The following is a 49,467-nucleotide window of genomic DNA, read 5'->3' on the forward strand; positions in this document are numbered from 1 at the left end:
ACGTCGGTCCCCGGCGCGGCGGACCCGCCCGCCGCCGCCCGCGGGAACACCGAGCCGTCGCCCCGAGGAAAGCGGTCCGCGTCAGCCGGCGGGTGAAGGCGGTTCCTCCGGAGCCGTCGGCAGGGTGAGGTGGGCGAGGTCGCCGGGCGGTGGGGTCGTCATCGACCACAGCGGGGCGGCGGTGCCGTCGGCGACGGCGGCCGGGGCGTCGGTGAGGTTCATCCGCTCGCGCAGCCGGCGGTAGAAGTCCATCGGTCCCAGCCGGACCGCCCGCAGCCGGCGCCGCGCCGCGTAGACGCCGATCCAGTCGCCCGGGTCGAGGACGCCGCGCAACTGGCCGTCGATGCTGACGGCGGCCCGGCCCGACCGTTCGAGGACGCGCAGACCGACGGGCTCGTCCGGGGCCGTCACCACCGACCGGTCGAACATCATGTGCGGGGCGACCGGGGTGAAGACCAGGGCCTCGGCGCGCGGCGAGACGACGGGGCCGCCGGCGGCGAAGCTGTAGGCGGTCGAGCCGGTCGGGGTCGCCACCAGCAGGGCGTCGGCGGAGTAGGAGGCCAGGAGCCGTCCGGCGACGTAGACGCCGACGGACACCTGGCGGTCCCTCGACAGCTTCTCCAGCACGATGTCGTTCAGCGCGAACACGCGCAGCGGGATGCCCCATTCGTCGTCGGTCTCGCAGTCCTCGCGCACCCGCGGCGGCGGCAGGAGCGGCCCGCGCCCGTACTTCAGCAGCGCCTCCATCTCCTCGGGCACCTCCAGCCGGCGCGAGGCGCGCAGGGTCAGCAGCAGCCGGCTCTCCACGGTGAGCCGGTCCTCCCGTACGGCGTCCAGGGCGGTGCGCACCGCGGCGGCGGGCACCTCGGTGAGGAAGCCGACGCGGCCCAGGTCGACGCCGAGGACCAGGGCGTCGTTCTCGGCGGCGAGCCGGGCGCCGCGCAGGAACGTGCCGTCGCCGCCGAGGGTGACGACGAGGTCGGGGTTCCCTGCGGCCTCGACCTCCTCCCCCGCGCTGTGCCGCCCGCCGTCCCGCCACACGTCGATGTCCGCGCACGTCACGCCGTGCTCCGCGCACCATGCGCGCACGACGCGGGCGGCCTCTGCGGCCTCCGGGCGCCCTCCGTGCACGACGAGCCCGAGCCGACCCACCGTCATGCCAGCCTCCACATCACCTCGCCGGACCGCCAGCAAAACACCGCCGGAGCCGCACCGCCACGCAGGCACGCAGGCACGCAGGCACGCAGGCACGCAGGCACGCAGGCAGGCCGGGCCTCCCATGCCGCCCGCAGGCCACAGCCCACAGGCCACAGCCCGCCGCCCACAGCCCGCCGCCCGCCGTGCCGCGTCGTGGCCGCGTCCGGGAGTCAGCGTCCGCGGGCCGCGCCGACGGCGCTCAGGGTGCGCAGTGCCGCCCGTTTCAGGACGGGGTGGTCGCGCACCAGGCGGTGTGCGGCGCGTACGGGTTCGCGGCGGAGCCAGTGCAGGGCGGCTCCCGGGCCGGTCGTGCGCAGTGCCCCTTCGTGCACCAGGAGGTCGCCCGTCTTGAAGGAGTTCTTGTACGCCGCCTCGCCCCGGCCGAAGTCGAAGAGGTGGATGCCGGAGGAGGCGGCGGCCTCGATCATGCGGAGGTAGAGGACGCGGCCGGGCGAGTAGGTGGCGAGGGTGCGGTCGTAGGAGGGGAACCAGCAGGAGAAGACGGTGCGCGAGCGCAGGCCGAAATGGGCGGCGACGGGCCGGTCGGCGGCGTAGAGCACCGAGAGGATGCCGGAGCAGTGCGGTGAGGCGGTGCCGGCGAGGAGGCCGACGAGCCGGGTGATCCACGGCTGGGCGAACGGGTCGCGGCGGCCGGTGCGCCGGTAGTGGGCGGACTTCCAGGCGATGAGGGCGCGCAGGGCCGCGGGGTCGCGTTCGTCGTGGACGAAGCGCAGCGGGCCCAGGTTGCGGACCATGCGGCGCTCCTGCGCTCTGGCAGCCTTGAGGAATCCGCGCGCGTGCTCGCGCAGTTGCCGCTCGTAGTGCTCGAAACCGGGGGCGAGGTCGACGACGGGCGAGGCGAACTGCCCGGTGGCGTAGGGCAGGAACAGGTCCTGGCCGCTTTCGAGGTGGTTGAACTCCCAGGCGTTGAGCGAGCAGGCGCGCATCAGGTGCTGCGCCTCCAGCTGGACGTCCGGCTCGAGTACGGCGCCCTGGCAGTCGGAGACGCCCAGCCCGACCGCGCGGCCGTAGCCCCAGGGGCCGCGCTGGTGGGGGAAGTAGCCGACGGGCCGTCCTCTGCGGCGCAGGACGGCCACCCGGGTGTCGGGCCGGACCCGGCCGACGGCCTGGGTGAACTCGGCGCTCATGAAGGGGTTCGCGACGGTGGCGGTCGTGACGCGCAGGTCGTTCCACGACGCGAGGTCCGCGGGAGCCAGGTCCCCGGGGTGGACGAGGTCGATGCGCGGTGTGGTCATGCGGACTCCTGGTGTCGCGGGGAGCGGGCGGCACGGCCGACGAAAACCCTTGCCGGCCCGTTCCTTTCGGCCCGTCCATGATCCGCGAGAAGTGTGACCGCCGTTTCCCGAACGAGAGGATTGCCCGATGTGAACGTTCAGCCGAAGACTCGCGGATACGGGTGAACCGCCTCGGGGCGGCGCACGAAGGCGGCCGCCCGCCGCGCCCGCCTGGGGGCGGGAACGCGGTGGACGGCCGCCCGGTGAGGTCTCACCCGGACCGGCGCCGGGGAGCCGCGGCGCCGGGGAGCCGCCGGCTCAGAAGGCGCCCATGCGGACGAGCCATGCGTCGTCGTTGTAGTCGTTCCTCGCCGGGTCGACGACGCTCGCCGGCTTCTCCTCGACCATCTCGGCCGGGGTGATGCGCTGCGGCAGCGCGCCGAACCGGGCACGGCGGGCCGTCTCCGCGGCGTCCTGGGTGTTCTCTTCGTGCGCCATCTGATCCTCCGGGGTTCGGCCGTGCACTGCGGATCGGTCACCCACTCGCGTACCGAGGATACCCGGCACAGACCTATTCGTCACCTGCCAGAGCAGTGACGAACGTCGGGGACACACCCCCACCCCCGCGAACCCCCGCCGACACCATTGACGAGTGCATGCTCAACCCCTATCTTCTGGCCGAAGTTACGAACTGTGTTCGAAATAACGGACAAGGGACGGTCCTGATATGCCTCGGATGTTCCGTCGGCGCACCCGCGCACTGCTCACGGCCGGGACGGTGGCCCTGGCGGCCGCCTGCTTCGCCGGTCCCGCCGGCACCGCCCAGGCCGCCGTGCCCGCCTCCCCCGGCGTGACCTACACGAACCCGCTCGCGGAGAAGCGCGCGGATCCGCACATCTTCAAGCACACGGACGGCTACTACTACTTCACCGCCACGGTCCCCGAGTACGACCGCATCGTGCTGCGCCGGGCGACGACCGTCCAGGGCCTGTCGACGGCCCCCGAGACCACCATCTGGACCCGGCACACCAGCGGGGTCATGGGCGCCCACATCTGGGCGCCGGAGATCCACTTCATCGACGGCAGGTGGTACGTCTACTTCGCGGCCGGCGCCACGGACGACGTGTGGGCGATCCGCATGTACGTCCTGGAGGGCACCGGCGGCAACCCGCTCACCGCGGCCTGGGCCGAGAAGGGCCGGATCAGGACCACGTGGGAGAGCTTCTCGCTGGACGCCACCACGTTCGTCGTGAACGGCGTGCGCTACCTCGCCTGGGCGCAGCGCAACCCGGCCGAGGAGAACAACACCAGCCTCTTCGTCGCGAGGATGGCGAACCCCTGGACGATCACCGGGACTCCGGCGGAGATCTCGCAGCCCACCCTGGCCTGGGAGACCGTCGGCTACAAGGTCAACGAGGGGCCGGCCGTGATCCAGCACGGCGGCAAGGTCTTCATGAGCTACTCGGCGAGCGCGACCGACGCCAACTACTGCCTCGGCCTGCTGACCGCCTCCGCGACCGCCGACCTCACCGACCCGTCCTCCTGGACGAAGAGTCCGCAACCGGTGTTCAAGAGCAGCGCGGCGACCTCGCAGTACGGACCCGGCCACAACTCCTTCACCGTCTCCGAGGACGGCAGGTCCGACATCCTCGTCTACCACGACCGCAGCTACAAGGACATCACCGGCGACCCGCTGAACGACCCCAACCGCCGCACCCGTGTGCAGAAGCTGTACTGGAAGGCCGACGGCACCCCCGACTTCGGCATCCCGGTCGCCGACGGGGTGACCCCGCAGCGCTTCTCCTCGGACAACCTGCCGGACCGCTTCGTCCGGCACTGGGAGTACCGCGCCCGCGTCGAGGCGAACGTGAGCCCCCTGGCGGACTCGCAGTTCCGGGTGGTGCCCGGCCTCGCCGGCAGCGGCACGGTCTCCCTGGAGTCGGCCAACTTCCCCGGCCACTACCTGCGGCACAAGAACTTCGAGGTGTGGGTGGAGAAGAACGACGGCAGCGCGCAGTTCGCGGCCGACGCCACGTTCCACCGGCGTGCGGGTCTGTCCGACGCGGCGGGGGTGTCGTACGAGTCGTACAACTACGCGGGCCGCTACCTGCGGCACTACGACCATCTGCTGTACGTGCAGGCGCCGAGCACGGCGACGGACCGCGCGGACGCGACGTTCCACACCCAGTGAGGCATCCCCTCCACCCCCTCCCCGGGTCCCGGCGTCTGTCGCGAGAGCTGCGCGGCAGACGCCGCGGGGCAGGCGGCAAGGGCGGGCGCACCGGGAAATAATCCCAGGTCAACCGCTATACGCCCTGTGTATGGTCCCGGCATGCCTTCTCCGACCAAGAAGATGAAGAAAACGGGGATCCCGTTCCGTGCGGCCGGGGCCGGTGTCGCCGCCTGCCTGGCCCTGGCCCTGACGGGCTGCGCCGGGCTCGACACCACCGCACCCGGCGCCGTGCGCGCCGAGCCCGTGTCCACCGCCCGGGCGGCCCGCTTCGGCACCGTCGACTGCCGTGCGGCGAAGTGCGTCGCGCTCACCTTCGACGCGGGCCCGAGCGAGAACTCCGCCCGCCTGCTGGACATCCTGAAGGAGAAACAGGTCCCGGCGACCTTCTTCCTCCTCGGCAAGCGGCACATCGAGAAGTACCCGCAGCTCGTCACGCGCATGGCCGACGAGGGCCACGAGGTGGCCGGTCACACCTGGGACCACAAGATCCTCACGGAGCTGGCACCGCGGGAGATACGCGAGGAACTGGAGCGCCCCAACAGGGAGATAGAGCGCCTCACCGGCCGCCGGCCCACCCTGGTGCGCCCGCCCCAGGGCCGTACCGACGACACCGTGCACGAGATCTGCCGGGAGCTGGGCCTCGCGGAGGTGCTGTGGAGCGTGACCGCCAAGGACTACACGACGGAGGACTCCGCGCTGATCCGGCGCCGGGTCCTCGAACAGACCGAGCGGGACGGCATCATCCTGCTGCACGACATCTACGCCGGGACCGTGCCCGCGGTGCCCGGGATCGTCGACGCGCTGAAGGAACGCGGCTACGTCTTCGTCACCGTGCCCCAACTTCTCGCGCCGGGGCGGGCGGAGGCCGGAAAGGTCTACCGCTGACCGGGCCGGTGAGGGCACGGCCGTGCCGCCCGCACGCCCGCGCACCCGTCCGGACTGGGCCAACCGTGTGAGCCGCCGGCGAACGCGCCACCGCGCCTGAGCGACTCCTTACGATCACTGTGTGGCGACCTTCCAGTTCGAACGCACGGCACCGCTTCCCCTCGACGAGGCCTGGCGGCGGCTCACCGAGTGGACCCGGCACGGTGACGTGGTCCCGCTCACCCGCGTCACCGTGCTCACCCCCGGCCCGACCCGGGAGGGCACCGTGTTCGTGGCCCGGTCCGGGATCGGACCGCTGGCCTTCGACGACCGCATGGAGGTCACCGTCTGGTGCCCGCCGGACGACGGCGGACCGGGCCTGTGCCGGCTGGAGAAGCTCGGCCGCACGGTCCGGGGCTGGGCGGAGATCGAGGTCCGCCCCGGCCCCGGCGGCCGGACCAGGGTCGTCTGGCGCGAGGAGATCCGCTCGCCCCTCGCGCCGCCCTTCCTCGACCCGCTCGTGAGCCCCGTCGCCCGCGCGGTCTTCGGCCGGGCGGCCAACCGTCTGCTGCGCCGGGGCTGACGCCTCGTCACCACGACACCGGCCCCACCCCCGCCCCGCACACCCCGTCCGGGAGCGCGCGGGGCGCGAACGGCTGTTCCGGGCCGCCGCACGCGCCCCGAGGACCCCCGGGGCAGCCCCCCGAGCCCGTGAAAAAGTGACCCCGTGAAGGGTGTCGACGTGCGGGTGGACGAGGTCGAGGCGCTGGCGGCGGACGGGCTGCGGCGGCTGCTCGCGGCCGCCCGGGAGACCGGGGGCAAAGAGCTCGGACGGCCCGCCGTCCCTTCCGGCGCGGAGGTCGAGGCGGGCCTGTAGCGCGGGACGGCCGGGATCGTGCCGGCGCTGCTGGAGGCCCGGCGGCACTTCGGGGACGACGGCTACGGCGACGCAGCCCTGCGCGCGGCACGCTTCCTCACGTCCGCCGCCGAGGCGGGCGAGGACGACTCGCTGTACTTCGGCCGTACCGGGATCGCCCTCGTCCTGCGCACCGTCCACCGCGAACTCGGCGACGGCGCGGCCGGGGCCGCCGCCGACCGGGCCCTGGCACGGGTGCGGTCACGGTTCGACGGGACGCGCTGGGGCGAGTTGTTCGAGCTGATGGGCGGCGACGCGGGCATCGGCCTCGGCGCGCTCGCGACGGGCGAAGCTCGGGAGTCGCTCCCGGCTCGGGCGAGACCTCGGGCTCAGGCGACCGAGCCGATCCTCCCGGCCGGCGGCGACGGGGTGTCGTGATGGATCGGGGTGTGCGCCCCGGTCAGTGGGACCCCGCTGCCCCCGCGCCGGTCGGCGACGATCTCCGCGGCGATCGACAACGCGGTCTCCTCGGGCGTACGGGCGCCCAGGTCGAGCCCGATGGGTGACCGCAGCCGGGCCAGCTCCGGCTCGGTGACGCCGACCTCGCGCAGCCGTTCGTTGCGGTCGAGGTGGGTGCGGCGGGAGCCCATGGCGCCGACGTAGGCGACCTGCAGGCGCAGGGCGAGCCGGAGCAGCGGCACGTCGAACCTGGCGTCGTGGGTGAGGACGCACAGGACCGTCCGCGCGTCCACCTCCGTGCGCTCCAGGTACCGGTGCGGCCAGTCGACGACGACCTCGTCGGCCTCGGGGAAGCGGTCACGGGTGGCGAACACCGGGCGGGCGTCGCACACCGTGACGCGGTAGCCGAGGAACCTGCCGACCCGCACCAGCGCCGAGGCGAAGTCGATCGCGCCGAACACGATCATCCGCGGCGGCGGCACCGAGGCCTCGACGAGCACGGTGAGCGGGGTGCCGCAGCGGGAGCCCTGTTCGCCGACCTCCAGCGTGCCGGTGCGGCCCGCGTCGAGCAGGGCGCCGGCCTCGGCGGCCACCGTGCGGTCCAGTTCGGGGTGGGCGCCGAAGCCGCCGTCGTGGGAGCCGTCGGGGCGCACGAGCAGGGCGCGGCCGAGGAGTGCGGCCGGCCCGCCCACGACGCGGGCGAGTGCCGCCGGCGTGCCGGACGCGGCGGCCCGCAGGCCGGCCGCGACGACCGGGCGGACCGGGTCGCCGGCCCGCACCGGGGTGACGAGGACGTCGATGACGCCGCCGCAGGTCAGGCCGACGGCGAAGGCGTCGTCGTCGCTGTAGCCGAAGCGTTCGAGGACGGGCTCCCCGTCGGCGAGGGCCTGTTGGCACAGCTCGTACACCGCCCCCTCGACACAGCCGCCGGAGACCGAGCCGATCGCCGTGCCGTCGGCGTCCACCGCGAGGGCGGCGCCCGGCCGGCGGGGTGCGCTGCCGCCGACGGCCACCACGGTGGCGACGGCGAAGTCACGGCCCTGCTCGACCCACCGGTTCAGCTCCTCGGCGATGTCCAGCATGTCCAGGTCTCCTTGACTGCGATGGTGCGGAGGTCGGTTCGGGTGCGGCCGGTGGACGCCGAGCCGGCTCTCGACGGGGTGGCGGGCGAAGTACCCCGGGAAGACCACCGTCAGGCCCCCATGAAGGGGCCGGTCTCCCCGGCCCCGCCCTGACCCGTGCGGACGGTGGACGGCCCAGGACGGACAGTCGGGGCCCCGGGGAACGAACCAGGCGCTCCCGGGGCGGACTTGCCGGTTCAGCCCGTGGCGGGGGCTGTTGCGGTGAGGTGTTCGGGGCGGACCGGTGTCCGGTTCAGCTCCAGCCCGGTGGCGTCGCGGATCGCCGCGAGCACCGCCGGGGTCGAGGACAGGGTCGGGGCCTCGCCGATGCCGCGCAGTCCGTAGGGGGCGTGGTCGTCGGCGAGTTCGAGGACGTCGACGGGGATGGTCGGGGTGTCGAGGATGGTCGGGATCAGGTAGTCGGTGAAGGAGGGGTTGCGCACCTTCGCGGTCCTCGGGTCGACGACGATCTCCTCCATCACCGCGATCCCCAGGCCCTGGACGGTGCCGCCCTGGATCTGGCCGAGGACGGACAGCGGGTTGAGGGCCTTGCCGACGTCCTGGGCGCAGGCCAGTTCGACGACCTTCACCATGCCCAGCTCGGTGTCGACCTCGACGACCGCGCGGTGGGCGGCGAAGGAGTACTGCACATGGCCGAAACCCTGGCCGGTGCGCAGGTCGAAGGGCTCGGTGGGCCGGTGCCGCCACTCCTCCTCGACCTCCACCGCCTCCTCGCCGAGGACGTCCACGAGGTCGGCGAGCACCTCGCCGCCGTCGGTGACGACCTTGCCGCCCTCCAGCAGGAGTTCGGCGGTGGCCCAGGCGGGGTGGTGGGAGCCGAACTTGCGGCGCCCGATCTCCAGCACCTTCTCGCGGACCAGCTCGCAGGAGTTCTTCACGGCGCCGCCGGTGACGTACGTCTGCCGGGAGGCGGAGGTCGAACCGGCGCTGCCCACTTCGGTGTTGGCCGGATGGATGGTCACCTGGGCGACGCCCAGCTCGGTGCGGGCGATCTGCGCGTGGACGGTGACGCCGCCCTGGCCGACCTCCGCCATCGCGGTGTGCACGGTGGCCACCGGCTCCCCGCCGACGACCTCCATCCGCACCCGGGCGGTGGAGTAGTCGTCGAAGCCCTCGGAGAAGCCGACGTTCTTGATGCCGACCGCGTAGCCGATGCCGCGGACGACGCCCTCGCCGTGCGTGGTGTTGGACAGACCGCCGGGCAGCTGTCGTACGTCCGCGCCCTCGCTGGACTCCCACTGGCGCTCCGGCGGCAGCGGCATCGCCTTGACGCGGCGCAGGAGTTCGGCGACCGGGGCCGGGGAGTCGACGATCTGGCCCGTGGGCATGATCGCGCCCTGTTCCATGGCGTTGAGCTGCCGGAACTCCACCGGGTCCAGGCCCAGTTCCTTGGCCACCTTGTCCATCTGGGCCTCGTAGGCGAAGCAGGCCTGGACCGCGCCGAAGCCGCGCATCGCGCCGCACGGCGGGTTGTTGGTGTAGAGGGCGACGGCCTCGACGTCCACGTCGTCGACGACGTAGGGACCGATGCCGAGCGAGGCGGCGTTGCCGACGACGGCCGGGGAGGCGGAGGCGTACGCGCCGCCGTCGAGGACGATGCGGCACTTCACGTGGGTGAGCCTGCCGTCCCTGGTCGCACCGTGCTCGTAGTGCAGGCGGGCCGGGTGGCGGTGGACGTGGCCGAAGAAGGACTCGAAGCGGTTGTAGACGATCTTGACGGGTCTGCCGGTGCGCAGGGCCAGCAGGCAGGCGTGGATCTGCATGGACAGGTCCTCGCGGCCGCCGAACGCGCCGCCGACGCCGGCCAGGGTCATCCGGACCTTGTCCTCGGGCAGGCCGAGGACGGGCGCGATCTGGCGCAGGTCGGAGTGGAGCCACTGGGTGGCGATGTAGAGGTGGACACCGCCGTCCTCCTCGGGGACGGCGAGGCCGGACTCGGGGCCGAGGAAGGCCTGGTCCTGCATGCCGAAGGTGTACTCGCCCCGGACGATCACGTCGGCCCGCGCGGCCGCCGCGGCCGCGTCGCCGCGGACGACGGGCTGGCGGTGGAGGATGTTGGGGTGCGGGACGTGGCCGATGTGGTGATCGGTGCGGTTCTCGTGGACGAGGACCGCACCGGGGGCGGTCGCGGAGGCCTCGTCGGTGACGACGGGCAGCTCGCGGTACTCGACCCTGATCTTCGCGGCGGCGCGGCGGGCGGTCTCGGGGTGGTCGGCGGCGACGATCGCGACCGGCTCGCCGTGGTGGCGGACCTTGCCGTGGGCGAGGACGGGGGTGTCCTGGATCTCCAGGCCGTAGTTCCGGACCTCCGTCGGCAGGTCGTCGTACGTCATGACGGCGTGGACGCCCGGCAGGGCGAGGGCCTCGGCGGTGTCGACGGAGACGATCTCGGCGTGCGCGACGGTGGAGCGCAGGATCTGGCCCCAGAGCATGTCCTCGTGCCACAGGTCGGACGAGTAGGCGAACTCGCCGGTGACCTTGAGGGTGCCGTCCGGGCGGAGCGTGGACTCGCCGATGCCGCCCCTGGCCGGCGCGCCCTGGGTGATCTTGGTGGGCGTGCCGTTGGGGGAGGACATCGCGCGGGAGGAGGCGGTGCGGTGGGAGGCTGTGGACATCGTCAGACCTCCTCCGACTGCCGGGCGGCCGCCAGGCGGACCGCGTCCATGATCTTCTCGTAGCCGGTGCAGCGGCACAGGTTGCCCGAGAGCGCCTCGCGGATGTCCGCGTCGGTCGGGTTCGGGTGGCGCTCCAGCATCTCGTCGGCGGCGACCAGCAGCCCCGGGGTGCAGAAGCCGCACTGGACGGCGCCGGCGTCGATGAACGCCTGCTGGACCGGGGCGAGTTCGCCGCCCTCGCCGGTGTGCGAGTCCGCGCTCCCGGCCTGCCGGGCCCCGGCCTCGTCGAGCGAGGTGCCGCCGCGGGCGCCGGTTGCGCGGGAGCGCTCCCTGGCGTACTCCGCGAGCCCTTCCACGGTGACGACCTCGCGGCCCTCGACCTGGCCGGCGGCGACCAGGCAGGAACAGACCGGGACGCCGTCGAGGCGGACGGTGCAGGAGCCGCACTCGCCCTGTTCGCAGGCGTTCTTGGAGCCGGGCAGGCCGAGCCGCTCGCGCAGGACGTACAGGAGGGACTCGCCCTCCCACACGTCGTCGGCCTCCTGCGGGCGTCCGTTGACGGTGAAGTTGACGCGCATCAGGCAGCGCCTCCCTTTCGACGGGTGGTGCGGCCGGCGCCGCGGTACGACTCCCAGGTCCAGGTCAGGGTCCGGCGGGCCATGACGCCGACCGCGTGGCGGCGGTAGCTCGCGGTGCCGCGGACGTCGTCGATCGGGTTGCAGGCGGCGGCGCACAGGTCCGCGAACCGCTTGGCGAGCGACGGGGTGATGATCTTTCCGCTGTCCCAGAAGCCGCCCTCGTCGAGCGCGGCGTTCAGGAACTCCTCCGCGGTCCTCGCCCGGACGGGGGTGGGCGCGGCCGAACCGATCCCGGTGCGGACCGTGCGGGTGTCGGGGTGCAGGGCCAGTCCGAAGGCGCACACGGCGATGACCATGGCGTTGCGGGTGCCGACCTTGGAGTACTGCTGGGGGCCGTCGGCCTTCTTGATGTGCACGGCGCGGATCAGCTCGTCGGCGGCGAGCGCGTTGCGCTTCACCCCGGTGTAGAAGTCGTCGACGGGGATGCGGCGGGAGCCGCGCACCGACTCGACCTCGACCTCGGCGCCGGCCGCGAGGAGGGCGGGGTGGGCGTCGCCGGCCGGGGAGGCGGTGCCGAGGTTGCCGCCGACGCCGCCGCGGTTGCGGATCTGCGGGGAGGCCACGGTGTGCGAGGCGAGGGCGAGGCCGGGCAGCTCGGACCGCAGGTTCTCCATGATCCTCGTGTAGGGGACGGAGGCACCCAGCCGCACGGAGTCCTCGCCGACCTCCCACTCGTACAGGTCGCCGACCCGGCCCAGGTCGAGGAGGTGCTCGGGCCGCCGGTGGTCGAAGTTGATCTCGACCATCACGTCGGTGCCACCCGCGATCGGCACGGCGGTGGGGTGCTCGGCCTTCGCGGCGAGCGCCTCCTGCCAGCTGGCGGGGCGAAGGAAGTCCATGACCGGCTCTCTTCTTGGTCTCGTGAGTCTTGATCTCGTGAGTATTGGTCCCGTGAGTCCCGGCCTCGTGAGTCCTGGTCCCGTGAGTCCCGGCCTCGTGAGTCCTGGCCTCGTGATTCGTCGGTTCGAGCCGGATCGGGTGCGGCGGTCCCGGCTTTTTCTTGTGATGTTCACGCGGATCGGGGCCAGTACACAGCTCCGTACTCCGCCCGGGTCAGTCACGGAAACCATGAAGGAGTTGGCTGGTCGGGGCGGGCATCTTGTAGATTCGTATGAACGGAGGCCATCGGTAACCTCCCGGTTCTCCCGTGGAAACGTGAGAGACGACGCGGCAGTCCGAGAATGCCGCTCATGAGGGTGCTCATGGGGGGGGGGCCGGGAGCCCGTCGCCGGGACCCGCCCGACCCCGCGACCCCTCACCCTTCACCCTTCATCGTAGATTTCCGGACAAAGAACGGCGGCGACGAGAATGCGGCTGCGCGCACTGCTGGACACCGACGCGCTGGGCCTGCGGCTGCTCGGCGGCCAGGACGAGCTGGACCGCACGGTACGCGGCGTCATGACCACCGACCTGCGGGACCCCAGCCGTTACCTCTCCGGCGGCGAGCTGGTGCTCACCGGGCTGGCCTGGCGCCGGGACGCCGCGGACTCCGAGCCGTTCGTACGGCTCCTGGTGCAGGCGGGGGTGGCCGCGCTCGCCGCCGGTGAGGCCGAGCTGGGCGACGTGCCCGACGACCTGGTCCTGGCCTGCGCCCGGCACCGGCTGCCGCTGTTCGCGGTGCACGAGTCGGTGGCGTTCGCGACGATCACCGAGCACGTCGTGCGCCAGGTGTCCGGGGAGCGTGCCGGGGACCTCGCGGCGGTCGTCGACCGGCACCGCCGGATGATGACCTCGGGACCGGCGGGCGGCGGTCCCGACGTGGTCCTGGACCTGCTCGGCTCCGACCTGGACCTGCGCGCCTGGGTGCTGTCGCCCACCGGCCGGCTCGTCGCGGGCCCGAAACCGGCGGGGCCGGGGCTGCCGGCCGAGGTGCGCGCGAAGCTGGCGGCGGAACACCTGGCGGCCGTCCGCACCGGCCGGCGGGGCCCGCACCGGGTGATCCTCGCCGGTGCGACGTACTCGCTGTTCCCGGTCCGCAGCGGCGCGCGGGCCCCGCAGGCCGTGGGCGACGTACGCGAGACGGTGCTGTCGGACTGGCTGCTGGCCGTCGAGGCGGACGCCGGGGACTGGGCGGCGGAACGGCTCGACCTGCTCCAGGGCGTCACCCAGCTCATCTCGGTCGAGCGGGACCGGCGGGACGCGGCGCGCACGGTGCGCAGACGGCTCGCCCAGGAGGTCCTCGAACTGGTCCAGACGGGCGCGGCGCCCGCCGAGATCGCGGCCCGGCTGCGGGTGGCGGCGCCGGTCCTGCTGCCCGGGCTGGGTGCCGCGCCGCACTGGCAGGTCGTCGTGGCGCGCGTCGAGTGGGACGGCGCGGAGGGGAATGGGGCCGAAGGCGGTCCGGTCGCCCAGTCCCTCCTGGAGGAGATCCTCGTCGACCCGCACGCCACCGGCCCCGAGCCCTCCGACCGCATCGCCGTCGCCCACACCGGGGACGAGGCCGTCGCCCTCGTCCCCCTCCCGGCGGTCGCCGGCGAGCACGACGGACCGGAGTCCGGGGTCCTCGCCGACACCCTGCTGGCCTCCGTGCGGGAGCCGCTGGCCGCGGGCCTCGACGGCGACGGCCGGGTCACGCTCGGCGTCAGCGCGGCGGTGCACTCGGCGGAGGGGCTGCGGGGCGCCCTGGAGGAGGCCCGGCACGCCCGCCGGGTGGCGGCGGCCCGCCCGGGCCGGGTGTGCGCGGCGGGTCACCAGGAGCTGGCCTCGCACGTCCTGCTGCTGCCCTTCGTCCCCGACGACGTCCGGCGGGCCTTCACCGCCCGTCTCCTGGACCCCCTGCGCGACTACGACCGGCGGCACCGCGCCGAGCTGATCCCGACGCTGGAGGCGTTCCTGGACTGCGACGGCTCCTGGACCCGCTGCGCGTCCCGGCTCCACCTGCACGTCAACACACTGCGCTACCGCGTCGGCCGCATCGAGCAGTTGACGGGCCGGGACCTCTCGCGCCTCGAGGACAAGCTGGACTTCTTCCTGGCCCTGCGGATGAGCTGAAACCCGGGGGACGCCCGGGTCCCCCGACTTTGTGAAAAGCTTCACCCACCCCCTTGGCCCGGCCCGTCATTCGTGTTGAGATGCGGCCACCACTCGAAGCTCAACGGTGTGCTGGGCCTGCCCTTCGGATCAGGTCGTCGTGGGGGCGGTGCCCTGCCATGCCGGTGAGCGGGACTCGGTGCGTGCAGCTGCACGGCGCGGGAGGAAGCCGACGCGGAGCGTCGAGGACCGACGGCAACGCCGCAGACGCGCCCGCCGGGCCCCGTGACCCCGAGCTGATCCGAAGGACAGGACCCTGGGGAGGGCAACGTGGCGCATTCCGCCATGTCTGGCAATGGAACGACCGCTGGTGACGATCCCCTCCAGACCGCGGTGTGGCGGCTGCGCTCGCGGGCCTGCTGGGCCGACGCCGCGGCGTTACTGCCGCCGGACAGCGCGGCGGGGGCCGTCCAGCGGGCGGCCCTCTTCGTGGAACGGTGCCTCTACACCGAGCAGGGCTGGCAGGATGCGGAGGACGCGCTGCGAACGGCCGAGGCCCTCGCCCACACCGACGAGGAACGGGGCGCCGCCGCTTGTGAACGAGGGCACCTGGCGTACGCGGCGACGGTGCACGGGGTGCGCGACCGGGCGGACGAGGCGCGGGCCGCGCTCGGCCGGGCAGCCGCGCTGATCCCTCCGGACGCGGCGGGACGGCCCCTGCTGGACTTCCGGCGCGGGCTGCTCGCGGAGAACCTGACCCGCTCCCCGCAGGCCGCACGCGCCGCCTACCGGCGCGCGCACACGGCCGCCGCGGCCCGCTCCGACGACCTGCTGCTGTCCTTCACCTGGCGTCACCTGGCGGGCCTCGCCCTGCGCGACGGCGACACCGCCGAGGCCCGTCACGGCTTCGCCGAATCCCTGCGCATCCGGGAGGAGTTGGGCTACCTGGTGGGTACGGCCCCGGCCCTGGTCTCGCTGGCGGACGCGGAGACCGAGCCGGAGGCGTCCCGACTGCGCGAGGAGGCGGGACGCCTCTTCCGGCTCCTGGGCGGCGTCCCGACGTGGCTGGCCCGCCATCTGACACCACCGGCGGCCACGGCGTAGGCGACCGGGTTCACCCGGACCGGGGCCGGGGAGGGCCGTACCGGACAGGCCGGTGAGAGGTTCGGCTCCCCGGCGGCCACCGGGCAGGCCGGAGTGGCCCGCACCGGGGGCGCGGCGGCCGTATCGCCCTGCCGGGCAAGGGAGTCGGCGATGCCGCGGCCTCCGCGCGCGGGAGGTCGCGGCGGCCCCGGCCGCGCCTGAGTTCCAGTGGCCGTTGCAACACCCCGGCTCAACGGGTGCGACGGGCCTCGAGGTCCGTCAGGGCGAACCCGGGGTCCCCCGGCCCGCGGTGTGTCCACGCGACGCCGTCGGTCACGGCCGTGATCCCGGCGGGAGGCCGTGACGGCGGCCGACGGGGGACGGCAGGGCACCGGCGGCCCTCAGCGCGATCCCGCGAAGTGCTCCCGCACCAGTGCCTGCACCACGTCCACGTCCCCCGCCCCCAGCGCCTCCAGCAGCGTCAGGTGTTCCGCCGCGTCCGCCACCAGGTCGGCCCGGCCGCGCGAGACGGGACCGCCCACCAGCGGCCACTGCGAGCGGCGGTGCAGGTCGTCCGCGACGGAGACCAGTTGCTCGTTGCCGCTCAGACCGAGGACCGCGCGGTGGAAGGCGCGGTCGGACTCGGCGTACGTGGCGCGGCAGCCGGAAGCGGCGGCCCGGACGGTCGCCTCGGCGAGGGGGCGCAGCTGCGCCCAGCGTTCGGCGGGGACCGTACGGGCGAGCCGCAGCATCACGGGGACCTCGATCAGGGCCCGTACCTCGGCCAGCTCGGCCAGCTCCCGCGTGCCACGCACGATCACCCGGAACCCCCGGTTGGGCACGACCTCGACGGCGCCCTCCAGGGCGAGCTGCTGCATGGCCTCCCGGACCGGTGTCGCGGAGACGCCGAAGCGCTCGCCGAGGGCGGGTGCCGAGTACACCTGGCCGGGCGTCAGTTCCCCGGCGACGAGTGCGGTGCGCAGGGCGTCGAGGATCTGACCGCGGACGGAGGACCGCTGGACGAGGGGGCGGGGACGCCCGAGGGGGGGCTCGCCGTGCGTGTGCTCGCCGCGTACGGCGCCGGCCTCGCCGCCGGGGCCCGGGCCGACGCCGCCGCCACTGCCGCCGGGGCCGGCGCCACTGCCGGGGCCGGGCGTCGGGCCGTCGGCGAAGGGGGCCGTCGCGGCCCGGTCCCGGTCCGTGGCGCGCGGCTGCGCGGGAACCCGCGGTCCCGCGCCGGGGACTCCCGTGCCGGCAAAGCCCTGCGCGCTCCGCTCCACGGGTTCTCCTCCGGATCTGTCGGTACTTGGGGTCATTACGGCCGGTTGTTACTCGTCCGTCAAGCACCTTAGGCGTTACCGGCTGCCAGTTCACATCCCGAACGGATTGGGTAAGGTAAGGCTTACCTCGCCCTCATCGCTGGATCGGTGGTACCGGTATGCCCTCACACCCGTCGGCCGTGACGGACGCGTACGCGCGTCTCACCGAGGCCTGCCCGGGCCTGACCGTCGGGGAACTGGGGCCCGGCGAGCCCGCCCCGCGCGGCGGCGGCTGGGTGTCGGCGGCCGCACTGGCGGAGGGCGGCGCGGAGCTGGACGCCTTCCTGGCCTGGGACGAGGCCCAGGTGGCGCGGGACTACGGGCAGCGGGCCCGCCCGGACGTCGTGGCGAGCTTCGGACTGCACCGGTACGCCTGGCCGGCCCGCCTGCTGATCACCGTCCCCTGGTTCCTGCACCGCCGGGTCCCCCGCCTCCCGGTCACCCACGTCTCGTACGACCGCACCGGCGCCGGGATGCGGATGGCCGTCCGCGCGCCCGTCTCGTTCGCCTGCCTGCCGGGCGACCCGGCGGCGGCCCTGCCCGGCGCCCGGGTGGTCCCGGACGAGGAGGCCCTGCGCGCGGAGGTGCGGGCCGCCGTCGCCGAGCACCACGAGCCCGTGCTGGCCGGCTTCGGCCCGCGCACCCGGCGGCGCGGGCGCGCCCTGTGGGGCATGGTCACGGACGAGATCGTCGAGGGCCTGTGGTACGTCGCCGGCCTGTTCGGCGAGGCCGAGGGCGAACGGGCCCGCCACGAACTGGAGCTGCTGCTGCCGGGCGCGACCCGGCCGTACGTCGGTTCGGCGGCCTTCCGGGAACTGACCGGACCGGACGGGAAGCCGCTGCCCACCCGGGACCGGGCGAGCTGCTGCATGTTCTACACGGTGCGCCCCGAGGACACCTGTGCCACCTGCCCGCGCACCTGCGACGCGGACCGGGTCGGCAAGCTCACGGCGATGGCCGCGGGTTGATCCGCCCTCAGGTCGATCCGGCACCCCGCGTCCCGTAAGATCACCCCGACGAGACCTCCCGCACCGTTACGGGCACTTCACAATTTCCTCACTCGGCACGGGAACTTTCCGTGGAACCACCCGTACGGGTAGTCTTATTCGAACTCAACTCCCGCCCCTCATGCGGCAGTTCGAGCAGAACGTCGCCCTGGGCATCCCCTTGCACCTCCTTGGCGGCCTCTTGCCCCGAAACCCCCTGAGGGACGGCGGGATTGGGCCACTATGGCGGGCGTTACGCCCTATCCCAATGCAAGGGACCCCAGATGAGACTGACCGACATATCGCTGAACTGGCTGCTTCCGGGCGCCGTGCTGCTCCTGGGCATGCTGGCGGCGGTGGCGGTGCTCGCGCGCGGAAAGCGCTCCTCGGGGGAGAACACGAGCGACGACTCGTGGGAGCGCAGCGAAGAGCGCCGCAGGCGCAAGGAGGCCATATACGGCACCGCCTCCTACGTCCTGCTGTTCTGCTGCGCGGCGGTGGCCGCCGCGCTCTCCTTCCACGGACTGGTCGGCTTCGGCCGGCAGAACCTGAACCTGACCGGCGGCTGGGAGTACCTCGTGCCGTTCGGCCTGGACGGGGCGGCGATGTTCTGCTCCGTGCTCGCCGTGCGCGAGGCCAGCCACGGTGACGCGGCCCTCGGTTCGCGGATACTCGTATGGACGTTCGCGGGTGCCGCGGCCTGGTTCAACTGGGTGCACGCTCCCCGCGGTTTCGGCCACGACGGCGCACCGCAGTTCTTCTCCGGCATGTCCCTGTCCGCGGCCGTCCTGTTCGACCGGGCGCTGAAGCAGACCCGCCGGGCCGCACTGCGCGAGCAGGGCCTGGTGCCGCGTCCGCTGCCGCAGATCCGTGTCGTGCGCTGGCTGCGGGCCCCCCGTGAGACGTACAAGGCGTGGTCGCTGATGCTCCTCGAAAACGTGCGCAGCCTGGACGAGGCCGTCGACGAGGTGCGCGAGGACAAGCGCCAGAAGGAGACGGCACGCCTGCGCCGCCGCGAGCAGGACCGCGTGGAGCGCGCCCAGCTCAAGGCGATCAGCCGCGGACACCGTGGCTTCCCCGGCCGCGGCGGCCGCCAGCTGGAGGCCCAGGCCTCCTTGGAGCGGGCCGGCGAACGCGTTCCCGCGGAGCCTGCCATAGCGGCGAACTCGCCGGAACAGCTGCCCGTGCGTACGCGGCCCTCCCTCCAGCCCGTCCGCAAGAGCACTGACCCGATCACCGTCGACCTCACCGCGGAGGACGACACGATGGCCCTGCCGCGCCTGGACTCCCTGGAGCGCAAGCTCAAGGACCTGGAGCAGCAGTTCGGCTGACGCACCATCACGGGAAGGGGGCGCGACCGGCGAGGTCGCGCCCCCTTCCCGTGTTCCCGTTTCCGTGGCCGCGTCACCGCGGTCCTGGTCCCGGTGGGCCGTCGTCCCGGCGGACAGCCGTCCCGGCGGGCCGGTGGCCCGCTCAGGCCATTCCGGCGCCCAGTTCGAACCAGACCGCCTTCCCGATGCCGTGCGTCCGCACGCCCCACGCGTCCGCGAGGGACTGCACCAGGACCAGGCCCCGGCCGTGCGTGCCCTCCTCGGTGTCCCGCCTGCGCGGCCGCGGACAGCCGGCCGCGAAATCGCGTACCTCCACCCGCAGACCGCCCGGCCCGACGGTCGCCGTGAACACCGCGTCCCGGTCGGTGTGGACGAGCGCGTTGGTGACGAGTTCACTGGTGAGCAGTTCGGCGGTCTCCGACTGTCCGGGCCTCCCCCAGTGCCGCAGCAGTTCGCGCAGGGCCCGGCGCGTCTCGGGCACGGCCCGTAAGTCCGCCCGCCCGAGCCTGTGCCGGAGCTGTGACGTGTGCCCCCGCTCCCCGCCGCCGTCCGCCGTGGCCTCCCCTGTCCGCTTCCTCTCCGAGGTGTCCGCGATCACGGTCGAACCGCTGCCTCGTGCCTGCCTCTTCATGACCCCCGCCCGCGTGCCGATGTCGGTCCCCCTACTGCTCGAACACGTTCACGGGATGCTTGCCCCCCTGGGCGGCGGGCCAGTCATGCCGGATCGGCGACGGCCAGGTGTTCGGCCACGTCCCGGCGGGCCCGCCGCCTCCCCCGGCGGGTGGCGGCGGGCCCGCCCCCGGCACCGGCGCGCGAAGTTGGCCGAAATCACCTCTACTCGACGTGCCCGATCCGTGGCCCCGGCGCCGCGCCGCACGCCGTCTCCCGCCCCCGGTGCCGGGGACGGCGTCAGGGCCGCGGGACGTTGCGGAGGTTGGAGCGGGCCATCTGGACCATGCGCCCGACGCCGCCGTCCAGCACCATCTTCGAGGCGGACAGGGCGAACCCGGTCACCATCTCGGCGCTGATCCTGGGCGGGATGGACAGCGCGTTGGGGTCGGTGACGATGTCGACGAGGGCCGGGCCCTTGTGCCTGAAGGCGGTCTTGAGGGCCCCCGCGACGTCCTTGGGCTTCTCCACGCGCACGCCGTGGGCGCCGCAGGCGCGGGCGACGGCGGCGAAGTCCGGGTTCTTGTTCGTGGTGCCGTAGGAGGGCAGGCCGGCGACCAGCATCTCCAGGTCCACCATGCCCAGGGAGGAGTTGTTGAAGAGGACGACCTTCACCGGCAGGTCGTACTGGACGAGGGTGAGGAAGTCGCCCATCAGCATGGCGAATCCGCCGTCGCCCGACATCGACACGACCTGCCGCTCCCGGTCGGTGAACTGCGCACCGATCGCCATGGGAAGCGCGTTGGCCATCGAACCGTGCGAGAAGGAACCGATCACGCGGCGGCGGCCGTTGGGCGTGATGTAACGGGCCGCCCAGACGTTGCACATGCCGGTGTCGACGGTGAAGACGGCGTCCTCGTCGGCGAGTTCGTCGAGGACGGACGCCACGTACTCGGGGTGGATGGGCACGTGCTTCTCGACCTTGCGGGTGTACGCCTTCACGACCCCTTCGAGGGCGTCGGCGTGCTTCTTCAGCATCTTGTCGAGGAACCGCCGGTTCTTCTTCTCCCGCACGCGCGGGATGAGACAGCGCAGGGTCTCCCGTACGTCGCCCCACACGGCGAGGTCCAGCCTGGAGCGCCGGCCGAGGTGCTCGGGCCGCACGTCCACCTGGGCGATCTTGACGTCGTCGGGCAGGAAGGCGTTGTACGGGAAATCGGTTCCGAGCAGGATCAGCAGGTCGCACTCGTGGGTGGCCTCGTAGGCGGCGCCGTAACCGAGGAGTCCGCTCATCCCGACGTCGAACCTGTTGTCGTACTGGATCCACTCCTTTCCGCGCAGCGCGTGGCCGATCGGTGACTTGATCTTCTCCGCGAACTCCATCACCTCGGCGTGCGCGCCCGCCGTGCCGCTGCCGCAGAACAGGGTGACCTTGTCGGCCGCGTCGATCAGCCGGACGAGCTCGTCGATCTCGGCGTCGCCCGGGCGGACCGTGGGCCGGGAGGTCACGAGCGCGGTTTCCGCCGCCTTCTCGGGCGCGGGCTCGGCGGCGATGTCACCGGGGAGGGAGACGACGCTGACGCCGCTGCGGCCGACGGCGTGCTGGATGGCCGTCCGGAGCAGCCGGGGCATCTGCTTCGGGCTGGAGATCAGTTCGCTGTAGTGGCTGCACTCCTGGAAGAGACGGTCGGGGTGGGTCTCCTGGAAGTAGCCCAGGCCGATCTCGCTGGAGGGGATCTGGGAGGCGAGCGCGAGGACCGGCGCCATCGAGCGGTGGGCGTCGTACAGGCCGTTGATCAGGTGCAGGTTGCCGGGCCCGCAGGACCCGGCGCACGCCGTCAGCTTGCCCGTGATCTGCGCCTCCGCGCCGGCGGCGAACGCGGCGGTCTCCTCGTGGCGCACGTGCACCCAGTCGATGGCGGGGTTTCGGCGAACCGCGTCGACCACGGGGTTGAGGCTGTCGCCGACGACGCCGTAGAGGCGTTCCACTCCGGCGCGGACGAGGATGTCGACGAACTGTTCGGCGACGTTCTGTTTGGCCATGGTGCTCTTCTGCCCCTTCGGTCTCCGTAGATCCTTCGGATCCCTCCGGGTTCCATCAATCCACAGCGGAGCGCGTCACGCCTCCCAAACGGCGGCGGCCGTACGGTCGTCCGCGTACCCCTTGACCCTGATCCGGACGTCGGCGAGGAATTCGGTGAGGCCCGGCGGGGTCGGCGCGGACCACCGTCGGGTGAGGTGGGCGGGGAGCCGGGGCTCGCCGCGCAGCGGTTCGGCGAGGCCGTCGGAGCACATCAGGAGGGTGTCACCCGGGCGGGCGAGGGAGGCCCGGAACCGGAAGGGTTCGCGCGGCGGTCCGGGAGTCGGCTCGTACGGGCTCGGCGGGGTCGGGATGCCGAGGTCCATGGTGAGCCGGTCGCCCTCGGGGGTCTCGGCGGGCGGCGCCCCGAAGCCGACGACCGGCGCGCCGGCGACCTCACCGACCGGTGGCTCGAGGTCCTGCCACGCACCGTCGCGGAGCCGGAACAGTCCGCCGGGGCCGACGCCGAAGAAGACCCGGACCCGGCACGCGGGGTCGGCGGGCAGCAGCAGACAGCGCAGGCCCGCCGCGTACTCGTCCGGTGCCAGGCCCTGTTCGGCGGCGCTGGCCCGCAGCCGTCCCAGGCTGCGGTCGGTGAGCCGGTGCAGCCCCGACTTCAGGTCCTCTCTCCGGGCGGCCCGCATGTCCTCGGCGAGCCGGGCGTGACTGCGGCCCACGGCCCGCCCGATCCAGTGGCAGACCTCGGCGGCCGCCCGGTGCGCACCCGGCGCGGCACGGGCGCCGGTGGCCATCGCGACCAGGACCAGCGCCTGGTCGCCGCTGCCGAAACGGGCGGTGAGCAGCGAGTCCCGGCGTGGCTCGCCCCGGAACCGCGCGGAGTCCCCGCGCACGGACGCGGCCCGTAGCGTGCAGGCCCCGTACCGGGCCCCGTCCAGCACGGTGTCCGCGACCAGGTCGTCCAGACCGTCCGGATCGGCGGCCGGCAGCGCGGTCGGCTCGGCGTCGTAGGTGGGCGGCCCGGACCCGAGGTAGAGCTCGGCCGGCGGAGGCGGCTCGGCGGGGGCCGGTGGGTGTGCGGCGTGCTGGGGCCGTGGATGCGCCTGCGCGGCGGGAGGCGGGGGCGGCGGGGTGCCGGGGGGCGGAAGCGGCGGGGCCCCGGGGGGCGGGGGTGTGCCGCCGGCGGGCGGGGGTGGCGACGGCGGCCGGGGCGGGGCCTGCGGGGCTGATCCGGCCGGTGGTGGCGGTGGTGCCGGTGGTGCTTCCGGCGGGGCCGGGGTGCGGTCGGTGGCCGCCGTCGGCGCGGAGGGCTCGGAATCCGGGGCCGGGGCGGTGTGCGCCGTCTCCGGGGACGTACGGCCGCCCGGGGCGTGCGCTCGGGGTTTCCGTTCGTCGAAGCCGGCGGGCAGGGGGCCGGGCAGGAACGTCGTCGGCCCGGCAGGGCGGTCGGCCGCCCCGGCCGGCGGGGGCGGTCCGCCCGTCGGCTCCCCCGCCCACCAGTCGGTCCGCTCGCCCGGCTCCCGGCGCGGCCCCGGCACCGGACCCGAGGCCCGCGGCCCCGTGCCGCCCGGCAGGCCGCCCGGCACGTCGGCCGAGACGGCGTCGCCGGGGGCCGCGTCGGCGGAACCCCCGGTGCGGACCGCACCCGCCGCCGACGCGAACCTGTCGTCCAGCGAGTCCGGGCCGGCCGTGGGGCCGGTGTCCTTGTCCTCGGTGGTGTCGTCGTACAACTGGCCCCACCAGTCGTCCTCGTGACCGGTGGGCCTTCCCCCCTGCTGGCTCATGCCCCTGATTGTCCACCGCGGGAGCCCCGAGGAAACCGGGCATCCGAAAAAACGCGTCAGGGCCGACCCGGTGAACAACCGTGCGAGCGGCGGGAGGTGCGGGCCGTCGGCGATCCCCCCTCCCACCCCTCGACCTGCCCGTTCTGTCCGTTTCCGGCAGGCTGGGCAGATGGGAGCGTGGGAACTCCTGCTGGTCGGCCTGGTGATCCTGCTCGGCCTGTGCGGAGTGCTGGTGCCCGGCCTGCCGGGATCGTGGCTGGTGTGGGCCGCGGTCCTGTGGTGGGCGCTGCAGGACCCCCGGCCGGTCTCCTGGCTGGTGCTGGTGGGCGCGACGGTCGCGCTGTTCCTGTCCCAGGTGGTGCGCTGGGCGCTGCCGCCGCGCCGCCTGAAGACGAGCGGCGCCACCCGCCGGATGGCCGGATACGCCGGAGCAGGGGCGTTCCTCGGCTTCTTCCTGGTGCCGGTGCTCGGTGCGATCCCGGGTTTCCTGGGCGGCATCTACCTCTCCGAGCGGCTCCGCCTGGGCCGCCCGGACGCGGCCCGCGCCTCCGTGCGCACGGTGATGCGGGCGGGCGGATCCAGCATCCTCGCGGAACTCTTCACCTGCCTGCTGATCATGGGCGCGTGGCTGGGGGCGGTGCTGTGGGGGTAGGCCGCGACGGTCCGGGAGGACGGCTTCGGGGCGCCCGGAGCGCGCCCGCCGGGGCGGCGGCGCCGGCTCCCTCCAGCGTCAGGAGCCGTACCTTGCGCTCCAGGCCGCCCGCGTAGCCGGTCAGCGAGCCGTCGGCGCCGATGACACGGTGGCAGGGCCGGACGATCAGCAGGGGGTTGGCGCCGACGGCCCCGCCGACGGCCCGTACGGCGGCCCGCGGGGCTCCGGCCCGGGCGGCGATCTCGCCGTACGTCGTGGTGGTGCCGTAGGGCACGGAGTCGAGGGCGGCCCACACGCGCATCCGGAACGGCGTGCCCTCGGCGCGCAGCTCCAGCCGGAACTCCTCGAGGTCGGCGGCGAAGTAGGCGGCGAGCTGCTCCTCGGCGGCCCGGAAGGGGCCCCGGTCACGCCGCAGGCCGTCCTGTACGGTACGGCCGCCCCGCTGCCCGGGGACGGACAGGGAGGTCAGCGCGCCGTCCGGCCCGGCGGTCAGGAGCAGGGGGCCGAGCGGGCTGTCGACGCTAGTGAAGTACATGGGGTTCCTCCGCTGCACGCAGGTGGTGAAGGGCGTACGTCCGCCAGGGACGCCAGCTGTCGGGGACGCCGGCGCCGGGCGGCGCGACGTCGGGGTCGCCGAGGGCGCGGGCCCGGATCGCCGCCACGGTACGTCCGTCCAGGCCGGGCAGGGCGAGCAGCGCCTCCTGGGCGTCGTCCCGGTCGGCGCCGGCGTCGAGCCGTACGGTGCCGTCGGCGAGGGCGGTGGCGAGCGCGCCCAGGGGGCCGCCGGTGCCGGCGAGGGCGGCCGGTTCGGGGAAGAGGTGGGTGAGCCCGCCGCAGGGCGCGTCCAGGGTCTTGCCGTGGACGCGGACCAGGTGCCCGGCCTCGGCGCGGCCGACCAGCGCCCGTACCGCGTACTCCTCCGGGTCGGCGGCGCCCGGAGCGCGCAGTCCGGGCCGGGCGGCGACGAGCGGGGCGAGCCGCGGGTGCGCCGCGAGCCGCTCGTCGACGGCGTAGGGGTCGGCGTCGAGGTCGAGCAGCCGGCGCAGCCGCTGGACGGCGGTGGTGAGATCGCGCGGGTCGGTGAGGTGCAGGCGCGCGTCGAGCCAGCCGCCGGGGTGGACGGCGGCGCCGGACACGGAGCCCGGCCGTTCCCCGACGGCGACGATGCCCGTGCCGTACGGGAGCCGGAGGGTCCGGCGGTAGGTCCGGCCGCCCGGTGGGCCGCTCATCTCCTCGACTCCGGGAACGGCCTCCGCTTCGAGCAGGTCGAACACCGGGCCGGCGCAGTACGGGCCCCGGTGGGCGAGCCGCAGCGGGATCCCCGCCCCGGGTGCGGCCGTGCGGTCCTGCCGCGGGGCGGCGGCCCGCAGCTGGGTCGGGGTGGCGGCGTACACGGCCCGGATCGTGTCGTTGAACTGGCGCACGCTGGCGAAGCCGGACGCGAACGCGATCTCGGTGACCGGCAGGCCGGTCGTCCAGAGCAGGACCCGGGCGGTGTGGGCGCGCTGCGCGCGGGCCAGCGCGACGGGCCCCGCGCCGAGTTCGGCGGTGAGCTGGCGCTGCACCTGGCGGGCGCTGTAGCCGAGGCGTGCGGCGAGCCCGGCGACGCCCTCCCGGTCGACGACCCCGTCGGCGATCAGCCGCATGGCGCGGCCCACGACGTCGGCGCGCACGTTCCACTCGGCGGAACCCGGACTGGCGTCCGGCCGGCACCGCCGGCAGGCCCGGAAACCCGAGCTCTGCGCGGCGGCGGCCGTCGGGAAGAACCGCACGTTGCGCCGTTTGGGCGTCACGGCCGGGCAGCTGGGCCGGCAGTAGATGCCGGTCGTCTCGACGGCGAAGCAGAACGCGCCGTCGAACCGGGCGTCCCGGCTGCGAACCGCCTCGTACCTGCTCTCCTCGTCCATCACGGATCCCAGTCTTCGCCCGGCCGGGGGATGCCGCTAGCGGCATTCGGACATGACGGTGATCCCCTCGGCCCGGTCCCCCGCCGGCCCTCCCCCACCAGGCCGGGTCGAGCCGCGTCCGCGCCTCAGGCCGGCTGTCCGGCGGCGCGCACGGCGTTCGCCCCCCGTGCGCGGCAGCCGGGTGTCCCGGCGAGCGCGCCCCCGCTCACCACTCCCCCGTCCGCTTGGCCCGCGCGGCGGCCCGTCCGGCGGCCTGCTTGCGCTTCCAGTCCTGCCGGATGTCGCCGCGGAGCCGGGCGTCGGACTTGGCGACGATCCACTGGTTCTCCCGGACGAGCTTGCGGTAGCTGTCCAGTCGCCGGACCGGCAGCTCGCCGTCCTCCACGGCCGCGAGCACCGCGCAGCCCGGCTCGCGCTCGTGGGCGCAGTCGTGGAAGCGGCAGTCGCGGGCGAACTCCTGGATCTCGGCGAAGACCTGGCCGACGCCGTGACCGGCGTCCCACAGCCCGACGCCGCGCAGTCCGGGCGTGTCGATGAGGACGCCTCCGCCGGGCAGCGGCAGCAGGTTGCGGGTGGTCGTGGTGTGCCGCCCCTTGCCGTCCATGTCGCGGGTGGCACGGACGTCCATGACGTCCTCGCCGACGAGCGCGTTGGCGAGGGTCGACTTGCCCGCGCCGGACGCTCCGAGCAGCACGCAGGTGCCCCGGCCGAGGAGCGCCGCCAGTTCCCCGACGCCGTGCCCGGCCATGGCGCTGGCGGTGAGCACGGGCACGCCGGGCGCGCTCTTGACGACGTCCTCGACGAGGTGCGCGAGCGTGTCCGGGTCGGTGACGAGATCGGCCTTGGTGAGGACGACGACGGGCTGGGCGCCGGATTCCCAGGCCAGCGCCAGGAACCGTTCGACGCGCCCGAGGTCGAGTTCGACGGCGAGCGACAGGGCGACGACGGCGTGGTCGACGTTGGCCGCGAGGATCTGCCCCTCGGACCGTTTGGAGGAGGTGGAGCGCACGAAGGAGGTACGGCGCGGCAGGTACGTCCGTACGTAGCGCGGGTTGCCGTCGGCGTCGACGGCGACCCAGTCTCCGGTGCACACCACGCGCAGGGGGTCGTGCGGGGTGACGAAGGCGGTGTCCGCGCGGACGACGCCGTCGCCGGTGACGACGTCGCACTGCCCGCGGTCGACGCGGACCACTCGGCCGGGCAGCAGACCCCGCTCGGCGTGTACGGCGAACTCGGCCGCCCATCCCTCGTCCCAGCCGTAGGGGGCGAGCGGGTGGGACGGGGCCGGGGAGGTGGAGAGGTTCAAGACAGACCCTTCACAGGGGCGGTCCCGGCGGCGCGCTCAGCGGCGCGCGAAGGCTCGTGTGGTCAGCCGGGGACCGCGGAGGTGGGGTGGACGAACGTCTGGTGGCTGCGGACAGCACCCGTGTCGGCGACAGTCATCGGTCACACCTCCTGATCCGTGTCACGCGCGTCGAGCGCGGCATGTGCGACAGTACGTGCCGCGTGCGTCGTCCGTGCACCGGTGGTGGCCGCCGGACGAGGCCCCGTCAGGATAGGAACGCGCGGACACCGGCCGCCATCCGTTTTCCCGGCACCATCGGTTCTCCCGGGCCCGCCTCCCGCTCCACGGCAGGGCGAGACACCCGATCGGTGACGCACGTCACACCACCCGGCCGATCGCTTCGGCGCCCCGCCCCCGTCATAAGGAGTGACTGCCCCACCGCAGGAAAGGACGTGACCGCAGTGAGCGCTCCCGTGAAGGGCCCGGCCGGCTATTTCCCCTCGATCGAGAAGAAGTACGGCCGCCCGGTCGCCGAGTGGCAGGAGCTGATCCGCGCCTCGCCGCTGACCCGGCACATGGAGCTGGTCGCCTGGCTCAAGGCCGAGCACGGCCTGGGCCACGGGCACGCCAACGCCCTCGTGGCGCACACCCTCACGGAGGCCACGGGGAGCTGAGCCGTCCCGTGGGACACCCGGGTGAGGCGGGAACGGGGGAGGTATGGCCGCTCGGATCCCGGGGAACCCGCAGGGCACGGATGGGGCGTCTCCGCCCGTGCCACCGCACGGACGGTAGGCTGCGTGGCCGGAACGGCGCCGTCCTTGCGTCCGTGCCACGCCGGAACGAAGCAGACGGTGGGCGATCGCGGAGGAGACCGAGTGTGGATGGCACGCGCGACCGGGGGAATGCCGCTCCCCCGCCCGGCGGTTCCGTGCTGGAGGTGAGCCCGTTGTCCGGTCGTGCCGGAATCCGTGTCAGTGGCGAGATCGGCGTGGCCACCCGCGGGTCGTGGGAGGGAGCACTGGCCGACCTGGCCCGACGGCACGCGGACGTGTCCTACGTGGAACTCTCCCGCGTGGGCTTCGTCGACGTGGCCGGCGTGTCGGCGCTCGCCGTCACCGCGATGAACCTGCCGGGCGGACGGGTCGTCGTGGAGTGCCCGCCCCCGCAGTTGTCGCGCGTGCTGGCGCTGTTCTGGCCGGCCCTGCACGGGATCGAGGTGGCGCCGCGATGACAGCCGCAGCAGACGAGAAGTTCCTCCACTCGGCGCTGTTCTACCGCACGGGGCAGGACTACACCGACCACATGGTGCCCTTCGTCCGGGAGGGGCTGGCCCTCGGCGAACCCGTGGCGGTGGCCGTGCCCGGCCCCAATCTGGAACTCGTCAGGGCCGGACTGGGCACGGACGCCGAGGACGTCCTGTTCCTGGACATGACCGACGTCGGCCGCAACCCCGGACGGATCATCCCGGGCGTGCTGCGCGCGTTCGCCGACGCCCATCCGCAGGCGCGGGTGCGGATCGTCGGGGAGCCGGTCTGGGCCGGCCGCAGCCCGGTGGAGTACCCGGCGTGCGCGCAGCACGAGGCGCTGATCAACGCGTCCTTCGAGGGCCGGGCGGCGACCGTCCTGTGCCCGTACGACGCGAGCGGCCTGGACGCGGACGTGCTCGCCGACGCGCGGATCACCCACCCCACGCTGATCGCCGACGGCCGTGAGCGGGCCAGCGAGGCCTACGACTGGCGGTCCGTGGTGGACCGGTACAACGAGGTGCTCGTGCCCGCGCCGGACGCCGCCTCCTTCTCCTTCGGCTCCGCCGAACTGCCCGAGGCGCGCCACTTCGCCGTCGGCCTGGCCGCGCGGCTGGGCCTGGGCGGACAGCGGCTCCAGGACACGGAGCTGGCGGTCGCGGAGCTGACGACCAACAGCGTCGTCCACGGCGGCGGACAGGGCACGCTGCGGATCTGGGCCGAGGCGGGTCAGGTCGTGTGCGAGGTCAGCGACGGGGGACGGCTGATCGACCCGCTCGCCGGCCGCAGGCCGCCGGCTCGCGGCCAGATCGGCGGCCGGGGCCTGATGCTGGTGCACTACGTGGCGGACCTGGTGCGCCTGCACACGGCACCGGACGGCACGACCGTGCGGTTCTACGTCGGCCTGTAGGGACGGGCCCGCGGAGACGGTCCCGCAGAGGCCTTCCCGCGCCGACGGCCGGTCAGGGCGCCCCGGGCACCGGCCCGTTCGCGCCCAGCGGCCCGAAGACGACCGACGCCCCGAGGAGACGCCACGCCTGCCCGAATTATCAGGATTGTCCGCTTAGCATCTAGGGGCCCGCGCCGCGGGCTCCGGCCGCCGAGGCCGCAGACGCCCCCTGATCCTCACGGGAGCCGAGCCCCATGCGTCCGACCGGCCGTCACCGAACCCCGCTCCCCGGCACCGCCGCCCGCCAGCGGTCCGTGGCCCTCCACGGTCCCGAACTGCACGCCGCCGCACGGCACTTCGGCCGCCGCCGGTTCCTGACACTGACCGCCGCCGCGGCGGCCCTCGCCTTCGCCACCCACACCCCCGCGAGGGGTGCGGCCGCCGCCCGCCGGCTCGACCCGGCGCGGATCTCCGAGGACCCCTTCACGCTGGGCATCGCCTCCGGCGACCCGCTGCCCGACTCCGTGGTGCTGTGGACCCGCATCGCCCCGGCGCCGTACGAGCCGGGCGGGGGGCTGGCCGGGCAGAGCGTCGCCGTGGAGTGGGAGGTGGCGCAGGACGAGCGCTTCGGGCTGGTGGTGCGCAGCGGTACCGCCCTCGCGCTGCCCGAGTACAACCACACCCTGCACGTCGACGTCACCGGCCTGGACGCGGGACGGCCGTACTACTACCGGTTCCGGACGGGTGCCTGGACCAGTGGGACCGGCCGCACCCGCACCGCGCCGGCCCTCGGCGCCGCCCCGGGCGCGCTCGCCTTCGCGGCCGTGTCCTGCCAGGCGTACCACGACGGGTACTTCACGGCGCACCGGCATCTCGCGCAGGAGGACATCGACGTGGTCTTCCACCTCGGGGACTACCTGTACGAGTACCCGGTGGACTCCGCCGGCGGCGCGCGCGCCTACGCGGACCGGGTGCTGCCCGCGGTGTTCGACCGGGAGACCGTCACCCTGGAGGACTACCGGCTGCGGTACGCCCTGTACAAGAGCGATCCCGACCTGCGTGCCGCCCACGCGGCCCATCCCTTCGTCGTCGCCTGGGACGACCACGAGACCGAGAACAACTACGCCGGCGCCGTCGACGAGCACGGCAGCCCGCCGGCCGGGTTCCTGCTGCGGCGGGCCGCCGCCTACCGGGCCTACTGGGAGCACCAGCCGCTGCGCGCCGGCCGGGCTCCGGTCGGACCCGACATGCCGCTGTACCGGCGTCTGCACTGGGGCTCGCTCGCCCAGTTCGACGTCCTCGACACCCGCCAGTACCGCTCCGACCAGGCCTACGGCGACGGCGCCCAGCTCCCCGGCCCCGAGTCCGACGATCCGGCGCGCACCATGACCGGCGCGGCCCAGGAGAAGTGGCTGCTGGACGGCTGGCGGGCGTCCGGCGCCGTGTGGAACGTGCTGCCGCAGCAGGTCTGCTTCTCCCAGCGCAGACTGTCCACCGACGCGCAGGCGAAGATGTCGATGGACGCCTGGGACGGCTACCGCGCCTCCCGTGGCCGCGTCCTCGCCGGGGCGCGGGCGGCCGGGGTGGACAACCTGGTCGTGCTGACCGGCGACGTCCACGTGGGCTACGCCTTCGACATCAAGGCCGACTTCGACGACCCGGCGTCGAAGACCGTCGGCACCGAGATCGTCGCCACGTCCGTCACCAGCGGCAAGGACGGCACCGAGCGGCCCGCCAACTGGCAGACGTACCTCACGGCCAACCCGCATCTGCGCTTCTACGACGGCCGGCGCGGCTACGTCCGGGTGCGGCTGACCCCGGAAGCGGCCCGCGCCGACTTCCGCACGCTGGCGGCCGTGACGACCCCCGGCGCTCCCGTCTCCACGGCGGCGTCCTTCGTCACGGAGGCGGGGAACCCGGGACTGACACCGGTGTGACGCGGATGTGTCGCCGGACGGCCGGTCAGGACAGGGTGCAGGCGGCGCCGTTGAGGCTGAAGCCGTACGGTGCGGTGTTCTTGTTCTGCCAGGAGGCGAGGAAGCCGAAGGAGAGGGTGCCGTCCGCCGGGACGTCCTTGTTGTAGTCGGCGGCGGTGGCGGTGACCCGCGAGCCGTCCTGCGCGACGCTCGCGTCCCACATCTGGTCGACCCGCTGACCGTCCCGGAAGGACCAGGCGACCCGCCAGGAGTCGAGCGGCTCGGCGGTGGTCACGGTGACGGTGGCCTGGAAGCCGTCGGGCCACTGGTTGACGAGGTCGTACGCCACCTCGCAGGCCGCCGTGCGGGCGGTGGGCGACGAGGTGCCCTGGGGTTCCGGGTCGGTCCGGCTCGTCGCCGACGGCGTACCGTCCAGGGACGGCTTCGGCTCCCCGGCACCGACGCCGGTGCCGGTGTCCGTACGGGTCGACGAGGAGGAGGTGCCGGGCACGGCAGACGGCCCGGACGGGTTGCCGGGGCCGGCCACCGGCGTGCCGTCGGTGGGGAGGGCGCCCCGCGCGGAGTCGTCGCTCTCGCCGAACGGCATCAGGGAGACGGCGAGGGCCAGCGCGGAGACGAGGACGGCGGCGACCAGCAGGCCGTTGCGCAGGGTGCGGGCCTTGTCGGCGGCCGGGTCGCGCCACTCGGCGTCCGGGTCGGGCGCGGCCGGGCCGCCGGCGCTCATCCGCACCTCGGCGGCGCGGCGGCGACGCTCCAGGTAGGCGAGTCCGCCCCAGCCGATCACGCCCTGGGCCAGCGCCGCCGGCAGCCCGCCGCCGTGCAGCCGCAGGCAGGCCGCGGCCTCCGCGCACTCCACGCAGGTGGCGAGGTGCCGGGAGAGGTCCTCCGGCGTCTCCGCGCGGGGCGAACGGGTCACGGCGTCGAGGAGGCGGACGTAGCCGCGGCACTCGGTGTCCATCGGGGCGTCGAGATGGTTGCGGTGGCAGCGGTCCCGGAACAGGCCGCGGACCTGGTTCAGCTCCTCCATCGCGGCGGCCGGGTCCAGCCCCTGCCTGCGGGCGACGGCGCGCGGCGGCAGCGCCTCCACCTCCGCCAGCCACAGCAGCGCGGCGTCCGGCTCCTGCATGTCGCGCAGCCCGCGCAGCGCGAGGGGCCGGCGCAGGGGCGGTCCGGTGTACCGGGCGGCCTTGTCGGAGTTCAGCCACAGCCGCAGGTCGGGATCGAGCAGGTGGCCCTGTCCCTGGGCCTCCCAGGCGGCCGCCGTGGTGCGTACGGCGGTCAGCAGCAGGGGGATCCGGGGCAGCCGGGACGCGCGGCGGCCGGCCGCCTGCCGGCTGCCGTCCTCGGCGGCGCGGGCCTCACGTATGCCGAGTGCGAACGCCTCGCGGGCCAGGTGGTTGGCCGCGGTCGACCCGGAGGTGCACAGGTCGGCGTACGACAGGACGGCGTCCCAGCACTCCGAGAAGAGAGCGGCCTCGGCGGCGTCCTTGGGGGTCGGCAGGTCGGGCATGAGTCTCCTGCATCCACAAGCGAGGTCAACTCGACATGTCGGCAATGGAGTTGGGGGGAACCTCGCGGCAGAGGCAGAGCTTTTCACGAGTTGCGCACAACTGACAAGCTCGCTGTTCAGATGTCAGTACAGGACGGCCACGCCCCCCGACCGGGCCCTTCAGGACCTCCGGTACGGACGCGGACCGCCCTGCGGCTCGATGCGGGGCGGTCCCTTTTCCGCGACGGCCACGGTACCGGCTCCGGTCGTGGCCGGACACGGGACCGGACACGCCCGGAGCACCGGACGCCCTCAGAGCGCCGAGGGCTCGCCCTCCGTGGCCGCGGGCTCGTTCGCCGGCAGGCTGTCCATGAAGGAGCTGACGGAGAAGACGGCGCGTCCGGGGCCGGGCGGCCCGTAGCCGGGGGGCGAGGCCAGGCCGAACTCGTCCATCGTGGCCCGGTACGCCTGGAGCAGGCGGATGTGGTACTCCAGCGGCGCGCCCTGCGGGTTGGCCTTGCCGAGCGGGGTGGTCGGCTCCGGGCACCAGGTGGTGAACCGCGGGGTGATGCCGTGCGACATGAAGAAACGCAGGCCCTCGGTGGTGGACGCGATCGCCTCGTCGACCGTCTTGAAGCCGAAGGGCTCGGCCATCTCCACCCCCGCCACGAAGTTGGGGATGACGTTGCGCGCCCCGAAGATCTCCGCCGAGTCGAGGATGCGCCTGTGCCACTCGTCGCGGCCGACGTAACGCTCCTTGCCGGGGCAGTACATCTTGAACAGGTACTCGTCCCACACCTCGTAGTTGGGGTGGTAGATCTGCACGCCGTGGTCCTTGAAGCGCTGCACGTCGTCGCGCGGGAGGGCCTGGGCGACGACCTTGCCGATCCAGCGGCCCGGGAAGCGCTCCTCGATGGCCTTGGCGTAGTGGCCGTAGAAGTCCGCCTCGTCGCGCCCGGCGACCGTTCTGGTGATCGCGCCGCCGGTGAGCGTGTAGGCGGTGGAGGCCTTCGCGGTGTCGTAACGGTCGATGATCTCCAGGGCCTCGAGGACCTCCTCGACGTCCTTGACCCCGGTGTACGGCCGGCCGGCGGCCTTGTGCTGGCGCCAGTTGTGGTTGATGTCGCAGTACTGGCACTCCTCCTTGGCGCCGAAGTACTGGCAGACCCGGAAGACGGTCAGGTAGATCAGGTAGCCCCACTGGATGGTGGGGGCCACCTCCATGACGGACTTCCCGTTGGAGAGCTTGTGCCGGTAGTACTCGGGCATGGGCGGGACGCCGACGTCCGAGATCCGCTTCCCGTCGAGGTAGAGACCGAGCATCCCGTCCTCGTCGGCCGCCACCCGGTACGGCGAGGCGGGGTTCACCCGGACCGAGACGACGGTGCGCCGCAGGTCGTAGGGGCCCCCGGTGAGGATGATCTCCTCCGGCGGGCGGCGCAGCGCGGCCTCGCCCAGCTCGGGGAGGGTGCCGTGGTCGAAGGAGAAGATGAAGTACGACTTCGGCTTGACCTCGCCGCCCTCGTTGTCGCTGAGCGCGGAGGGGTCGAAGGCCACGCCTCCGCGCAGCAGGTCCTCCTTGAGGACGGCCTCCCGCGGCACGTGCGGAAACCGCTCCATCAGATCCTCGACCAGCGCGGTACGGCTGCCCATCGTCTCTCCTCCCGGTTCAGGCGTACGACTCCTCACGGTATGCCCCCGCTCGCGCGGGGGTGGGGGCGGGGGGCCTCGTGTTGCGGGCAAGGTAGGTTCCACCTGGGAATTCCTGGTTCTCGATGTCCCCGGGAGGGCGATTCGCATGGCCGAGACCGTGACCAACTGGGCGGGCAACATCACGTACGCCGCCGGGGAGCTGCACCGTCCCGCCTCGCTGGACGCGCTGCGCTCGCTCGTCGCGGCGAGCGAGCGGGTGCGGGTGCTGGGCAGCGGGCACTCCTTCAACGCGATCGCCGAGCCGGGCGCGGACGGGGTGCTGCTGTCGCTGGGCGCGCTGCCCGCCGAGGTCGAGGTGGACCCGTCGGCGCGGACGGTGCGGGTCGGCGGCGGGGTGCGGTACGCCGAGCTGGCACGGCGGGTGCACGCGCACGGGCTGGCGCTGCCGAACATGGCCTCGCTGCCGCACATCTCGGTGGCCGGCTCGGTGGCGACCGGCACCCACGGTTCGGGAGTGGGCAACGGTCCCCTCGCGGCGCCGGTGCGGGAGGTGGAGATCGTCACGGCGGACGGGTCGACGGTCGTGATCGGGCGGGGGGACGAGCGGTTCGGCGGGGCCGTCACCTCGCTGGGCGCCCTCGGCGTCGTCACCGCGCTCACCCTGGACCTGGAGCCGGCCTTCGAGGTCGAGCAGCACCTGTTCACCGAACTGCCCCTGGAGGGTCTGGACTTCGAGACCGTCGCGGCGGCGGCGTACAGCGTGAGCCTGTTCACCGACTGGCGGGCGCCCGGCTTCCGGCAGGTGTGGCTCAAGCGGCGCACCGACCAGCCCCTGGCCGGCTTCCCGTGGGCGGTGCCGGCCACCGGGGCGCTGCATCCGGTGCCGGGGATGCCCGCGGTCAACTGCACCGAGCAGTTCGGGGTGCCGGGGCCGTGGCACGAGCGGCTGCCGCACTTCCGCGCGGAATTCACGCCGAGCAGCGGGAACGAGTTGCAGAGCGAGTACCTGCTGCCGCGCGAGCATGCCGCAGACGTTCTGCATGCGATCGACGGTGTTCGGGAGACGGTCGCCTCCGTACTGCAGACCTGCGAGGTGCGTACCGTCGCCGCCGACGAGCAGTGGCTGAGCCCGGCCCACGGGCGGGACTCCGTCGCCGTCCACTTCACCTGGGTCGACGACACGGCCGCCGTGCTGCCGGTGGTGCGGGAGCTGGAGGCCGTACTGGAGCCGTTCGGGCCCCGGCCGCACTGGGGCAAGGTGTACGAACTGCCCGCCGCCGCGGTGCGCGGACGGTATCCGCGCATCGACGACTTCCGGGCGCTGGTCCGGGAACTGGATCCGGCCGGGACGTTCACCAACGCCTTCGTGCGGGACGTCCTCGGCCCGTGAGGCACCGCCCCTGGACGCGACTTCGTCAACCCCCTTTCCTAACCCCTTGTCGAACCCTGTCGCACGCCATAGCCTGACGCCGCGCCGGTGCCGTCCCGGCCCCGGCACCCGACGCGTCGGCGAGTCGGCACACCGGCAGGCCGGCACCCCGGATCCCGGGTGCCGGCACGGAAGAGAGGGGGCTCTCCGGTGAAGCGCACCTCACGTGACATCCGCACCGCGAACCGCTACGAGGTGCTGCGCCAGATCATCGCCCGGTCCCCGACCTCCCGGCAGGAGCTGGCCGCGGCCACCGGCCTCAGCCTGGCCACCGTCGCCACCCTGGTCGGTGAACTGCTCGACCTGCGCATGATCACGGAGGTCGGCTTCGAGGACTCGGCGGGCGGCCGGCCCCGCGGCCTGGTGGCCGTCAACGCCGCCGGGGGCTCGCTGATCGGTGTGGACATCGCGGAGACGTACGTCCATGTCGAGCTGTTCGACCTCGCGCTGAACGTGCTGGCCCGCGCCGAGGAGGACATCCGCCCCGGCGAGAGCCGCCCGGAGCAGGTCGTCGACCATGTCGCCGCGGCCGTGGGACAGGTCGTCGCGCAGGCGGGCGTCGAGACGGCCCGGGTGCTCGGGGTCGGCGTGAGCGTGCCCGGGCAGGTGGACCGCGACACCGGGATCGCCGAGTACGCGCCCAACTGGGACTGGCACGACGTGCCGTTGCGCGACCTGCTCCGCGCGCACATCGCGTATCCCCTGCACCTGGACAACCCGCTGCGCGCCTGCGCGGTGGCCGAGCTGTGGTTCGGCGCCGCGCGCGGTCACGGGGACGCCGTCGTCGTCAATCTCGGCACCGGGGTCGGCGCGGGGCTCGTGCTGGGCGGCGCGCTGCACCGGGGGGTCAGCAACAGCGCCGGCGAGTGGGGGCACACCACGCTCGTGCTCGACGGCCGGCTCTGCCACTGCGGCAACCACGGTTGCGTGGAGACGTACGTCGGCGCGCCCGGGATCATGCAGAACCTGCGCGAACACAGCCCGCGCAGCCCGCTGCTGCACCCGGAGGACCAGACCGCCACCGTCGACGCCCTGGCCCGCGGAGCCGCCGCGGGCGACCCCGTCGCCGTCAAGGTGGTCCGGGACACCGCCCGTTATCTGGCCGCCGGCATCGCGGACCTGGTGAACCTCCTCAATCCGGAGGTCGTCGTGCTGAGCAGCTGGGTCGCCGCCCGGCTCGGCGAGCCCCTCCTCGACGAGGTCCGCGAGGCGGTCGCCCGGCACGCGCTGCGACGTCCGCTGGCCTCGACCAGGATCGTTCTCTCGCCGATCCCCACCGACCCGGTCTGCCTGGGTGCGGCGACGTTCGCGCTCGAGGGGGCGCTGCAGGCGGTGGGGCAACGGAGCGCGCAACGCGCGGCTTCCCCTACGGCCGCGGGTTCCGCTAAGGCTTCGGGCTCCGCTACGACCCCGGGCTCCGCTACGGCCCCGGGCTCGGCTTCGGCTCCGGGCTCGGCTCCGGGCTCGGCTCCGGACAGGGGCCGTACGGCACCGTCGGCCTGACGGGCACGGGATGCTGCGGGGCGGTGCCGGGGCCGGCCCGTGGACCACCCCTCCTCGCGTCCGGTATCCCGAACGTCGCACAACGCTTCGAACGGGCTTCGTCCAACCCCTTGCCGAAGCATTAGCCGAAGGTTAACGTCCCGCACCGCAACGCCTTTTCGAGCCCTCTGGCGCTGATGCCGTACGAGCCGCAGCCGTACTCGAGACAAGGACGTCACATGTCGGCAATGAGCAACCGCAACTGGTCCCGCCGATCCCTTTTCCGGGCCGCGGCCGGCATGGCCGCCGCCGGCACACTGGCCGCCTGCGGCAGCAACAACGGTCGTGGCGCAGGGAGTTCGGGGGGCGGCCTCGTGCAGTACTTCCACGCCTACGGTGAGGCGGGGACCGAACAGGCCATCAAGAAGTACGCGGCCGCCTACGACGGGGCGAAGGTGTCCACCCAGTGGATCACCGGGTCGAACTTCGAGAGCAAGCTGTTCGCGAGCCTGCTCACCGACAGCGCGCCCGACCTGTTCGAGTTCCACCCGCAGATCCAGCTGGTCAGGAGCGGGCAGGTGGCGGATCTCACCGACATCGTCGCGCCGGTCAAGGACGACTTCAACCAGGCCGACATCCAGTCGCACACGGTCGACGGGAAGGTCTACGGCGTCCGGATGATCGACGACCCGCAGTTCTTCTTCTACCGCAGGTCGCTGCTGGAGAAGGCCGGCGTGGGCGTGCCGCAGACCCTCGACGAACTGATCGAGGCCGCCGCCGCGCTCACCACGGACAAGGTCAAGGGCGTCTACCTCGGCAACACGCTGCAAGCCGTCATCCGCCCGATGATCTGGGCGGCCGGCGCCGACACCCTCGACGCCGGCAACCGGCCCGCCTACCACACGGACGGCGTGGTCGAGGGCCTGAAGAAGATGCGCAAGCTGTTCACCAGCGGCGACCTGCTCCTGGACGCGCCGGCCGACTACTGGGACCCCTCCGCCCTCAACCAGGGTCTGACCGCCATCCAGTTCTGCGGCATGTGGGCCATGCCGGCGATGCAGCAGGCCCTCGGCGACGACCTCGGCGTCTTCCCCTTCCCCAAGGTCGGCGACGCCGGCAAGCCCGCCGTCTACAACGGCGGTTGGTCGATGTTCGTGAACGCCAAGAGCGACCGGGCGGAGGAGGCCAAGGAGTACGTGAAGTGGCTGTGGATCGACCAGAAGAAGTACCAGGAGGACTGGGCCCTCTCCTACGGCTTCCACATACCGCCGCGCACCTCGATCGCCCGGTCCGCCGACAAGCTCAAGTCCGGTCTGCCGGCCGAGGGCGTCAAGCTGTTCGGCGAGTACGGGCACTTCGACAACATCGGCTGGACACAGGCCATGATCAAGGCGACCGAGGACGTGTTCGCCGACTGCGTGCGCAAGGACGGTGACCCGGAGGCCTCGCTCGACGCGTGCGACAAGGTCGTCGGCGCCGAACTCGAGAAGCTCTTCGGATAGGCGGCGGGACGGACCACGCCATGTCGACCACCACCACGCGCGACCTCGCGCGGCCCGCCGGGTCCGGTCCCGCGAAGTCCCGGCCGCGGCGCGGGCCGAGGGGCAGCGCCACCCTCAACTTCTGGCTGTTCACCGGGCCGTTCCTGATCGGCCTGCTGATCTTCGTGTACGTCCCGATCGGCTGGAGCGTCTGGCTCAGCTTCTTCGAGGCCCGGTTCACCGTCACGCCCAGTACGTTCGTCGGGTTCGACAACTACCGGTACATGCTGGAGAACGGTAACTTCACCGGCGCCCTCCTCACCTTCACCGTCTTCGCCGCGCTCATCGTGCCGACCACCTGGGCGCTGTCGCTGGGGCTCGCCCTGCTGGTGAACCGGTTGCGGTTCATGCGGGCGTTCTTCCGGTCGGTCTTCTTCCTGCCGACGGCGTGCAGTTACGTCGCCGCCTCGCTGATCTGGAAGATGTCCCTCTTCAACGGTGTCCGGTTCGGCCTGGCGAACACGGTGATCGGCTGGTTCGGCGCCGAGAACGTCGCCTGGCTCGCCAACCCCGATCCGCCGTGGTACTGGCTGGTCATCGTCACCGCGCGGCTGTGGCTGCAATCCGGGTTCTACATGATCCTCTTCCTGGCCGCGTTGCAGAACATCCCGGGCGAGCTGTACGAGGCGGCCGCCCTGGACGGCGCCAGGCCGGGCTGGCAGACCTTCCGGCACATCACGCTGCCGCAGCTGCGGGCGACCTCGACGGCGGTGATCCTGCTGTTGCTGATCGCCGCCTACCAGGCCTTCGACGAGTTCTTCAACCTGCTGTCGAAGACCACCTGGGGCCGGCCGCCACTGGTCGAGCTGTACTACACCGCCCTGGGCGAGAGCCAGGACTACGGGGCGGGCAGCGCGGGCGCGGTGATCCTGACCCTGCTGATCGTCCTCGTCACCCTCTTCCAGGGGAGGATCATGGGCTTCGGAAGGGGTGAGGAGTCCAGGTGACCGCCACCGCATCCGAGGTGAACAGGACCGACCCGGCCGCGGGGTCACCGCACCCCGGCCGACGCACCCGCGGGGTGACGGGCTCCGCCGGACTGTACGCCGCCGTCGGCCTCGCCGCCCTCCTCTTCCTGATCCCGTTCTACGTCCTCGTCCGCAACGCCCTCTCCACCGACCTGGAGATCACCGGCGAGGAGTGGACGTTCTTCCCCACCGACATCCGGTGGGGCAACGTCACCGAGCCGTTCGACGACCCGACGGTCGACTTCGGCCGGGCCCTGTGGAACTCGCTGGTCGTCGGCGTCCTGCACACCGTCGGCACGCTGCTGGTGTGTTCCCTGGCCGGCTACGGCCTGGCCCGGATCCCGTACCGGCACGCCGACAAGGTGTTCTACGGCGTCCTGTTCACGCTGATGGTCCCCACCGCCGTCACGTTCGTGCCCGGGTTCGTCCTGGTGTCGTCCCTCGGCTGGATCGACTCCTACCGCGGTCTGATCGTTCCGGGCCTCTTCAGTGGTTTCACCTGCTTCCTGTTCCGGCAGTACTTCCTGGGGTTCCCCAAGGAGCTGGAGGAGGCGGCGCGGGTGGACGGGCTCGGCCACTGGGGCGCGTACTGGCGCGTCGTCGTCCCCAACTCCCTCAACTTCTTCGCGGCGATGGCGACCATCACCTTCATCAACGGCTGGAACTCCTTCCTGTGGCCGCTGGTCGTCGGGCAGGACCCGAGCGCCTGGACGGTGCAGGTCGCGCTGTCGTCGTACATGACCAACCAGACCGTCAACTACCACCTGATCTTCATGGCCACGGCCATTTCCATCCTGCCCCTGTTGCTGGTGTTCCTCTTCCTCCAGCGCTGGCTGGTGCAGGGGATCGCCCAGACCGGCATCAAGGGCTGAGCTAGGAGACCGATGTCTTTGCGCACCTCCCCCGCTCCCGGCGGCGCCCGGGCGGAGGGCTCCCCGTCGTCCGTCCGCTACGTCGAGGACGTGTCACCGGGCTCCGGGGCCCTCCCGCCCCGCGCCCGGTACGCGTCGTCGGACGCGAAGACGTTCTCTTTGAACGGCAGTTGGCGCTTCCGCCTGTCGGCGACGGCCGACGCGCAGGACGAGTCGTTCGCCGCCGAGGGTCATGACGCCGGGGACTGGGCCGAGGTCGCCGTCCCCGGTCACTGGGTCCTCCAGGGGCACGGCTCCCCCATCTACACGAACCACCTCTACCCCTTCCCGGTCGACCCGCCGCGGGTGCCGACGGAGAACCCGACGGGTGACCATCTGCGGGTCTTCGACCTGCCCGGGGACTGGCCCGCCCTCGGGGAAGGCGACGCAGTCCTGCGCTTCGACGGCGTGGAGTCCTGTGCCCGGGTATGGCTGAACGGCACGGACATCGGCGAGTTCAAGGGCTCGCGGCTGCCGCACGAGTTCGCGGTCGGCCACCTGCTGAGGGCGACGGGCAACGTGCTGGCGGTCCGGGTCCACCAGTGGTCGGCGGGCACGTACCTGGAGGACCAGGACCAGTGGTGGCTGCCGGGCATCTTCCGTGACGTGACGCTGCTGCACCGCCCGGCGGGCAGCGCCCGCGACTTCTTCGTGCACGCCTCCTACGACCACGTGACGGGCGAGGGCACCCTGCGCGTCGACTCCGACGTCGCGGGGCGGGTCGCCGTACCCGCCCTGGACATCGATGTCGCGACGGGCGAGCCGGTGACCGTGCCCGTCGAGCCGTGGAACGCGGAGACGCCCCGGCTGTACGACGGCGAGCTGGTGACCGCGGGCGAGCGGATCCCGCTGCGCATCGGTTTCCGCACCGTCTCCCTGGACGACGGCCTGATCAAGGTGAACGGCACGGCCGTGCTGTTCAAGGGCGTCAACCGGCACGAGTGGCATCCCGTACGGGGCCGCGCGCTCGACCTGGAGACGATGCGCGAGGACGTGCTGCTGATGAAGCGGCACAACATCAACGCCGTCCGCACCTCGCACTACCCGCCGCACCCCGCCTTCCTCGATCTGTGCGACGAGTACGGCCTGTGGGTGATCGACGAGTGCGACCTGGAGACCCACGGATTCGTCGAACAGGACTGGCGCGACAACCCCGTCGACGACGACCGCTGGACCCCGGCGCTCCTCGACCGCGCCGCCCGCATGGTCGAGCGGGACAAGAACCACCCGTCGGTGGTGATCTGGTCGCTGGGCAACGAGGCCGGCACCGGCCGCGGGCTGACCGCCATGGCCGAGTGGATACGCGGCCGCGACGCCTCGCGCCTCGTCCACTACGAGGGCGACCTCGACTGCCGTGACACCGACGTGTACTCCCGCATGTACGCCCCCCACGACGAGGTGGAGCGCATAGGCCGGGGGCTGGACGGCGGCACGGCGAAGCGGCGCCGACTGCCCTTCGTCCTCTGCGAGTACGCCCACGCCATGGGCAACGGCCCCGGCGGACTCGCCGACTACCAGCGGCTGTTCGAGGCGCACGAGCGTCTCCAGGGCGCCTTCGTCTGGGAGTGGATCGACCACGGCATCGAGGACGGTCGCCACGGCTACGCGTACGGCGGCGACTTCGGCGAGGAGCTGCACGACGGGAACTTCGTCTGCGACGGGCTGCTCTTCCCGGACCGCACCCCCTCCCCCGGACTCGTCGAGTTCAAGAAGGTGATCGAACCGGTCCGGATCGAGGGCGACGGCGCCACCGGCACTGTACGGGTGCGCAACGCGCACGACTTCGCCGGTCTTTCGGGGCTCGCCTTCGAGTGGTCGTACCTGGTGGACGGCGAGAGTGCCGGGACGGGCACGCTGGACGTGCCACCGCTGGCGCCCGGCGAGTCGGCCGACGTCGAGCTGCCACAACCGCCGGTGGACGCGCCGGGCGCCGAGTCGTGGTGGACCGTGCGGGCGCTGCTGGCGGCCGACACCCCGTGGGCGGCGAAAGGCCACCAGGTGGCGTGGGGACAGTTCGCGGCCACTCCCCGTCGGCTGCCGTCCGTGACGCCCGGCCGCGCCCCGGTGACCGGTGAAGGGCTGATCACCCTCGGACCGGGTGTCTTCGACGCCCGCACCGGCGTGCCGACGTCGATCGGCGGGGTGCCCGTGGAGGGACTGCGCCTCGATGTCTGGCGGGCCCCCACCGACAACGACGACGGCGCCGCGTGGCAGTCGGACACCCGCTACGGCATGCTGTGGCGCGAGCTGGGCCTGCACCGCATGCGGCACCGGTCGGACGGTGTCGAGCCGGGCGACGACGCACTGACGGTACGGACCCGGGTGGCACCGGCCGGCCGCGAGGTCGGACTCGCCGCGGTGTACCGCTGGACCTCCGACGGCAGCCGGCTGAAGCTGACGGTGTCCGTGTCGTCCGAGGGCGACTGGACACTGCCGCTGCCCCGGCTGGGCATCCGCTTCGGGCTCACGGAGGCCGACCGGGTGACCTGGTTCGGCGGCGGACCCGGCGAGGCGTATCCCGACACCCGGGCGGCGTCGATGGTCGGCCGCTGGCGGTCGACCGTGGACGGTCTGCAGACGCCGTACGTCCGTCCTCAGGAGAACGGCGCCCGCGCCGACGTCCGCTGGGTGGAGATCGGCGGACTGCGCATCGAGGGCGACCCGGAGTTCTGGTTCAGCGCCCGGCGCTGGACCAGCGAACAGCTCGACGCGGCCCGGCACCGCACCGACCTGGTGCCCGGCCCGACCGTGTGGGTCAACCTCGACCACGGGCAGCACGGCATCGGCTCCCAGTCCTGCGGCCCGGGCCCCCTGCCCCGGTACTTCCTGAACGCCGGTCCCGCCGAGTTCTCCTTCGTCTTCGAGGCAACCGGCTGAACCGGCGCACCGGGCAGTTCCCCGGCCGGCCGGCAGCCCCGGCCGGCCAGGGGAAACAACTACCGCCGGGGGCTGTCGTGGTCCACGATGACCTGCATGAACAGCTCTCACGACAGTCCCCGTCCGGTCCGGCCCGGTGAGTATCCGCTGTGGGAGGAGGCGCTGTCGCTCGTCGGCCGGGACCTGGACGCGCTGCTCCCGGGCCGGGGTCCCCTGCGGCTGCTGGCCCTGCCGTCCTGGGACGAGGAGGAGGCCGAGGACGGGCCGGGGCACGAGCACGTGTACGTCGCCCTGCCCGACGGCCGCTGGCACGGTGACCACCTCTGGCACGGCTCCGCGTCCGATCCCGACACCGCGCTCGCCGAGGTCGCCGAGGCCGCGCAGGAGACCGTGCTGGAGTGCCTGTGGCAGGTCTGGCCGGTCTGCGGCGAGCACGGCCTCGGGATGCACGCGGGCCAGGAGGACGGCCGAGCGGTGTGGCGGTGTGCGGGCGGCGTCGCTCCCGGGGGCCCCGCGCACGTGCGGGCGGCGGTCGGTGAGCTGGACGCGCCGCACCGACCGCGCCGGGCCCGCCGCAAGCTGCGCTGACCTCAGTGGTCCGCGCGGCAGGGGGTCGGTTCGGGCACCTCGAACGGGACCGGGGTGCCGCCCGCGGCGGGCACCGCGGCGAGCGGACCGGCGCGGCGCAGCAGGGACCGGCGGGACCGCCGCTCGGGGCTGAGGGTCTCGTCCGGAACGGAGGCGTCGAAGGCGGCGGGCAGCGCGGTGGCCGCCTCGTGGTCGTGGTGGTGCCCGTGCCCGTGTCCCATGGTGCCCTCCCGGTTACCGCTGCCTTCCGCGGCGCGTGCGCGGCGCGTGAGGAGAATCAGGGCGAAACGTGAATTTCGAACGACCGGGGAGCGAGCGGCGGTCGCCCCGGACACGGCGGCTCGCCCCGTCTTCCACTGTTCCCTCAACTGCCCTTTCCCGTCAGACTGGTTGCCACCGAAACTGAGCAGGGTTCACCTTTCCCAGCAGTCCGCCCCCCACCGGGAGACACCCCCACCATGAGACGACGACTCCTCGGCGCCCTCGCGGCCGCCACGCTCACCCTCACCGGCCTCGCGGCCACGGGCGCGACGCCCACCGCGGCCGCCGCCTCCGCCACGCCCGCCGCGGCGGCGGCCACCGGTTCGTTCAACGTGCTCACCTACAACGTGGCGGGTCTGCCCGAGGGCCTGAGTTCGGGCCGTCCGGCGACCAACACCCCCCTGATATCGCCGCGGCTGGGGGCGTACGACATCGTCAACGTCCAGGAGGACTTCAACTACCACGCGGCGCTGTACGCGGGGGACAACCACCCCTACCGGACCGCGACGAGCGGCGGCGTCCCCTTCGGCGACGGTCTCAACACCCTCTCCGACTACGCCCTCGAGGACTTCGAGCGGGTGCGGTGGAACGCCTGCACGGGCACCAACTGCCTGACGCCGAAGGGCTTTTCACTGGCCCGGGTGCGGCTTGCCGAAGGCGTTTTCCTGGACCTGTACAACGTGCACACCAACGCCGACTCGACGGACGACGCGATGGCCGCCCGACGCGCCAACATCGAGCAGTTGTCGGACTTCATCCAGGCGAACTCGTCCGGCAACGCGGTGATCGTGATGGGTGACACCAACACCCGTTACACCCGGGCCGAGGACAACATCCGCACCCTCGTCGCCGAGAACGGGCTCACCGACCCCTGGGTGAAGCTGGTCAGGGGCGGTACGCCGCCGGCCCAGGGGGCGGACGCGCTGGTCTGCCCGACGACGGCCCCGACGAACGACTGCGAGGTGGTGGACAAGGTCCTCTACCGCGGCAGCAGGCTCCTGTCGCTCGACGCCACCCGGTACCGGAACGCGTGGGCGTCCTTCCTGGACTCCGCGGGCGGCAACCTCTCCGACCACTTCCCCCACACGGTGGACTTCTCCTACACCCTCGACTCCGGCCTGCGGGCGAGCGACTTCTTCGGCGGCCCCCACGGCACGGCGTTCACCGACGTGGACGACCTGCCGGCCGCCCCGGCCCCCCGCACCCTCACGCTGCGCGGCGGCTCCCGCGTGGACGCCGTCTCCCTGACCCACGACGGCGGTACGGTCCTCACCCACGGCGGCACCGGCGGCACGGCCACCTCGCTGACCCTGGCGACGGGTGAGCACCTCACGTCCGTCAAACTGACGCAGGGTCAGAAGGACGGCCGTACGCGCGTCTTCTCGGCGTCCTTCACGACCGACAAGGGCCGCACCCTGTCGGCCGGCACCGCGACCGCCGACGCGAGAACCTTCACCGCCCCGCCCGGCTGGCAGATCGCCGGCTTCACGGGCCGCGCCGGCACCGAGGTCGACAAACTGGGCGTGGTGTACGCACCGGCCGGCTGAGGCCGCCGGCGTCAGACGCGGGTCAGCGTGGCGCAGTCGGAGAGACCCTCCTCGAAGCCCCTGCTGCGGCCGTACGGGTCCTTGGCCGGGCCGGTGGGAGGGGGCGTCGTCGCCTCCGCGCTCGGGAACCGGGGGTGCAGGAAACCGTCGTTGACGTCACAGGCGTCGTTGACGTCACAGGCGTCGTTGCCGAAGTCGCCGTTGTACGTGACGAGGGTCAGTCGGCCGGGGGTGACGTCGTACCGGGCGGGGTCCGGCGCGCCCCGCTCGCTCTCCCGGAGGAACGCACGCAGGTCGTCGTCGGATATGGACGAGCCATCGTCGCCGGACTCTTCGGAGGATCTGCCGACCACCTGTGCGCGCCTTCTTGCTGTTCACGAATGGGGATGTTGTAAACGATCTCTCAGTGCTTCCACAAGCGGCTCACACGCTTCCACAGGGGGCAGTGACCACGATCATGCCGCATTCGCCGCGAAGGCACCCCATCGCGGCAGCCCTTAGGATCCTCCCCGACCCACCAAGGCCCCCGACGAACAAGGCGTCCCCCATGCCCCGAGCCGGCCTCACCGCGGACCTCCTGGTCGCGGCCGCCGCCGACCTCGCAGACGAGGCCGGGTTCGACAACGTCACCCTCTCCGCGCTGGCCCGCCGCTTCGGCGTCAAGGACGCGAGCCTGTACTCGCACGTCCGGAACATCCAGGACCTGCGGACCCGCCTCGCGCTGTACGCGGGCGGCGAGCTGATCGACCGGATCGCCCCGGCCGTCGCGGGCCGCTCCGGCAAGGAGGCCCTCGCGGCCTTCGCGGACGCCTACCGCGAGTACGCGCTGGAGCATCCGGGACGGTACGCCGCCACCCAGATCCCCATGGACCAGACCCTGGTCGCCGAAGCCCCGGCGTTCCGCCGCACCGCCGACATCACCTACGGCATGCTCCGCGCGTACGGCCTCGAGGAACCCGACCTCACCGACGCCGTACGTCTGCTGCGGAGCACCTTCCACGGCTACTGCACCCTGGAGGCGGGCGGCGGCTTCGGCGCGCCCCGCGACGTCCAGCGCTCGTGGGACAAGGCGGTCGAAGCCCTGCACACGGCCCTGACGCACTGGCCCACCGGCGCCTGACCGGCGCCCTCCGCCGGGACGCTCCGCCGAGTCGGGGAACCGGGGAACGGCGTTTCGCGCGCGGCGACCGCCGTCGGGCCGGCGAACCTCAGCCCGCCCGCTCCGCCGCGCTCCGCTCCACGCAGAACTCGTTGCCCTCCGGGTCCGCGAGGAGCGCCCACCCGCTGCCGTCCGGTCGGCGGTGGTCGGCGACCAGGGTGGCGCCGAGGGCGAGCAGGCGGTCGACCTCCTCGTCGCGGGTGCGGTCCTGCGGCTGGAGGTCGAGGTGCACGCGGTTCTTCACGGTCTTCCGCTCGGGGACCGTCACGAAGAGCAGGCCGGCGCCCTCGATGAGTGCCTCCTCGTCACCGGGACGGCATTCCTCGTGGAGGGGCTCGCCGAGGGCGGCGGACCAGAACTCCGCCAGGCCGTAGGCGTCCGCGCTGTCGATCGTCACGTGACGGATCTTGGAAGTCATGCCGGGATTCTCGTGCAACCGCCTGCACGGGGCAACAGGCGCACCGGCACGCCGACGGCCGCCCGCCTCAGGTCCCCGCTGCCGCCCGCCTCAGGTCCCCGCTGCCGGCGGCCCGTCCGTCCCCGCCGCACCGGTGACCCGTACACCGTCCCGCGAGACGGTCACGCAGACCTCGGGCTCTCCGCCGAAGCGGACGCGGACGGTCCCGTCCGCCGCGTCCGCCGCGTCCGTCGTCCGCACCGACACCGACTCCGCCAGCGGAACCGGGTCCGGCTCACCGGTGAGGCGGGCGAGGGCGACGAACAGCGAGTCGGCGTCCCCTGTGACACCGGTGAGCGAGCCGTCCAGGCCCGCGACGGGCACGAGTTCGGCCCGCACACCGTCCTCCTCCGCCGTCGCCCAGCCGGTCACCCGCACCGGCGTCCCGGGTTCCGCGCCGGCCACCAGGTGCACCCGCACCTCCACGGCCCCACGTACGAGCACCACGCTGGTCACCCGCGCTCCGCCGCCCGCCGTGTGCCGCGACGCCGCCCAGCCGTCCCCCACCCCCAGCGGTTCGATCCCGGTGCGGCGGGGATCACCCCCGACGACCACGCTGTTGTCGTACGGCGCCGAGGTGCCCGTCGTGGGCGCCGTCGCCGTCGAGTAGGCGAGCCGCGTGTAGTACGGGTCGTAGCGGACGTCCTCGCTGCCGTGGTTGTGGAGGCGGACCAGTCCGTCCGAACGGGTCGACTGCAAAAGCCAGTTGGGTGCGGGCAGGGGCGTGACCGCGTCCGTCCGTTCCACCGGTGCGGGCTCCTCCCGCGCCGTCCACACCTCGTGCTCCGGCGGAAGCAGCAGGCCCAGGAACCCCTTGCTCGCCCAGTAGGGGGATGCCGGGCCCGAATACCCTTGCAGGACGTCCGGGTCGGGTCCGTGCCAGCCGAGGGTGAGCAGTCCCCGCTCGTCGACCGCGCCCCGCTGCAGGAAGTACCGCAGCGCGCCCGAGGCCAGGCGACGGGTCTCGCCGGGTGCCAACGGGGTGCGGCCGGTCAGGGCGCCCAGCCACAGCGGGGCCGTGGTGGCGAAGCGGTAGGTGAGGGAGCGGCCCTGGCGCATCGGGGCGCCGTCGCCGCCGAACAGGCGTGCGTAGTCGGCGAGATGCCGTGCGAGCCGGCCGCCGTAGAGCTCCAGCAGCCGGGGGTCGTCCTCGAGCCAGGCGTGCAGGACCGGGTAGAGGTGCATCGCCCAGCCGTTGTAGTGGTCGAAGGCGCGGCCGGCGCCGTCGGTGTACCAGCCGTCGCCGACGTACCACCGCTCGATGCGCTCCAGGCCCCGGTCGATCGCTCTGCGGGCGGTGTCCGAGGCCTGGTCGACCGTATGCAGAAAACCGCCGACGGTCACCGGGAACAACTCCCAGTTGCACGGCCACGGCTCGGCGGTCAGGGCGTCGCCCAGCCAGTCCGCCACCCGCTGCCGTACGCCGTCGTCCAGCCGGTCCCACAGCTGCGGACGGGTCAGCCGGAGGGCGAGGGCGATCGACGCCGCCTCGACCAGCGGCTGGCCGCGGTCCTCGATGCGGGGCCAGACTCCGGACACACCCGCCGCGAGGCCGTCGGCGTAGCGCTCCAGGGCCGTCTCGTCGCGTCGGAAGGCCGCCAGGAGCAGCGTGCGGGCGTATCCCTCCAGGCCGTCGCTGAGGCGTCCCGACCAGCTCTCGCGGTCGCCGGGAAGGTGGTAGAGGGCGCGATCCGCGGTGGCGTAGGGCTCGACGGCGGCCAGCAGGGCGTCGGCGGCCGCCTCCCAGTGGGCGCGGGTGAGACCGGTGCGGGGGCTGAGGGCGTGGTCGGGCGGGGGGAGACGCATCGCGGGCTGCTTCCTTCCGAACCGGG

Annotated in this window: 43 protein-coding genes; 23 read left to right on the plus strand and 20 right to left on the minus strand. The window is 73.3% G+C overall.

Annotated elements, in window-relative coordinates:
* Window positions 1–81: 81 nt before the first annotated feature.
* The 3 genes from ACIP5W_RS08640 to ACIP5W_RS08650 all read right to left on the minus strand — a co-directional run bounded on the left by ACIP5W_RS08640 (window position 82) and on the right by ACIP5W_RS08650 (window position 2,930).
* A complete protein-coding gene (locus ACIP5W_RS08640; protein ID WP_401468724.1) occupies window positions 82–1,158 on the minus strand; it encodes an NAD(+)/NADH kinase in 1,077 nt (358 codons plus the stop codon).
* A 209-nt stretch (window positions 1,159–1,367) separates the two neighbouring features.
* The gene (locus tag ACIP5W_RS08645) at window positions 1,368–2,453 is read right to left on the minus strand and encodes a GNAT family N-acetyltransferase (RefSeq protein ID WP_401468727.1); all 1,086 of its coding nucleotides are present in this window, start codon (window positions 2,451–2,453) and stop codon (window positions 1,368–1,370) included.
* Between the two features lie 297 nt (window positions 2,454–2,750).
* A complete protein-coding gene (locus ACIP5W_RS08650) occupies window positions 2,751–2,930 on the minus strand; it encodes a hypothetical protein (protein ID WP_401468730.1) in 180 nt (59 codons plus the stop codon).
* Window positions 2,931–3,168: 238 nt separating this feature from the next.
* Between ACIP5W_RS08650 and ACIP5W_RS08655 the strand changes: the two genes are divergently transcribed.
* The 5 genes from ACIP5W_RS08655 to ACIP5W_RS08675 all read left to right on the plus strand — a co-directional run bounded on the left by ACIP5W_RS08655 (window position 3,169) and on the right by ACIP5W_RS08675 (window position 6,823).
* Window positions 3,169–4,623 (plus strand): family 43 glycosylhydrolase, encoded by a 1,455-nt coding sequence (locus ACIP5W_RS08655; protein ID WP_401468733.1) that lies wholly within the window; start codon window positions 3,169–3,171, stop codon window positions 4,621–4,623.
* A gap of 162 nt (window positions 4,624–4,785) precedes the next feature.
* Window positions 4,786–5,550: a polysaccharide deacetylase family protein gene (locus ACIP5W_RS08660; RefSeq protein ID WP_401469013.1), complete on the plus strand. Its 765-nt coding sequence runs from the start codon at window positions 4,786–4,788 to the stop codon at window positions 5,548–5,550.
* A 121-nt stretch (window positions 5,551–5,671) separates the two neighbouring features.
* Window positions 5,672–6,112 carry an SRPBCC family protein gene (locus ACIP5W_RS08665; RefSeq protein ID WP_401468736.1) on the plus strand — a complete coding sequence of 147 codons (441 nt, stop codon included), beginning with the start codon at window positions 5,672–5,674 and terminating at the stop codon, window positions 6,110–6,112.
* Window positions 6,113–6,256: 144 nt separating this feature from the next.
* Window positions 6,257–6,406 carry a hypothetical protein gene (locus ACIP5W_RS08670; RefSeq protein ID WP_401468739.1) on the plus strand — a complete coding sequence of 50 codons (150 nt, stop codon included), beginning with the start codon at window positions 6,257–6,259 and terminating at the stop codon, window positions 6,404–6,406.
* A 15-nt stretch (window positions 6,407–6,421) separates the two neighbouring features.
* A complete protein-coding gene (locus ACIP5W_RS08675; RefSeq protein ID WP_401469016.1) occupies window positions 6,422–6,823 on the plus strand; it encodes a lanthionine synthetase LanC family protein in 402 nt (133 codons plus the stop codon).
* Here the strand turns inward: ACIP5W_RS08675 and ACIP5W_RS08680 are convergent.
* The 4 genes from ACIP5W_RS08680 to ACIP5W_RS08695 form a co-directional block, all read right to left on the minus strand.
* Window positions 6,775–7,926, minus strand: coding sequence for an XdhC family protein (locus ACIP5W_RS08680; protein ID WP_401468741.1), 1,152 nt, complete (start codon window positions 7,924–7,926; stop codon window positions 6,775–6,777). The two genes, ACIP5W_RS08675 and ACIP5W_RS08680, sit on opposite strands and share 49 nt — an antisense overlap.
* A gap of 236 nt (window positions 7,927–8,162) precedes the next feature.
* Entirely contained in the window at window positions 8,163–10,562 is a 2,400-nt protein-coding gene (locus tag ACIP5W_RS08685; RefSeq protein WP_401469019.1) for a xanthine dehydrogenase family protein molybdopterin-binding subunit, read from the minus strand.
* Between the two features lie 41 nt (window positions 10,563–10,603).
* Window positions 10,604–11,179, minus strand: coding sequence for a (2Fe-2S)-binding protein (locus tag ACIP5W_RS08690; RefSeq protein WP_401468744.1), 576 nt, complete (start codon window positions 11,177–11,179; stop codon window positions 10,604–10,606).
* Window positions 11,179–12,078 (minus strand): FAD binding domain-containing protein, encoded by a 900-nt coding sequence (locus ACIP5W_RS08695; RefSeq protein ID WP_401468747.1) that lies wholly within the window; start codon window positions 12,076–12,078, stop codon window positions 11,179–11,181. The genes ACIP5W_RS08690 and ACIP5W_RS08695 overlap by 1 nt, the downstream gene beginning before the upstream one ends.
* A 469-nt stretch (window positions 12,079–12,547) precedes the next feature.
* On the opposite strand from ACIP5W_RS08695, the gene ACIP5W_RS08700 reads away from it, so the two are divergent.
* Complete coding sequence (locus tag ACIP5W_RS08700; protein WP_401468750.1) at window positions 12,548–14,230, plus strand: PucR family transcriptional regulator; 1,683 nt, start codon at window positions 12,548–12,550, stop codon at window positions 14,228–14,230.
* Between the two features lie 324 nt (window positions 14,231–14,554).
* Window positions 14,555–15,313 (plus strand): hypothetical protein, encoded by a 759-nt coding sequence (locus ACIP5W_RS08705; protein ID WP_401468752.1) that lies wholly within the window; start codon window positions 14,555–14,557, stop codon window positions 15,311–15,313.
* 380 nt (window positions 15,314–15,693) lie between these two features.
* On the opposite strand, the gene ACIP5W_RS08710 is transcribed toward ACIP5W_RS08705, so the two are convergent.
* The gene (locus ACIP5W_RS08710) at window positions 15,694–16,572 is read right to left on the minus strand and encodes a GntR family transcriptional regulator (RefSeq protein WP_401468754.1); all 879 of its coding nucleotides are present in this window, start codon (window positions 16,570–16,572) and stop codon (window positions 15,694–15,696) included.
* Window positions 16,573–16,730: 158 nt separating this feature from the next.
* On the opposite strand from ACIP5W_RS08710, the gene ACIP5W_RS08715 reads away from it, so the two are divergent.
* Together ACIP5W_RS08715 and ACIP5W_RS08720 are read left to right on the plus strand one after the other, a co-directional pair.
* A complete protein-coding gene (locus ACIP5W_RS08715; protein WP_401468757.1) occupies window positions 16,731–17,579 on the plus strand; it encodes a (2Fe-2S)-binding protein in 849 nt (282 codons plus the stop codon).
* 302 nt (window positions 17,580–17,881) lie between these two features.
* A complete protein-coding gene (locus ACIP5W_RS08720) occupies window positions 17,882–18,928 on the plus strand; it encodes a DUF2637 domain-containing protein (RefSeq protein ID WP_401468760.1) in 1,047 nt (348 codons plus the stop codon).
* Window positions 18,929–19,070: 142 nt separating this feature from the next.
* Here the strand turns inward: ACIP5W_RS08720 and ACIP5W_RS08725 are convergent, their stop codons facing one another.
* From ACIP5W_RS08725 to ACIP5W_RS08735, 3 genes are all read right to left on the minus strand, one after another.
* Window positions 19,071–19,559, minus strand: coding sequence for an ATP-binding protein (locus ACIP5W_RS08725; protein WP_401468763.1), 489 nt, complete (start codon window positions 19,557–19,559; stop codon window positions 19,071–19,073).
* 278 nt (window positions 19,560–19,837) lie between these two features.
* The gene (locus ACIP5W_RS08730; RefSeq protein WP_401468766.1) at window positions 19,838–21,580 is read right to left on the minus strand and encodes a pyruvate dehydrogenase; all 1,743 of its coding nucleotides are present in this window, start codon (window positions 21,578–21,580) and stop codon (window positions 19,838–19,840) included.
* 75 nt (window positions 21,581–21,655) lie between these two features.
* Window positions 21,656–23,359 (minus strand): protein phosphatase 2C domain-containing protein, encoded by a 1,704-nt coding sequence (locus ACIP5W_RS08735; RefSeq protein WP_401468769.1) that lies wholly within the window; start codon window positions 23,357–23,359, stop codon window positions 21,656–21,658.
* A 169-nt stretch (window positions 23,360–23,528) separates the two neighbouring features.
* Between ACIP5W_RS08735 and ACIP5W_RS08740 the strand changes: the two genes are divergently transcribed.
* Window positions 23,529–24,011, plus strand: coding sequence for a DUF456 domain-containing protein (locus ACIP5W_RS08740; protein ID WP_401468772.1), 483 nt, complete (start codon window positions 23,529–23,531; stop codon window positions 24,009–24,011).
* Here the strand turns inward: ACIP5W_RS08740 and ACIP5W_RS08745 are convergent.
* The 3 genes from ACIP5W_RS08745 to rsgA form a co-directional block, all read right to left on the minus strand.
* Window positions 23,974–24,546, minus strand: coding sequence for a methylated-DNA--[protein]-cysteine S-methyltransferase (locus tag ACIP5W_RS08745; RefSeq protein WP_401468775.1), 573 nt, complete (start codon window positions 24,544–24,546; stop codon window positions 23,974–23,976). The genes ACIP5W_RS08740 and ACIP5W_RS08745 overlap by 38 nt on opposite strands.
* Window positions 24,533–25,918: a DNA-3-methyladenine glycosylase 2 family protein gene (locus tag ACIP5W_RS08750; RefSeq protein ID WP_401469022.1), complete on the minus strand. Its 1,386-nt coding sequence runs from the start codon at window positions 25,916–25,918 to the stop codon at window positions 24,533–24,535. The genes ACIP5W_RS08745 and ACIP5W_RS08750 overlap by 14 nt, the downstream gene beginning before the upstream one ends.
* A 205-nt stretch (window positions 25,919–26,123) precedes the next feature.
* Entirely contained in the window at window positions 26,124–27,224 is a 1,101-nt protein-coding gene (rsgA, locus tag ACIP5W_RS08755) for a ribosome small subunit-dependent GTPase A (RefSeq protein ID WP_401468778.1), read from the minus strand.
* Between the two features lie 440 nt (window positions 27,225–27,664).
* On the opposite strand from rsgA, the gene ACIP5W_RS08760 reads away from it, so the two are divergent.
* The 4 genes from ACIP5W_RS08760 (at window position 27,665) to ACIP5W_RS08775 (ending at window position 31,273) form a co-directional block, all read left to right on the plus strand.
* On the plus strand, window positions 27,665–27,877 hold the full coding sequence (locus tag ACIP5W_RS08760; protein WP_401468781.1) for a DUF4287 domain-containing protein: 213 nt from the start codon (window positions 27,665–27,667) through the stop codon (window positions 27,875–27,877).
* Between the two features lie 203 nt (window positions 27,878–28,080).
* Window positions 28,081–28,434 (plus strand): STAS domain-containing protein, encoded by a 354-nt coding sequence (locus ACIP5W_RS08765; protein WP_401468784.1) that lies wholly within the window; start codon window positions 28,081–28,083, stop codon window positions 28,432–28,434.
* Entirely contained in the window at window positions 28,431–29,357 is a 927-nt protein-coding gene (locus ACIP5W_RS08770) for an anti-sigma factor RsbA family regulatory protein (protein WP_401468787.1), read from the plus strand. Before ACIP5W_RS08765 ends, ACIP5W_RS08770 begins: the two co-directional genes overlap by 4 nt.
* A 233-nt stretch (window positions 29,358–29,590) precedes the next feature.
* Window positions 29,591–31,273 (plus strand): alkaline phosphatase D family protein, encoded by a 1,683-nt coding sequence (locus ACIP5W_RS08775; RefSeq protein ID WP_401468790.1) that lies wholly within the window; start codon window positions 29,591–29,593, stop codon window positions 31,271–31,273.
* A gap of 25 nt (window positions 31,274–31,298) precedes the next feature.
* On the opposite strand, the gene ACIP5W_RS08780 is transcribed toward ACIP5W_RS08775, so the two are convergent.
* A complete protein-coding gene (locus ACIP5W_RS08780; protein ID WP_401468793.1) occupies window positions 31,299–32,783 on the minus strand; it encodes a cellulose binding domain-containing protein in 1,485 nt (494 codons plus the stop codon).
* Between the two features lie 291 nt (window positions 32,784–33,074).
* Entirely contained in the window at window positions 33,075–34,415 is a 1,341-nt protein-coding gene (locus ACIP5W_RS08785) for a radical SAM protein (protein WP_401468796.1), read from the minus strand.
* A gap of 145 nt (window positions 34,416–34,560) precedes the next feature.
* On the opposite strand from ACIP5W_RS08785, the gene ACIP5W_RS08790 reads away from it, so the two are divergent.
* The 7 genes from ACIP5W_RS08790 to ACIP5W_RS08820 all read left to right on the plus strand — a co-directional run bounded on the left by ACIP5W_RS08790 (window position 34,561) and on the right by ACIP5W_RS08820 (window position 44,211).
* Window positions 34,561–35,805, plus strand: a complete 1,245-nt coding sequence (locus tag ACIP5W_RS08790) for an FAD-binding protein (protein WP_401468799.1) — start codon at window positions 34,561–34,563, stop codon at window positions 35,803–35,805.
* A gap of 189 nt (window positions 35,806–35,994) precedes the next feature.
* A complete protein-coding gene (locus ACIP5W_RS08795) occupies window positions 35,995–37,347 on the plus strand; it encodes an ROK family protein (protein ID WP_401468802.1) in 1,353 nt (450 codons plus the stop codon).
* Window positions 37,348–37,565: 218 nt separating this feature from the next.
* On the plus strand, window positions 37,566–38,828 hold the full coding sequence (locus ACIP5W_RS08800) for an ABC transporter substrate-binding protein (RefSeq protein ID WP_401468805.1): 1,263 nt from the start codon (window positions 37,566–37,568) through the stop codon (window positions 38,826–38,828).
* A 20-nt stretch (window positions 38,829–38,848) separates the two neighbouring features.
* A complete protein-coding gene (locus ACIP5W_RS08805) occupies window positions 38,849–39,814 on the plus strand; it encodes a carbohydrate ABC transporter permease (protein ID WP_401468808.1) in 966 nt (321 codons plus the stop codon).
* The gene (locus ACIP5W_RS08810; protein ID WP_401468811.1) at window positions 39,811–40,707 is read left to right on the plus strand and encodes a carbohydrate ABC transporter permease; all 897 of its coding nucleotides are present in this window, start codon (window positions 39,811–39,813) and stop codon (window positions 40,705–40,707) included. The genes ACIP5W_RS08805 and ACIP5W_RS08810 overlap by 4 nt, the downstream gene beginning before the upstream one ends.
* 12 nt (window positions 40,708–40,719) lie before the next feature.
* On the plus strand, window positions 40,720–43,623 hold the full coding sequence (locus tag ACIP5W_RS08815; RefSeq protein WP_401468814.1) for a glycoside hydrolase family 2 TIM barrel-domain containing protein: 2,904 nt from the start codon (window positions 40,720–40,722) through the stop codon (window positions 43,621–43,623).
* Window positions 43,624–43,719: 96 nt separating this feature from the next.
* The gene (locus ACIP5W_RS08820; protein ID WP_401468817.1) at window positions 43,720–44,211 is read left to right on the plus strand and encodes a hypothetical protein; all 492 of its coding nucleotides are present in this window, start codon (window positions 43,720–43,722) and stop codon (window positions 44,209–44,211) included.
* 2 nt (window positions 44,212–44,213) lie between these two features.
* Here the strand turns inward: ACIP5W_RS08820 and ACIP5W_RS08825 are convergent, their stop codons facing one another.
* Complete coding sequence (locus ACIP5W_RS08825) at window positions 44,214–44,432, minus strand: hypothetical protein (RefSeq protein WP_401468820.1); 219 nt, start codon at window positions 44,430–44,432, stop codon at window positions 44,214–44,216.
* A 237-nt stretch (window positions 44,433–44,669) separates the two neighbouring features.
* Between ACIP5W_RS08825 and ACIP5W_RS08830 the strand changes: the two genes are divergently transcribed.
* On the plus strand, window positions 44,670–46,019 hold the full coding sequence (locus tag ACIP5W_RS08830) for a jacalin-like lectin (RefSeq protein WP_401468823.1): 1,350 nt from the start codon (window positions 44,670–44,672) through the stop codon (window positions 46,017–46,019).
* An 11-nt stretch (window positions 46,020–46,030) separates the two neighbouring features.
* Here the strand turns inward: ACIP5W_RS08830 and ACIP5W_RS08835 are convergent, their stop codons facing one another.
* On the minus strand, window positions 46,031–46,372 hold the full coding sequence (locus ACIP5W_RS08835; RefSeq protein ID WP_401468826.1) for a hypothetical protein: 342 nt from the start codon (window positions 46,370–46,372) through the stop codon (window positions 46,031–46,033).
* Window positions 46,373–46,566: 194 nt separating this feature from the next.
* On the opposite strand from ACIP5W_RS08835, the gene ACIP5W_RS08840 reads away from it, so the two are divergent.
* Window positions 46,567–47,139 carry a TetR-like C-terminal domain-containing protein gene (locus ACIP5W_RS08840; protein ID WP_401468829.1) on the plus strand — a complete coding sequence of 191 codons (573 nt, stop codon included), beginning with the start codon at window positions 46,567–46,569 and terminating at the stop codon, window positions 47,137–47,139.
* A gap of 88 nt (window positions 47,140–47,227) precedes the next feature.
* Here the strand turns inward: ACIP5W_RS08840 and ACIP5W_RS08845 are convergent, their stop codons facing one another.
* Window positions 47,228–47,596 (minus strand): VOC family protein, encoded by a 369-nt coding sequence (locus ACIP5W_RS08845; protein ID WP_401468832.1) that lies wholly within the window; start codon window positions 47,594–47,596, stop codon window positions 47,228–47,230.
* A 90-nt stretch (window positions 47,597–47,686) separates the two neighbouring features.
* Window positions 47,687–49,441 carry a DUF2264 domain-containing protein gene (locus tag ACIP5W_RS08850; RefSeq protein WP_401468835.1) on the minus strand — a complete coding sequence of 585 codons (1,755 nt, stop codon included), beginning with the start codon at window positions 49,439–49,441 and terminating at the stop codon, window positions 47,687–47,689.
* Window positions 49,442–49,467: the final 26 nt, after the last annotated feature.

The sequence above is a fragment of the Streptomyces sp. NPDC088766 genome (genome assembly GCF_044750845.1).
GTDB lineage: Bacteria > Actinomycetota > Actinomycetes > Streptomycetales > Streptomycetaceae > Streptomyces.

Bases quoted from the DNA above. Each gene is read 5' to 3' on its own strand.
- ACIP5W_RS08725 (WP_401468763.1), bottom strand. From the start codon at position 19,559: ATGAAGAGGCAGGCACGAGGCAGCGGTTCGACCGTGATCGCGGACACC.
- ACIP5W_RS08785 (WP_401468796.1), bottom strand. From the start codon at position 34,415: ATGGGCAGCCGTACCGCGCTGGTCGAGGATCTGATGGAGCGGTTTCCG.
- ACIP5W_RS08780 (WP_401468793.1), bottom strand. From the start codon at position 32,783: ATGCCCGACCTGCCGACCCCCAAGGACGCCGCCGAGGCCGCTCTCTTC.
- ACIP5W_RS08745 (WP_401468775.1), bottom strand. From the start codon at position 24,546: ATGTACTTCACTAGCGTCGACAGCCCGCTCGGCCCCCTGCTCCTGACC.
- ACIP5W_RS08680 (WP_401468741.1), bottom strand. From the start codon at position 7,926: ATGCTGGACATCGCCGAGGAGCTGAACCGGTGGGTCGAGCAGGGCCGT.
- ACIP5W_RS08695 (WP_401468747.1), bottom strand. From the start codon at position 12,078: ATGGACTTCCTTCGCCCCGCCAGCTGGCAGGAGGCGCTCGCCGCGAAG.
- ACIP5W_RS08840 (WP_401468829.1), top strand. From the start codon at position 46,567: ATGCCCCGAGCCGGCCTCACCGCGGACCTCCTGGTCGCGGCCGCCGCC.
- ACIP5W_RS08685 (WP_401469019.1), bottom strand. From the start codon at position 10,562: ATGTCCTCCCCCAACGGCACGCCCACCAAGATCACCCAGGGCGCGCCG.
- ACIP5W_RS08820 (WP_401468817.1), top strand. From the start codon at position 43,720: ATGAACAGCTCTCACGACAGTCCCCGTCCGGTCCGGCCCGGTGAGTAT.
- ACIP5W_RS08850 (WP_401468835.1), bottom strand. From the start codon at position 49,441: ATGCGTCTCCCCCCGCCCGACCACGCCCTCAGCCCCCGCACCGGTCTC.
- ACIP5W_RS08660 (WP_401469013.1), top strand. From the start codon at position 4,786: ATGAAGAAAACGGGGATCCCGTTCCGTGCGGCCGGGGCCGGTGTCGCC.
- ACIP5W_RS08815 (WP_401468814.1), top strand. From the start codon at position 40,720: ATGTCTTTGCGCACCTCCCCCGCTCCCGGCGGCGCCCGGGCGGAGGGC.
- ACIP5W_RS08750 (WP_401469022.1), bottom strand. From the start codon at position 25,918: ATGGACGAGGAGAGCAGGTACGAGGCGGTTCGCAGCCGGGACGCCCGG.
- ACIP5W_RS08720 (WP_401468760.1), top strand. From the start codon at position 17,882: ATGAGACTGACCGACATATCGCTGAACTGGCTGCTTCCGGGCGCCGTG.
- ACIP5W_RS08690 (WP_401468744.1), bottom strand. From the start codon at position 11,179: ATGCGCGTCAACTTCACCGTCAACGGACGCCCGCAGGAGGCCGACGAC.
- ACIP5W_RS08705 (WP_401468752.1), top strand. From the start codon at position 14,555: ATGTCTGGCAATGGAACGACCGCTGGTGACGATCCCCTCCAGACCGCG.
- ACIP5W_RS08645 (WP_401468727.1), bottom strand. From the start codon at position 2,453: ATGACCACACCGCGCATCGACCTCGTCCACCCCGGGGACCTGGCTCCC.
- ACIP5W_RS08650 (WP_401468730.1), bottom strand. From the start codon at position 2,930: ATGGCGCACGAAGAGAACACCCAGGACGCCGCGGAGACGGCCCGCCGT.
- ACIP5W_RS08775 (WP_401468790.1), top strand. From the start codon at position 29,591: ATGCGTCCGACCGGCCGTCACCGAACCCCGCTCCCCGGCACCGCCGCC.
- ACIP5W_RS08790 (WP_401468799.1), top strand. From the start codon at position 34,561: ATGGCCGAGACCGTGACCAACTGGGCGGGCAACATCACGTACGCCGCC.
- ACIP5W_RS08830 (WP_401468823.1), top strand. From the start codon at position 44,670: ATGAGACGACGACTCCTCGGCGCCCTCGCGGCCGCCACGCTCACCCTC.
- ACIP5W_RS08805 (WP_401468808.1), top strand. From the start codon at position 38,849: ATGTCGACCACCACCACGCGCGACCTCGCGCGGCCCGCCGGGTCCGGT.
- ACIP5W_RS08640 (WP_401468724.1), bottom strand. From the start codon at position 1,158: ATGACGGTGGGTCGGCTCGGGCTCGTCGTGCACGGAGGGCGCCCGGAG.
- ACIP5W_RS08655 (WP_401468733.1), top strand. From the start codon at position 3,169: ATGTTCCGTCGGCGCACCCGCGCACTGCTCACGGCCGGGACGGTGGCC.
- ACIP5W_RS08845 (WP_401468832.1), bottom strand. From the start codon at position 47,596: ATGACTTCCAAGATCCGTCACGTGACGATCGACAGCGCGGACGCCTAC.
- ACIP5W_RS08770 (WP_401468787.1), top strand. From the start codon at position 28,431: ATGACAGCCGCAGCAGACGAGAAGTTCCTCCACTCGGCGCTGTTCTAC.
- ACIP5W_RS08730 (WP_401468766.1), bottom strand. From the start codon at position 21,580: ATGGCCAAACAGAACGTCGCCGAACAGTTCGTCGACATCCTCGTCCGC.
- ACIP5W_RS08825 (WP_401468820.1), bottom strand. From the start codon at position 44,432: ATGGGACACGGGCACGGGCACCACCACGACCACGAGGCGGCCACCGCG.
- ACIP5W_RS08735 (WP_401468769.1), bottom strand. From the start codon at position 23,359: ATGAGCCAGCAGGGGGGAAGGCCCACCGGTCACGAGGACGACTGGTGG.
- ACIP5W_RS08700 (WP_401468750.1), top strand. From the start codon at position 12,548: ATGCGGCTGCGCGCACTGCTGGACACCGACGCGCTGGGCCTGCGGCTG.
- ACIP5W_RS08715 (WP_401468757.1), top strand. From the start codon at position 16,731: ATGCCCTCACACCCGTCGGCCGTGACGGACGCGTACGCGCGTCTCACC.
- ACIP5W_RS08800 (WP_401468805.1), top strand. From the start codon at position 37,566: ATGTCGGCAATGAGCAACCGCAACTGGTCCCGCCGATCCCTTTTCCGG.
- ACIP5W_RS08740 (WP_401468772.1), top strand. From the start codon at position 23,529: ATGGGAGCGTGGGAACTCCTGCTGGTCGGCCTGGTGATCCTGCTCGGC.